Here is a 57,186-nt window from a genome sequence, read left to right as displayed (position 1 = left end):
GCACCGGGCTTTATTCCCGCGAGGACTACCAGGCGTATTTCGATCACTACCGCCGCTACGGGACGCCGCCCCAGGATACCGTGCTGGGCGGCGCCATCGGCCTGCACGGGCTGGGAGAGGCCGACCCCGAGGTCCACCGGCGCATGAACTGGACCCAGGGCTGCGTGGCCATGACCGATACCCAAATCGAACAGCTGGAAGAGCTGGTTGGCATTGGCACCCGCATCGTTATTCGCTAAGGTGTTGTTGTCGAAGATTGTTCAAAGTTTCAGTATTTGAACATAGGATGCTAGACAAACGTTGTTGGCTATAATACAACAGCGTTTCGCGTCTGTGCTTCGCGGCATATGTCGCTGCAGTAAACCTGCAAATTGCAGGTGGACAAGCATGCATAAGGGCTTTAGCCTTATGCCTGCCGATTCATTAATGTAGCACCAAGGAAGATTCAAGGAGAACACTATGACTCTGAAGACGACCCTGAAAATGTCTGCCGCTGCCGCTTCTCTGGCTATTCTGGCCGGCTGTGCTTCTACCAGCGCGCTGGAAGAAGTTCGCACCACGGCAGAATCCGCTCAGGCTGATGCCGCTGAAGCGCAGAGCACTGCGTCTCAGGCGATGAACACTGCCAAGCAGGCGCAGCGTGACGCACGTGCCGCACTGCAGATGTCTGAGAAGAACCGTGAAGAAATGAACCGCATGTTTGAGCGCTCCATGCAGAAGTAAGACGCATGGAAACCGCAAGGGGCCGACGTTCTTAAAGGGCCAACGTCCTTTGCGGCTGCTTTTACATAGCACAAAAAACCCTGCCTCGGCAGGGTTTTTTGTTATCTGGACAGCGCGGATTTATTCGCCGTCGTCGTCTTTGTCGGCGGGCTGGGATTTTAGCTGGAGATTTTTCAGCAGGGTAGCGGTGTTGCGGTTTTCATCGCCTTCACGGGAGGCTTCGGCCTGGGGGCCGGAAAGCGCCAGGATGCTGCCGTTGGGCTCTTCAATGGCCTGTTTGACGCGCTTGTAGTCGACCTCGACCCCCTGTTCGCCGGTTTTCGCCTCGATGATTTCCAGGGCGTTGAGCAGCGGCTCGAAATCACCGCTGTTTTCTTCCAGCTGAGGGAAGGACTGCACCAGCAGGCTGCCGTCGCTGTCCAGGCCGGCCTTGAACGGCGCGTCGATGATGTTGACTCGGGTGCTGCCCGGAAGCCGCTTATAAAGCGACTCGATGTCTTCGGGGTACATGCGGATGCAGCCGCGGCTGACACGCATGCCCACGCCTTCGGGGCGGTTGGTGCCGTGGATCAAATAGCTTGGCAGGCCCAGCAGAATGGCGTGGCGGCCCAGGGGGTTGTCCGGGCCTGCGGGCACCACCTTGGGGGCGGGGTCGCCGCGCTCGGCGGCTTCCCGGCGCATGGAGGCCGGCGGCGCCCAGGCCGGATCCTTGACCTTGACCGTGGTTTTGGTCACGCCGACGGGGGTTGCGAATTCATCACGGCCGACGCTGACCGGATAGGTCTCGACGATGTTTGGCTTGTCCGCCGGGTAGTAGTAAAGGCGCAGCTCGGAGAGGTTGATGACAATGCCTTCGCGCTTGACGTCGGGAAGAATATAGCGGCTGGGAAGATTGACTTCGGTTCCCTCGCCGGGCACCCAGAGGCTGACGCCGGGGTTGGCCATGCGCATCTCTTCGTAGCCGATGTTGTGCTGGCGGGCAATGTCGACCAGCGTCTGCTCCTGATCCTTGACGGTGACCGTGTAATGCTTGCCGACCACGTCGCCTTCGTCGGGGATGTGGAACTGCCCCCGGGGCAGGTCGTTGGGGGCGGCAGCCGGCGCTTCGTCGGCGGACGTCTGGTCGGCGCTCGACGCCTTGCTTTTGGCCGTCAGGGCGCGGGCGTTTTCCAGTAGCGTAGAAGCCGACTGGCTGTCGGCCTTGTCGTTCTCGGCGCTCGCCTTTTGGAGCGAGGCCGCCGTGGCGGTGGCGGGCAGGGTCAGGCAGGCGGCGCTGATGGCGGCGGCCAGCAGCGTGACGGCAGGCGTCTTGGTCAAACGTCGATGGGCAGCGTTGGCGCTCATGTCATGTCCTTATACGTCTCAGGGGGCTGGGGGTTTCTGGTTAAGGGTGTGCAGCAGGGCTTCGACCTGTTCAAAGCGTGCCTCCACGCTTTCCATGGGCAGCGTGAAGCGCAGGGTATCAGAGCCGTCCAGGCGGTACTTGTCCGGCGCCTGCTGAATGAGGCTGACCAGCGTCATCGGGTCGACCCGAGTGTCGGCGGCAAAGATGATCCGACCGCGCGTCTCGCCGGCTTCCAGGCGGCTGATGCCCAGCGGCTCGGCGCGCTGGCGCAGCCGGGTCTGGCGGATTAAGTGCTTGAGCGGCGCGGGCAGCAGCCCAAAGCGGTCGATGAGCTCTACCTGAAGCTCCCTGAGCTCGTCGTCGCCCTGGGCGTTGGCAATTCGCTTGTACATGACCAGACGCTGCTGCACGTCGTGGATATAGTCGTCGGGGATCAGCGCCGGAAGGTTCAGGCTGATGTCGACGCCGCTGTCAAACGGCGCCTCGAGGTTGGGTGTTTTGCCGGCGCGAATGGCTTTCACCGCGCGGTCGAGCATTTCCATATAGAGGGTGTAGCCGATGGTTTCCATCTGGCCGCTCTGCTCGTCGCCCAAAAGCTCGCCGGCGCCGCGAATCTCCATGTCGTGGCTGGCAAGCGTGAAGCCCGCCCCCAGGTCGTCCGAGGCGCTGATGGCCTCGAGCCGCTTGACCGCATCCCGGGTCATGGCCTTGGGCGGCGGGGTGAGCAGGTAGGCGTAGGCCTGGTGGTGGCTGCGGCCCACGCGCCCGCGTAGCTGGTGCAGCTGGGCGAGACCGAACTTGTCGGCGCGCTCGATCACAATGGTGTTGGCGCTGGGCACATCGATGCCGCTTTCGATGATGGTCGAGCACACCAGCACGTTGAAGCGGCGGTGGTAGAAGTCCGACATGACCCGCTCCAGGCTGCGCTCGGGGAGCTGGCCGTGGGCCACCGCTACCCGGGCGTCGGGCACCAGTTCGCGGATTTTCTCCGCGGCGGTGTCGATGGTCTTGACTTCGTTGTGAAGGAAATACACCTGGCCGCCGCGCAGTATCTCGCGCAGCAGCGCCTCCTTGATCACGCCGTCGGCGCGCTGCTGGACAAACGTCTTCACCGACAGCCGCCGTGCCGGCGGCGTAGCGATGATCGACAGATCACGAATGCCGCTCATGGCCATGTTGAGCGTGCGCGGAATGGGCGTGGCGGTGAGCGTGAGGATGTCGATTTCGGCGCGCAGGGTCTTGAGCTTTTCCTTCTGCGCGACGCCGAAGCGGTGCTCCTCGTCGATGATCAAAAGCCCCATGTGGGGCAGATCGACGCTTTTCGACAGCAGCTTGTGGGTGCCGATGACGATATCGGTCTGGCCGCTTGTGACTTTCTCCAGCGCCTCAGAGGCGCCTTTGCCGCCGGTGAAGCGCGATAGCAGGCCGAGGGTGACGGCGGTATCGGCAAAGCGGTCGCGAAAGTTTTCAAAGTGCTGGCGGGCGAGCAGGGTGGTGGGCACCAGCACGACCACCTGGCGGCCGGACTGCACGGCGAGAAACGCCGCGCGCATGGCCACCTCGGTCTTGCCGAAGCCGACGTCGCCGCAGATCACCCGGTCCATGGGCTGGGGCGCGGTCAGGTCGTTGACCACGGCGTTAATGGCGGCTTCCTGGTCGGGCGTTTCCTCGAACGGGAAGCTGGCGGCAAAGCGCTGATAGTCGCTGTCCGGGGCGTCGTAAACCACGCCCTGCTGGGCTTCGCGGCGGGCGTAGATGTCGAGCAGCTCGGCGGCGGTGTCGCGGATCTTCTCGGCGGCTTTCTTGCGCGCCTTGTCCCACTGCTCCGAGCCCAGCTTGTGCAGCGGGGCCAGCTCGTCGTCGACGCCGCTGTAGCGCGAGATCAGGTGAAGGTTGTCCACCGGTACGTAAAGCTTGGCGCCGCCGGCGTATTCCAGGGCGAGAAACTCGCTGGCCTGGCCGCCGGCCTCAAGCGCTTCCAGCCCCAGGTAGCGGCCCACCCCGTGGGCCTGGTGCACCACCGGCGCGCCGGCCTTGAGCTCGGACAGGTGGTGGACGGCGAAATCGTCGTCGTCGGTGGCTTTTTCCCGGCGTCGGCTCTGGCGCACGACGTCGCCGAACAGTTCGGTTTCGGTCAGAACCAGAATATCCGGCGCGCCCAGCCACAGGCCGGCATCCACCTGCCCCTCGGTCAGGGCATACGGCGCGTCACCGCTGAGAAAAGCGTTAAAGCCCTCGACGTGGGGCAGCGCCAATGAAAGCGGGGCGAGCAGCTCTTCCAGCGCTTCGCGCCGCCCCCGGGACTCGGCGACAAAGAGGATGCGCGTGTCCGGATGCTGGTCAAGGAAGTGCGCAAGCGCTGCCAGCGGCGTGTGGCTGCGGGCGTTGATGGCGACGTCGGGCAGCGCCAGCGCATCCGGCGCCCGGGCGTGGCGGTGTTCGCCGTCGTCGGTGAGCTCGATGCGCGGGCGCTGCTTGACCGCGGCAAAGATGTCGCTCACCGGCCAGAACGCCCGATGGGGCGGCAGGAGCGGGCGCGTGGGGTCCACGCCGAGGTTGGCGTAGCGCGCCTCGATGGCCTCCCAGTGCTGCTCGGCGGCGTGAAATACGTCGGGGAGCAGGGCCACGCGAGTGTCGTCCGTCAGGTGATCGAACAGCGACGCGGTCTGCTCGAAAAACAGCGGCAGGTACTGCTCGAGCCCGGGGGAGGGAATGGCCTTGAGCGCGTCGTTGTACAGCGGGCACTGGCGCGGGTCGACGTCGAACAGGGTTTCGAACTGCTCGCGAAAACGGGCAATGGCGCTGCGCGACAGCGGGTATTCATGGGCCGGGAGCAGCTCCACCCGCTCCACTTTTTCGCTGGAGCGCTGGGTGCCGGGGTCAAAATAGCGCAGGGTGTCGATTTCGTCGTCGAACAGGTCAATGCGTACGGGCTGCTCCATGCCCATGGCGTAAAGGTCGATCAGCGCGCCGCGAATGGCGTACTCGCCGGGCTCGAAGACGGTTTCCACCGCGCGATAGCCGCCCCGGGTCAGCGACTCGCGCAGCTGCTCGCGGTCCAGGGTGTCGCCGGCGGCCAGGGTCAACACCCTCCCGGCGATGTAGTCCACCGGCGGCAGCCGCTGCATCAGGGTGTTGATCGGCACCAGCACAATGCCGTGCACGCCGTCCTGGAGCCTGCGCAGGGTGCGCAGCCTCGCCGAGACGATATCCTGGTGCGGGGAGAAGCTATCGTAGGGCAGCGTTTCCCAGTCGGGGAAGGGCAGCACCGGCACGTCGCTGTAAAAGGCCAGCGTCTGTTCCAGGCGCTGGGCGCTGGCGGTGCTTGGCGTGATGACCAGCAAGGGGGCCTGCCCGGCTGCCCGGGCCAGCGCCAGGGCAGCGGCGCTGCCCGGCGGCGATGTCCAGAACAGCGTATCGCGGGTGCCCCGGGGAGTTGGCGGTTCGAGCAGTGAAAAAGTCGGCATAGTCGATATCGGTTGGCGAGTTGACGCGGAAAAAAGAAAGCTCCGATCATACACGATCCGCCGGGCGAGCATGGCCACCCGGCGTCGATGATCCGTGTTTCGGGGAGATAACGGGCGCGGTGTAACCGGTTTACAGGCGCTGCGACCATCCTGTGATTGCGATACCCTCGGCAGGTCGGGATAATACCCGCACGAACTTCCTTCTATTACCCAAAGAGGTCGCACGTGAGTCAGCCCATGCTTGATAACGTTTTCCGGGAATGGCAGAGCAGCGAAGCCCTGGCCGAACAGATGATTCCGCTGGTGGGGCGCCTGTACCGCCAAAACAACGTCGTAGCCACCATGTTCGGCCGCTCGCTGATCAAGCAGTCGGTGATCCGTATTTTGAAAGATCACCGCTTCGTGCGCAAAATCGAAGGCACCGAGCTAACCGTGGAAGACACCTTTCCCATCGTCCGGGCGATGAGCGAGCTGAATCTGGGCCCGGCACACGTCGACGTGGGCAAGCTGGCGGTGAACTTCAAGCGCCAGGGCGGCGGCGACGTGGAGGCCTACCTGCGCAAGGAGCTGCACGAAATTGTCGACGCCTACCAGCCGGGCGCAAGCACCGGCGAGCCCCAGGACGTGGTGCTCTACGGCTTTGGCCGGATCGGCCGGCTGTTGACCCGGGTAATGATCGAAAAGGCCGGCGGCGGCAACCTGCTGCGCCTGCGCGCCATTGTGGTGCGCGGCCGCGGCGATGTGGCCAAGGACCTGGAAAAGCGCGCGAGCCTTTTGCGCCGGGACTCTGTGCACGGCCCCTTTGAAGGCACCATCGACGTCGACGCCGAGGCGCGCACGCTGACCGTCAACGGCAACGTCATCCAGATGATCTACGCCGATTCCCCGAGCGACATCGACTACACCGACTACGGCATCAACAACGCGGTGATCGTGGATAACACCGGCATCTGGCGCGACGAGGAAGGCCTGGGCCAGCACCTGGAGTGCAAGGGCGCAGCGAAGGCGATTCTCACCGCGCCGGGCAAGGGCGAGATCAAGAACATCGTCTACGGCATCAACCACGACGACATCCAGGAAGACGATCACATTCTCTCGGCGGCGTCGTGCACCACCAACGCCATTGTGCCGGTGCTCAAGGTGATCAACGACGAGTACGGCGTCACCACCGGCCACGTGGAAACCGTGCACGCCTACACCAACGACCAGAACCTGATCGATAACTACCACAAGGGCGACCGCCGCGGGCGCAGCGCCGCGCTTAACATGGTGCTTACTGAAACCGGCGCGGCCAAGGCCGTAGCCAAGGCGCTGCCCGAGCTTGAAGGTAAGCTTACCGGCAACGCCATCCGCGTGCCCACGCCCAACGTCTCCATGGCGATTCTCAACCTGACCCTGGAAAAGGGCGCTGATGCCGAGTCGCTCAACGACTATCTGCGCGACATGTCGATCCACTCGGCCTACCAGAAGCAGATCGACTTCGTCGACTCCGCCGAAGTGGTCTCGTCGGACTTTGTCGGCAACCGCAAGGCGGGCATTGTGGACGCCAAGGCCACCATCGCCGACGACAACCACGCCGTGATGTATGTGTGGTACGACAACGAGTTCGGCTACAGCTGCCAGGTCATTCGCCTGCTGCAGCACGTGTCCCACGTCAACTTCCTCAAGCTGCCCCACGAAGCCGGCTGATCGCGCCTCCAAGAGCCGCCGTCATGCCTGCGAAAACGCCACCTTCGGGTGGCGTTTTGCGTTGGTCGGAGGGCGGCTAGCGCGGGACCCTACCACCTATGGGAGGCCGGATGGATGTGGTCATTGGCCGCGCTTATCTTTATAATACGGTGGATTTTTGGGGTGGTTCGAGCGCGTCTCGGGCCCGACTGGTAATAACTGAGCGGATACCAAGACATTCGAATATTTTCGAACCCCTTATCTTCGTATATCCGATCCATCAACTGGGCGAGACTATGATCGAAGTCAAGAAAGGCCTGGATCTCCCCATCACGGGGGCGCCGGAACCGCGCATTGACGCGGCGCAGCCGGTGCGACACGTGGCGATCCTGGGACCTGACTATGTCGGCATGAAGCCGACCATGGAGGTACAGGTGGGGGAGAAGGTCAAACTGGGCCAACTGCTCTTCACCGACAAGAAAACGGCGGGGGTTCGTTTTACCGCACCCGCAGCCGGTGAAGTCGTCGCGATCAACCGCGGCGAAAAGCGTCGTTTGCTGTCTGTGGTGATCCAGGTCGACGAGGGAGAAGAGGAAACGGTCTCCTTCACGGCCCACGAGCGCGGCGCGCTTTCCCGCCTGGAGCGCCAGGCGGTGGTCGATCAGCTGGTGGCGTCCGGCCTGTGGACCGCGCTGCGCACGCGCCCCTATTCCCGGACGCCGGCGCTTGACAGCAAGCCCGCCGACATCTTCGTCACCGCCGTGGATACCCAGCCGCTGAGCCCGGATCCGGCGGTGATCGTCAACGAAGCGCCCGAGGCGTTTGAAGACGGCCTCAAGGTGCTTGCCCGCCTGACCGAAGGCAAGGTTTACCTGTGCACCGGCGAGGAAAGCGCGATTCCCGGCGACGACGTGGACGGCGTTACCCGGGAAGCCTTCACCGGGCCGCATCCGGCCGGGCTGGTCGGTACGCACATTCATTACCTGTCGCCCGTTGCCCTGCACCGTAAGGTTTGGCACATCGGCTACCAGGACGTGATCGCCATGGGCCGGCTATTTACCGAAGGCAAGCTTGACGTCAGCCGCGTCATGGCGGTCGCCGGCCCCCGGGCCGAGTCGCCGCGCCTGCTGCGCACCCGTATCGGCGCGAGCACCGATGAGCTTTTGGCCGGTGAGGTCGTCAAGCCCGACGACACCCGCGTCATTTCCGGCGCGGTGTTCTCGGGCTTTGCCGCCGAAGGCAAGCTGAGCTACGCCGGACGGTTTCACAACCAGTTCAGCCTGCTTGAAGAGGGCAACAAGCGTAATTTCATGGGCTGGCTGTCGCCGGGCAGCAACCGCCACTCGGTGATGGGCATCTATCTTTCCAAGCTGACTGGGCTTGACCGCTACGCCCCGACGACGTCGACCAACGGCTCGGAACGTGCCATGGTGCCCGTGGGCGCCTATGAAAAGATCATGCCGCTGGACATCATGTCGACTCAGCTTTTGCGCTCGCTGATCGTGGGTGACATCGAAGCTGCCATGCAGCTTGGGTGTCTGGAGCTGGACGAAGAGGATCTGGCGCTTTGCACGTACGTCTGCCCCGGCAAGTACGAGTATGGCCCCATCCTGCGTGACAATCTCACCATGATCGAGAAAGAGGCCTGACGATGGGTATCCGACAAACGCTCGACAGTCTCGAGCCGCATTTTGACAAGGGTGGCAGGTACGAAAAGTTCTATCCGCTTTATGAAGCGATAGACACGATGCTCTACTCGCCGCCGAACGTCACCAAGACCACCGCCCACGTGCGCGACGGCATCGACCTCAAGCGCATCATGATCACCGTGTGGCTGTGCACCTTCCCGGCCATGCTCTTTGGCATGTGGAACGCGGGCTGGCAGGCCAACGGCGCCATCCAGGCCGGCTACGAGTCGATGAACGGCTGGCGCGAAGCGCTGATGATGGTGCTGGCCTCGGGGCATAATCCCGACAGCCTGTGGGCCAACTTCGTGCTGGGCGCCACCTACTTCGTGCCCATTTACCTGGCGACCTTTATCGTCGGCGGCTTCTGGGAAGTGCTGTTTGCTATCAAGCGCGGCCACGAAGTCAACGAGGGCTTCTTTGTGACCTCGGTGCTTTACGCGCTGATCCTGCCGGCAACGATCCCGCTGTGGCAGGTGGCGCTGGGCATTACCTTCGGCGTGGTGATCGGCAAGGAGGTGTTTGGCGGTACCGGCAAGAACTTCCTTAACCCGGCGCTGACCGGCCGTGCCTTTCTTTACTTTGCCTACCCCGCGCAGATTTCCGGCGACGCCATCTGGGTCGCCGCCGACGGCTATACCGGGGCGACGCCGCTGTCCATGGCGTTTCAGGACGGCATGAGCCAGGTGACGTCAAGCTTTAGCTGGTGGGACGCCTTCTGGGGCTTTCTCCCCGGCTCGGTGGGCGAGGTCTCTACCTTTGCTATTCTGCTCGGCGCCATTGTGCTGCTGTGGACGAAGATCGCTTCCTGGCGCATCATGTTGGGTGTGCTGCTGGGAATGGTCGCCACCAGCACGCTGTTCAATATGATCGGCTCGGACACCAACGCCATGTTTGCCATGCCCTGGTACTGGCATCTGGTCGTGGGCGGGTTTGCCTTCGGTACGGTGTTCATGGCAACCGACCCGGTATCGGCGTCGATGACCAACCCCGGGCGTCTGCTGTTCGGCGTGCTGATCGGGTTCATGACCGTGCTGATCCGCGTGGTTAACCCGGCCTTCCCCGAAGGCATCATGCTGGCGATTCTGTTTGCCAACCTGTTTGCCCCGCTTATTGACCACTTCTTTGTCCAGGCCAACATCAAGCGCCGCGTCAAGCGCGTTGGCGTGCCGGCCGAGGAGACAGCCTGATGGGTAACAATTCGATCAAAAAGACGCTGATCGTGGCGTTTGCGCTATGTATCGTCTGCTCCGTAATCGTGTCCACGGCGGCGGTAGCGCTGCGCCCGCAGCAGCAGCTCAACCAGGAGCTGGACCGCAAGACCAACATCCTCAACGTGGCCAATCTCTACGAGCCGGGCATGGACGTGGAAGAGGTCTTTGGCGATCGCATGAGCGCCCGGGTCGTGAACATGGAAACCGGTGAATACACCGACGAGTTCGACCCCGACACCTTCGACAGCTTCGAGGCGGCAAGCGACCCGGCTACGGGCCGTACGCTCTCCGGCCCCGAGGACATTGCCGGGCTTTCCCGGGTGGAAGAATACGCCACGGTCTACCTGGTGGGCGATCCCGACGATCCCGACCAGATCGTGCTGCCCATTCGCGGGCAGGGCCTCTGGGGACTGATGCGCGGTTTCCTGTCGGTTGAGGGCGACGGCAACACCATCGTCAGTATCACCTACTACGAACACGGGGAAACTCCGGGTCTGGGTGCCGAAGTCAACAACCCTCGCTGGCAGGCACTCTGGGAAGGCAAGAAAATCTACGATGACGAGGGCAACCTGTCACCGCAGATCCACCTGTCCAAAAGTGCCAGCGGCGAGAACGAGGTGGATGCGCTGTCCGGCGCGACGCTCACCAGTAACGGCGTGACCAATATGCTTCAGTTCTGGCTGAGCCCGGAAGGCTTCGGCACTTACCTGACCCGGTTCCGCAGCGGTGTCAGCCCGGCGCAGGCACAAAATGCCGATGTTGTACCCGAATCTGAAGGAGCCTGATCATGGCAGACGTCACTCCCAAGGGCGTCCTGACGACGCCGATTTTCCAGAATAACCCCATCGCCCTGCAGATACTGGGTATTTGCTCGGCGCTGGCGGTGACCACCAGCATGGGCGTATCGCTGGTCATGACCCTGGCGGTCATTTTCGTGACCTCGCTGTCCAGCTTTTTCGTCTCGCTGATTCGCAACCACATCCCTTCGTCGATCCGCATCATCGTGCAGATGACCATCATCGCCTCGCTGGTGATCGTGGTGGACCAGATCCTCAAGGCCTACGCCTACGAGATGTCCAAGCAGCTGTCGGTGTTCGTCGGCCTGATTATCACCAACTGCATCGTCATGGGCCGCGCCGAAGGCTTCGCCATGTCCAACTCGCCGGGACTTTCGTTCCTCGACGGCGTGGGCAACGGCCTGGGATACGGCTTTGTGCTGATGACGGTAGGCTTTGTCCGCGAGCTTCTCGGTTCGGGCAGCGTCTTTGGCTTTACCGTGCTGCAGACCGTCCAGGACGGCGGCTGGTACGTGGGTAACGGCCTTTTGCTGCTGCCGCCGTCGGCGTTCTTCGTCATCGGCCTGATGATCTGGGCCATGCGCTCCATTGATCCTGAGCAGGTCGAGGAAAACGAATTCCAGATGAAGGAAAACACTCAGCCGAAGGAGGCCGTGTAACATGGAACACTATCTGAGCCTTTTGGCGAAATCGATTTTCGTCGAGAACATGGCGCTGGCCTTCTTCCTCGGCATGTGTACCTTCCTTGCCGTGTCCAAGAAAGTGTCGTCGGCGCTGGGCCTGGGCGTGGCGGTGATTGTGGTGCTGTCGGTGACCGTGCCGGTCAACAACCTGGTCTACACCTATCTGCTACAGGAAGGGGCGCTGACCTGGACGGGGATTTCCGGGGCCGAAAACATCGACCTGTCCTTCCTTGGGCTTTTGAGCTATATCGGCGTGATTGCCGCGCTTGTGCAGATCATGGAAATGTTTTTGGACAAGTACGTGCCCGCGCTCTACAACGCCCTGGGCGTGTTTCTGCCGCTGATCACCGTCAACTGCGCCATCCTTGGCGGCGTGCTGTTCATGGTCGAGCGCAGCTATAATTTCGGCGAGTCCGTGGTTTACGGCTTCGGCGCGGGCATGGGCTGGGCGCTGGCCATCGCCGCGCTTGCCGGGATCCGTGAAAAGCTGAAGTACAGCGACGTGCCGGCGGGCCTCCAGGGGCTGGGGATTACCTTCCTCACGGTAGGTCTGATGTCGCTGGGTTTCATGTCCTTTTCGGGCATTCAGCTCTGACGCAGCGTTTTTCCGGCGGCGCGCTCTGGCCGCCGCCGGAATCGGAACAACCTTCAGCAATAGGAAACCGACATGGTTGATACATCCATCATCTTGCTCGGTGTTGTCATGTTCACGGTCATCGTCCTCAGTCTGACGGCGATCATCCTGGCAGCCCGCAGCAGACTCGTGAGCAGCGGGGACGTGACCATCGAAGTCAACGGCGACCCCGAGAGCACGCTGACCACCCAGGCCGGCGGCAAGCTCCTCAATACCCTGGCGGCCAACGGCATTTTCCTGTCGTCCGCCTGCGGCGGCGGCGGCTCCTGCGCCCAGTGCAAGTGCCGCGTGGAAGAAGGCGGCGGCTCGATTTTGCCCACGGAAGAATCCCACTTCACCATGCGCGAGAAAAAGCAGGGCTGGCGGCTGTCCTGCCAGGTGCCGGTGAAGCAGGATATGAAGATCGAGGTGCCCGAAGAAGTCTTCGGCGTGAAGAAGTGGGAGTGCGAGGTGCTCGACAACCACAACGTGGCCACCTTCATCAAGGAGCTCAACCTCAAGCTTCCCGAAGGCGAAAACGTGGACTTCCGCGCCGGCGGCTACGTGCAGCTGGTGGCGCCGCCTTATGACATCAAGTTCTCCGACTTCGATATCGACGAGGACTACCAGGGCGACTGGAAGAAGTTCAGCCTCTTCGACGTCTCCCACAAGAACAACGAGGAAATCATCCGCGCCTATTCCATGGCCAACTACCCGGAAGAGAAGGGCATCCTCAAGTTCAACGTCCGCATCGCTACGCCGCCCCCGGGCACGAGCCATCCGCCCGGTTTGATGTCGACCTACGTGTTCAACATGAAGCCCGGCGATACGGTGACGGTCATGGGCCCCTTCGGCGAGTTCTTCGCCAAGGATACCGACGCGGAGATGGTCTTTGTCGGCGGCGGCGCGGGCATGGCGCCCATGCGCAGCCATATCTTCGACCAGCTCAAGCGCCTGGATACCAAGCGCAAGATCAGCTTCTGGTACGGCGCGCGCTCCTGGCGCGAGACCTTCTACAACGAAGAGTACGATCAGCTGGAAGAAGAGCACGACAACTTTGAATGGCACCTGGCGCTTTCTGATCCTCAGGACGAAGACAACTGGGACGGCCCCACGGGCTTCATCCACAACGTGCTTTACGAAAATTACCTGAAGGACCACCCGGCGCCCGAGGACTGCGAGTACTACATGTGCGGCCCGCCGATGATGAACGCCTCGGTGATCAAGCTGCTGCTGGATCTCGGCGTCGAGCCGGAAAACATCATGCTGGACGATTTCGGCGGTTAGGGCCGGCGCGACGGTATGAGGGTAACGCTTGCGGGGCTGGCCGGTGTGGCTGGCCCCGTTGTGTTTCGCGGGCGCCGGTTTTCCCTTTGTGTTTGCCGCCGATCATTACGATAATGGGGGTAAAGGGCGACGTTCTATTCAACGAGGCAAGCGGCCGGCGCAAACCTGCGCTTACGCCGCACGGGAGGTAACGTATGACGATTTGGCTACTTGCACTGGGCTTCATGCTGCTGGTCATGACGGCCATGGCCGTTGGCGTGCTGATGGGACGCAAGCCCATCGCCGGCTCCTGCGGCGGCTTGAACCAGCTGGGGCTGAAAGAGGGCTGCGACATCTGTGGCGGCAAGGATGACGTCTGCGAAGAAGAAAACCGCAAGCGTCAGGGCATCAGCGCCCGCCGCCAGAGCGATGTCAGCCGCGGGGCGGATCTGGGCTACGATATCGCCCGCTGAGCGGCATCTGTCACAATGACGCGATGAAAAAGCCTGCACCGCTAATCCGGTGCAGGCTTTTCTTATGGGCGCCTCTATTTCTGACACTGTGTGTGTAGAACATGTTGTGTAGAACATGGCCTCGACTCAAGACCGGCCGTAAGCGTTAGAGCGTGTCCAGCGCGCGGTGGGCCTGAGGCTGCCACTGGCCCGGTAGTGCGGCGGCTTTTTCCAGCGCGCGGCGCGCTTTTGCCGTTTGTTCCTGCTCGGCGTGCAAAAGCCCCAGATTCAGCCAGGCAACGCCCAGGGTGTCATCGGCGGCGACGGCGCGGCTGAACGCCTGCACGGCTTTTTCCGGCTTTTCCTGCTCGTAGAGGGCGTTGCCCAGAGCGAAGTGGGCCATGGCGTTATCCGGCTGGGCCTGAGTCAGCGCCTGCCAGCTGGAAAGCGCGGCCCGGGTGCCGTGCAGCGCCTCAAAGGCGCTGACGCCGTCCACTGCGCGCCGGGACGTGACGCCTTCGGGGATGCGCCCCGGCTTGGCCAGCACAAAGCCCCAGCGCTGGCTGCGTGCCCAGGTCGCGTCGAAGCGGCTAAACGAAGTGATCTGTCGCCGGGTTTCGCCGCTTCGCAGGATCAGCGACTCCTCAGCCAGGTCGTAGCCGATGACCACGGCGTAGTGCCACATGGGAAAGGCGGGCAGCGACAGGTTTTGCATGACCACGACCGGATCGCCCGCGGCGACGTGGCCAAGCAGCGCATCGAACGTCGGGCGTATGGGAAAGGCGAGACGCCGGTGGCGCCGCGCCGCGGCCAGCATTTCCGGCTGCACGCTGCCGTCCCGCCCGGGGATGAACACCTGGGAGACCAGGCTGTCGGCGGTGATGTCGGTATCCCGTTCGCTGCCCCGGGCAAGCCTGGCCTTTGCCGCGGGCGAGACGGTCCAGGCCCTGTCGGTTCCGGCTTGGCCCGCCGGCGAGCGCTTTGCTGAGGAGGGGGTGGCCGGGGAATAGTTGAGCACCGTGGCCAGCGCCGCCGGGCCGCACTGGTACTTTTCCTGGGGAAAGAAGGGCACGTTGACGAGCTCGACGTGCTCGGGCAGCCGATAGGTGCTGTCTTTCAGCGCGGGGCTCGTCGCGCAGCCGCTCAGAAAAAGGGCGAGCAGGGTGGCGCAAAGCAAAACGCCCGCGGGGCGGGCGTTTTGCAGGGGGCGCCGGGGCGCCTGGCGCTTAGCGAGTAAACGGGAAGACATTGGTCAGGCCGAGAATGTCAGTGACCAGCAGAATAATGAAGACGGCAAACAGGGCGCCGACCACGCCGGCACCGGCGGGCATGGCGTCGAGGCGGTCGGCCATCTCGCGGGCTTCGGCATCGCTCAGCGCGGCCACGCGGTCCTTGACCTGGTCAACGCTGACGCCCTGGGCCAGCAGCTGGTCCTGTACGTCGGCGCGGGCGAGAACGTCGTTGATGCGCTCGCGATCGCTGGCGGCGGTGTCGGCCTGTAGCGCCGACTGCGTCGAGACTAGACCGGCGGTCTGGGCGGCGGCCACGGGCAGGCTGCCAAGCGCCAGCACGGCAATCAGCAGCATGGCGACGTAACGGCGGAGGTAAGGCATGGTCATGTTCCCTTGTTGAGTAGCGTTGGTTATTGGGGTTGGCACAGGCGAACTATCGCCAAATCGGCTGAGGCCGGCTTGGCGATAAAACGAGCGCTGGATGCATCGCACACAGTATAGAAAGAAATCCCCGCGTATTTAAGGCCGGCGTGTGCATTAAAGCGCAAGGTTTGTATCTTGGGGTAACCTCGCGCGCGGCGGTTACTGTACCCGGTAGGTCCAGGCGGTTTCCGCCAGCAGCCCGCGGCCGCCGGCAAGCGTCATTGCCAGGTCGTGAAGGCCCTGCCACAGCGGTACCGGGGAGGCGCCCTTGACGGCCAGATCCAGCCGCTGGGCCATGAGCAACAGCTTGTGCAGCCGGCGCATGGGCAAGCGCCGGACGGCGTTTTGGTACGCCGGCCGGCGGCGCTCGAAGATCATCGGCTTTTGCGCCTTGCAGGCGTGCTCAAAGCTTTGCCCCTGCTCCAGATGCTGATGCAGGGAAAGCAGCGTGCGCATTTCCCGGCCCAGCGCCCAGAGCACGATGGGCGCTTCGACCCCTTCGTTTTTGAGCCCGTAGACGATTCGCGAAGCGCGAGCCGTTTCGCCTTTCAGACAGGCATCGACCAGGTTGAAAACGTCAAAGCGCGTGCTGTCCTCAACTCCCTGGGCGATGCTTTCCGTGCTCACTCGGGCGTTGGCCGGCAGCACCAGGGCAAGCTTTTGCAGCTCCTGGTCCGCCGCCAGCAGGTTGCCCTCGGTGCGCTCGCCGAGAAGGCGCGCGGCATCGAGCTCGAGCTGGAGACCGTGAAGCCGCGCCCGGTCGCGCAGCCAGAACCCCAGCCGCGAGACGTCCACCGGCCACACCGGGACGAACAGGCCGTGTTTGTCCAGCGCCTTGAACCAGGCGCTTTTTTGCTGCCGGGCGTCGAGCTTGCCCGCGCTGAGCAGCAGGACGTCGTCGCTGTGGCCAAGCCCCTTGGCGTACTCGGCGAGCGCCCTGGCGCCGTCCTGGCCAAGCTTATGCCGCCCCAGGCGCACCTCGATCAGCTTGCGCGTGGCAAACAGCGACAGGTTGCCGGCTACCTCGTGCAGCCGGCCCCAGGCAAAGTTGGGCTCCACGTCGAGGACTTCGCGCTCTTCCACGCCGTCCTTGCGCGCCGCTGCCCGCACCGCGTCGCAGGCATCGCGATGCTGCAACGGCTCGTCACCGGCGACGATCACCGCCTGGGGCAGCCGTTTGGCCAGCGCCCCGGGCAGCTGATCGGCAAATACCTTCACTTGAACGCCTCGACGCTTGCCAGGCGCTCGGTAATGCGTTCGGCCAGCTGCTCGGCTAGCTGCTGGCGGGCCTCGTCGATCAGCACGTCGCGGTTGAGCAGGTCGTCATCGTTGACGCGCTGACTGAGCTCGGAACTGAACGATTCGCGGTTCCATACGTAGGCCTGGTCGTCGCGCTGCTGCAGCGATACCCGGGCCTCAAGGGTAAACCGGTGTTCGCGGCTGCCGCGGTCCGTGCCGCCCAGCCGCCGGCTGTGCATGTCGACTCCGCTGAGCGTCAGCCGCCAGGGCGCTGAGTCGCTGACGCCGCTGCCGCGGGCCTGCAACAGCTGGGTCAGCGCCTGGCCGAGCTCGCTTTGGGTGTCGCCCTCAAGGGCCAGGGTGGGAAGCGTCGGCAGGCTTGCGCGGCCGCGCAGGTGAAAGCCGCAGCCCTCCAGCAGCAGGGCGGCGGATGCGCCCGCGGCGGCGCTCAGAAACGTCCGGCGCTTCATTGGCCCACCACGATGTTGACCAGCTTGCCGGGCACCACGATGACCTTGCGCACGGTCTTGCCGTCAAGGTGGCGCTTGACGTTGTCGTCTTCCATGGCCAGGGCCTCCACGGTCTCCTTGTCGGCATCCGCCGGGGCGTTGAGGCGGGCGCGCAGCTTGCCGTTGACCTGGACCACCAGCTCGATGCTATCCCGGGCCAGGGCGCCTTCGTCAAGCGCCGGCCAGCTCGCGTCGATCACCGGTTGGTCGTGGCCCAGCTGCTGCCAGAGCGCGTGGCACAGGTGGGGCGTGATGGGCGCGAGCAGCAGCGCGCAGGTTTCCACCGCCTCCCGGACCACGGCAAGGTTGTCCGGGTCGGCGCTGTCGGTATCGTGGGTAAAGCGCCCCAGGGCGTTGGACAGCTCCATGACCGCGGCAATGGCGGTGTTGAAGGTGGTGCGCCGGCCGATGTCGTCGCTGGCTTTCTTGATCGTCTCGTGGGTCTTGCGGCGAAGCTCTTGTTGCGCCTCGGTCAGGGTAACGTCGGCCAGCGCTGCCGGCGTGCCCGCCTGCAGGTGCTCGTGCACCTGGCGCCAGAGGCGCTTTAAAAAGCGGTGAGCGCCTTCGACGCCGGCATCCGACCACTCGAGCGACTGATCGGGCGGGGCGGCGAACATCATGAACAGGCGTACGGTGTCGGCGCCGAACTTGTCGATCATCGACTGCGGGTCAACGCCGTTATTTTTCGACTTGGACATTTTTTCGATGCCGCCGGCCGTCACCGGCTGGCCGTCTTCGGGCAGCATCGCGCTGACCGCGCGGCCCTTGTCGTCGCGTTTGACCTCGACGTCGGCCGGGTTGAACCACTGCTTGCCGCCGTTTTCGGCGGGGCGGTAGTAGGTTTCGGCGATGACCATGCCCTGGGTCAAAAGCTGCTGGAAGGGCTCGTCGGAGTCCACCATGCCGAAGTCGCGCATGAGCTTGTGGAAGAAGCGCGCGTAGAGCAGGTGGAGGATAGCGTGCTCGATGCCGCCGATGTAGAGATCCACCGGCAGCCAGTAGTTGGCGCGTTCGTCGAGCATGGCATCATGGTTGTCGGCGCAGCAGAAGCGCGCGTAGTACCAGGACGACTCCATGAAGGTGTCGAAGGTGTCGGTTTCGCGGACCCAGCCGTCGCCCAGCTCGGAGAACTCGGGCATCTTCTTCAGCGGCGAGCCCGAGGCGTCGACGGTCACTTCCATGGGCAGCTTGACCGGCAGCTCGTCGTCGGTGAGCGGCACGGTCTGGCCGTCGGGGCCGTACTTCACCGGGATCGGCGCGCCCCAGTAGCGCTGGCGGGCGATGCCCCAGTCGCGCAGGCGGTACTGGGTCTTGACCTCGCCGCGGCCCTGCTCGGCAAGCGCCTGGGCAATAGCCTTGAAGGCGGCGTCGAAGTCCAGGCCGTCAAACTCGCCGGAGTTGATCAGGGTGCCGTGCTCGACGTAGGCGCCCTGGGTCAGGTCCGGCGTGTTGCCGTCGGCATCGGCGATGACCGGGGAGATCGGCAGACCGTAGGCGGTGGCGAACTCCCAGTCGCGCTGGTCGTGGGCGGGCACGGCCATGACTGCGCCGGTGCCGAACTCCATGAGCACGAAGTTGGCCGCGTAGACGGGCACTTTCTTGCCCGTGAGCGGGTGAATGGCGGTGTGGCCGGTGGCCAGGCCTTTTTTATCCCGGGTGGCCATGTCCGCTTCCGAAGTGCCGCCTCTGGCGCATTCTTCGCGGAAGGCGGCAAGCTCGGAGCCATGCTCAGAACTATGCTCGGCAGCACTTTTGGCCAGCGGGTGGTCGGCGGCCACGGCGACGTAGGTCACGCCCAGCAGGGTGTCGGGGCGGGTGGTGTAGACCGAAAGCGGCTCGCACTCGCCGCCGGCCGAATCGTTGACGGCGAAGGAAAGCTCGACCCCGCGCGACTTGCTGATCCAGTTGCGCTGCATGGTCTTGACCTGCTCGGGCCATTCGACCTCTTCAAGGTCGGCCAACAGCTCGTCGGCATAGTCGGTGATCTTCAAGAACCACAGGGGGATTTCCCGGCGCTCCACCGGCGCGCCGGAGCGCCAGCCGCAGCCGTCGATGACCTGCTCGTTGGCCAGCACCGTCTGGTCCACCGGGTCCCAGTTGACCGTGGACATCTTCTTGTAAACCAGGCCCTTTTCCACCAGCTTGGTGAAAAACCACTGCTCCCAGCGGTAGTAGTCGCTGTCGCAGGTGGCAAACTCGCGGTCCCAGTCGTAGGCAAAGCCCAGCGCCTTGAGCTGGCGGCGCATGTAGTCGATATTATCGTAGGTCCACTGGGCCGGCGGCACCTGGTTCTGGATGGCGGCGTTTTCCGCGGGCATGCCGAAGGCGTCCCAGCCCATGGGCTGGAGAACGTTTTTGCCCTGCATGCGTTGAAAGCGCGACACCACATCGCCGATGGTGTAGTTGCGCACGTGCCCCATGTGCAGCTTGCCGCTGGGGTAGGGAAACATCGACAGGCAGTAGAATTTTTCGCGGCTGGCGTCCTCGACGGCCTTGAAACACTGATGCTTGTGCCAGTACTGCTGGGCGTCGCGTTCAATTTCGCTGGGGCGGTAATGTGCGTCCATCGGGTTATGTTATGCCTTGGGCTGCTCGCCCGGCGGGGCCGGGCCGAGAGTGAATGATAAAAGTCGAATGCTGGAACCTTGACTCGATTGTATCCTATGAAGGGGTAACCTTGAACGGCAAGCACAACAAAGCGCCCGCGCCCGCCCCAAGGCGTGGCGAATACGCCCGGCAAGCCGGATTGAAACAAAGGAGAACGTTATGGATAAGCACAACGAAAGCCGTCTGCGCGAAGGCTACGAGCGCCTGTTGGAGCGGGTGAAAGGCGGCTCCGGCGAGCTTGACCGGGCGAGCCTGGAAAAGGAGCTGGACGACGCCGTCGAGTTTGAAAGCGAGCTTGCCGAATACACCAAGGACGAGCTTGCGCTGCTGCGCGTCTGGGTCGAGCGCGACCTGCGCGACATGCGCAGCTATCTGGGCAACTCCGGCCGCCAGGTAGCCGAGTGGCTGGGCATTGACCTTGACCACCTGTCGCGCCGAGTGAGCGAGTCGCTTTTGTCCATTGCCGATCGCAGCGTGGTTGAACGCGAGCGCTTCAACGAGGACCTGGAAGCCGCCCGGGCCGACTACTGCGAAGGCGAAATGGCCGCTCCCGGCAAAATGGCCTGCACCCACTGCGACGCCGAGGTGATCATGGATCGCGTCCAGCTGCTGGAGCCCTGCCATCAGTGCGGCAGCCGCTACTTCATGCGCCTGACCGCTACCCGCAAGGGCTGAGCGGCGTCCGCCGCGCTGAAGGGGAGCGGGTCAGGTCTGCCCCAGCAGCAGGGCAATCCCGGCAATGGCGATGAGAACGAGCAGACTCATGACGCCGGCATAGCCCAGGTTGTGTTTCATCATCCGGTAGCCGCTGATGCCGTAGCGGCCCTGCAGCGAAAGGTTGATGCCGGAAAGCGGCCCCACCGCGGTGCCCACGCCCCAGGCGGCCAGCCCGACAAAGGCGTACAGCGTCTGGGCGTTGCCCTCGAGCGTCAGGATCGAGGCCAGGGTTGAGACGCCGATGATCGGGTGCAGGCCGATCATCGCGCTGAGCACGATGACCACAAAGCTCGCCATGGCCTGGGGCATGCCGAAGCGGGCAAACAGCGTCCACTCTTCCTGGGTGGCGGCGTCCACCAGGGTGGAAAGCCCCAGGGTGAACAGCCCTGCGGCAAGAAACAGCGAAATTTCCCCGCGCATGGCCGGTAGCCTTGTCATGGCGTGCTGATAGATCCGGTAGCCGGTATAGCGCGGCCCCTTGGGCAGGTTGGCGGCGAGCGCCACCGAGGGCAGCAGAAAGGTGATGATGCTGACAATGGAGAGCCTGGGCGTCAGCCAGAAGTGAAACAGCATCACCAGTGCCGCCATGCAAAGGGGCATCAGCAGGCTTTTGGGCGCCAGCGAAAAGCCCTCAACGTCGTCAAGGTCAAAGCGTCGGCTAAGCTCCAGCGCGGTGAAAAGCCCCGCGCACATGGCCAGCGGAAAGCCCGCCAGCGCCACGTAGCCGTACTGCATGTCGGGGGTCAGCGCGATCATCACCCCCATGGAGGCAAAAAACGGCGACCACAGCGCCGCGCTGGAAAGCCCCCGGTTGAGCGCCAGCAGCTGGGGCGTGGACAGAGGTTCCCGGCGGGAGAGCCGGTCGCCTACCATAAAGACCGCCGAAAGGTTCAGGATGGTGCCGAGAAAGTGCACCCCGGCCCAGCTGCGCAGCACGCCGCCGGTGCCGGTGACGCGCTTGCCCGGCGCGCCGCGGTTGCCCTGGCTGCCGATCAGCGCAATAAAGCTTACCCCGACAAGCATCACCACCACGAAGGCGTTGCGGGTGATAATGCCCGGCCAGTACACCCGGGCGCCGTAGCCCAGCCTTGCGGCCAGCAGCATGGCGACCCCCAGGACGATGAGCACGGCGGCCTGGCGGCGGGAGCGCGTGGGAATGTCGCGCCACAGCAGCACCACGGCGAGCCACAGCCCGTAGCTGACCGCGTAGGTGGTGCTGATCGCGCCGTTGAAGCCGGCGATCTGCAGCAGCAGCGCAAGCAGAATCAGCCCGCCCGCGATGCGCTGCCGGGGGGAACTTTCGTGCATAGCCGTTTTCCCGGAAAATTTCCGGCAGGCTAACGGCAACGCCGGGGAAAAGCCAGCGCGCCCCATCATTGACTTACCCGCACGGAGAGAAGGCCTGCCATGAATCATGCCGAGCGCTTTCAGCGCCTGACCAAAGTGCTGGCCGCGTGGCAGCCGCTGTGGGGCCCGCTGCCGTTTGCCCACCGCCGCCTGCCCTGGGCGGCGAGCTACCCGGCGCTGCACCGAACCCTGCTGGCGCTTGACGCCGACGCCGCTGAGCGCGTGGAAGACGACCCGCTGGCGGCCGGGGAACTTGACCCCTGGCTGCCCGTGGCTGAGCTTCGGGCGCTCTCCCGGCTGCCGGCGCATCGCGCCGGGCAGGCCGAGGACGCCGCGCTGCCCAACGTCTGGAGCGATCATATCGGCGGGCGCAAGTGGCGCCAGCTGCAGGCCTTTGTGCGCTGCGTGCCCGACGCTTCCGGACCGCTGGTGGAATGGTGCGCGGGGAAAGGGCACCTGGCGCGCACGCTGAGCCGCCTGTACGGGCGAGCGGTAACCGGCCTCGAGTGGCAGCCGGCGCTGTGCGAGCAGGGTCAGCGCCTGGCGCAAAAGCAAGGGGCGGCGGTCACCCTGGCGGAGCAGGACGTGCTGGCAAGGGATGCCGGCCGCTGGCTTGAACCCGGGGCGCACGCCGTGGCGCTGCACGCCTGCGGCGACCTGCACGCGGCGCTGCTTCGCCAGGCCGCGCAGAAGGGCGTGGCGCTGACGCTGGCGCCGTGCTGCTATCAGCGCACCGCGGCGGAGCGTTATCGGCCGCTTTCCACGCTGGGGCAGCGGCTCGCGGCCGCAAGCGGACTGGCGCTTGCGCGCGATGACCTGGCCCTTGCCGTCCGGGAAACCGTCACCGCGCCGTCCAGCGTCAGCCGTCAGCGCGAGCGGGCTAGCGCCTGGCGGCTGGGGTTTGACCTGCTCCAGCGGGAGGTGCGCGGCGTGGATGAGTATCTACCGGTGCCGAGCCTGGCCTACGGCCGGATGCCGGCTGACTTCGTCGGCTTTTGCCGCTGGGCCGCGGCGCAAAAAGGGCTTACGTTGCCGCCGGCCACTCTCTCCCGGCGCGACTGGGAAGCGGCCGGCAGGGAACGGTTGGGGCAGGTCGAGCGCCTCGAGCTTGTGCGCCATGCCTTTCGTCGGCCGCTGGAAGTGTGGCTGCTGCTCGATCGGCTGATATTTATGCAGGAGGCCGGCTTTGACGCGACCCTTGCTACCTTTTGCTCCCGGGCGCTGACGCCGCGCAACGTCGTGCTGCAGGCGCGCCCCGCCAAGCTGGCCTAAGAGGCCATTTCCTTCTGGGCGTCGGGGGTGGCCTCGTCGACCACCGCCGCGCCGACGATATCGCCGGTCACATTGAGCGCGGTGCCGCCCATGCCGATCAGCGCATCGACGCCGGCGATCAGCGCCACCACCTCCAGGGGCAGGCCGAACATGCCGAGCACCGCGGAGAGCGTGACAAGCCCGGCGGCGGGGACCCCGGCGGTGCCCACCGAGAGCAGGGTGCCGATCACCACGATGACCACAAAGTTGGAAAACGCCAGATCAAGCCCGGTGATATTGGCGGCAAACACCAGCGATACCCCCATGCGCAGCGCGCCGCCGTCGGAGTTGAAGATGGCGCCCAGGGGCAGGGTAAAGTTGGCGGTTGTTTCCGATACCCCGGCCTTTTTCGCCGCCTTGATGGCAATGGGCAGAGTAGCGATGCTGCTGGAGGTAAAAAACGCCGTGGTGAAGGCTTCGCGAATGTTTTTGAAAAAGGCCCCGACCGAGTGTTTCGACAGGCTCAGAAAGCCGGTGTAGACCACGCTCCAGAGAATGACCAGCCCCAGGTAAAACACGCCGGTGAAGTACAAAAGCGATTTCAGCGTCTCCAGCCCCTGGTTGCCGAAGGTGGAGGCGCTGATGGCAAAGACGCCGATGGGCGCGTACAGCAGAATGCCGTTCAGGATGCGGTAGAACATTTCGTTCAGGGCGGTGAACAAGCGCTCGACCCGCATGCCGTGCTCGCGCGTGGCCTCTTCCCGGGAGAAGCGCATGGTGGACACGGCCATGCCGATGATGATGGCGATGAACAGAATGGCCATCAGATTTCCGGAGGTGAAGGCGGCAAAGAGGTTGCGCGGCACGATCTGCAGCAGAATGTCGGAAAAGTGCGGGATGTCGGGCTTGTCCACCGAGGTGTCGGGAAGCGACAGGCCGCTGCCTGGGTTGAAAAAAAGCGCCAGCGACACCCCGATCAGCACGGCAAGGGCAGTGGTGGTCAGGTAGTAGAGCAGCAGCTTGCCGCCCATCTTGCCCAGCTGGGGCAGGTTCATCTGGCTGACGGCCAGCACCACGGTGAGAAAAATCACCGGAATGGCGAGCAGGCTCAGCAGGTGGATCAGCAGCGTGCCCAGCGGCTTGACCAGGGTGGCCTGGTCGCGAAAGATCAGCGCGGCGGCAATGCCCAGTAAAAAGCCCGCCGCCATCTTCAGCACCAGCGGAGTGTCGCGGTAGGTTTTCCAGAGGGGTGGCTTCGTCAAGGTCATGGCGTGATTTCCTGCTCGGTAAACGTTGCCCGGTCGCCGGCGTCGATGTCGCGCGCCTGCTCGAGCTCTTCGATCATGCGGCGCGCGGCGTTGGATAGCGTGCGATTGTGGTGCACCAGGTAGCCAAGCGGCCGGTGAAGCGGCGGGGTGGCAACGTCCAGCTCGACCAGATCATTGTCGACCATGCTCTCGGGCAAAAGGCTCCACCCTAATCCTACGCTACACATCATTTTCAGGGTTTCCAGATAGTTGGTCGACATGCCCGCTTCCAGGGTAAGCCCTTCGCGCTGAAGGCGCCGGCCAAGCAGCGCCCGGGTAAAGGTCAGCGGACCGGGCAGCACGCTTGCATGGTGGCACAGCTCGCCAAGCGTCAGCGACGCGGCGTGGCGCAGCGGGTGATCCGCGGCGCAGACAAAGCACATGCGATCCACCCAGACCGGTACCACGTCAAGCTGCTCGTGGGGCTCGGGTGCGAGCGTGACCACGGCGATTTCCAGGCGGCCGTCCAGCACGTCGCGGTAGGCCTGCTCGGAGTCGAGAAACTCAAGGTTAAGCGCCACGTCGGGGTGACGCCGGGTATAGCGCTTGAGCAGCGGCGGCAGGCGGTGCAGGCCGATGTGATGGCTGGTGGCCAGGCTCAGCCGCCCGCCGACCCGGCCGCTGAGATTGGCCAGCGCCCGGCGGCTGTCGTCCACCGCCAGCAGAATGCCCTGCGCCCGGGGCAGCAGCAGCCGGCCCGCTTCGGTCAGCGCGATGCGTCGGCCGATGCGGTCGAAAAGGCGCGTGCCCAGCTGGTCTTCGAGCCCCGCGATGCGCTTGCTGATGGCCGGCTGAGTCAGGTGGAGCCGCTCCGCCGCCCGGGAAAAGCTCTGGCAGTCGGCCACGGCGATAAAGGCCTGCAGGCTCTGGGTGTCCATCACTATTCCTTTAAGGAATCCAAACCATAAATAACATGAATTGCATTTATCTTCACGGCGGGCAACACTATTTCCAGCACAACGGATTACCAGCACAGCCTATTTATTATCAGCACAGCTTATTACCCGCACAGCTTAGCAACATGCGATTACCGCAAGCGACCACGCCCCGTGACGCCGGTAATCCGCGCAACGCAGGGCAGCGGCCCGGGAGACAACATGGCAGCGCAAACGCTTTACGACAAACTCTGGGAGCAGCATCTGGTCAAGCAGCGCGACGACGGCACCGCGCTGATCTACATCGACCGCCACATGCTCCACGAAGTCACCTCGCCCCAGGCCTTTGAAGGGCTGCGCCTGGCCGGGCGCAAGCCGTGGCGGCTGGATGCCAACCTGGCCACCGCCGATCATAACGTGCCCACCACCGTTGCCGAGCGCGCCGAGGGCAACAAGGGCATCAAGGATCCGGTATCGCTGATCCAGGTACAAACCCTGGACGACAACTGCAGCGAATACGGCATTGCCCAGTTTGGCATCAACGACCCGCGCCAGGGCATCGTTCACGTTATCGGCCCCGAGCAGGGCGCCACGCTTCCGGGCATGACCGTGGTCTGCGGCGACTCCCACACTGCCACCCACGGCGCCTTTGGCGCCCTGGCCCACGGCATCGGCACCTCCGAAGTCGAGCACGTGCTGGCCACCCAGTGCCTGCTCACCCAGAAGATGAAGAACATGCAGGTGCGCGTGGAGGGCACGCTTAGCACAGGCGTTACCGCCAAGGACGTGGTGCTGGCGATTATCGGCCGCATCGGCACCGCCGGCGGCACCGGGCATGCCATCGAGTTTGCCGGCAGCGCCATCGAAGGGCTCTCCATGGAAGGGCGCATGACGGTATGCAACATGGCCATCGAAGCCGGCGCTCGGGTGGGCATGATTGCCGTTGACGATACCGCCATCGACTATATCGGCAACCGGCCGTACTCGCCCGAAGGCGAGCAGTGGGACGCCGCCGTTGCCGACTGGCGCAACCTGGTCTCCGACCCCGACGCCGAGTTCGACAAGGTGGTGACGATTGACGCCGCCGAGATCGAGCCCCAGGTCAGCTGGGGCACCAGCCCCGAGATGGTCACCGGCATTTCCGGTCAGGTACCCGACCCCGCCAGGGCCGCAGACGACACCGTGGCCACCAGCCACGCTCGGGCGCTTGAGTACATGGGGCTTGCGCCCAACCAGAAGATTACTGACATTCGTCTGGACAAGGTGTTCATCGGCTCCTGCACCAACTCGCGCATTGAAGACCTGCGCGAAGCCGCCGCCGTGGCGAAAGGCCAGAAGGTGGCCGACAGCATCATGCTCGCCATGGTGGTGCCGGGCTCGGGGCTGGTGAAGCGCCAGGCCGAGGAAGAAGGGCTCGACAAGGTCTTTATCGAGGCGGGCTTTGAGTGGCGCGAGCCGGGCTGCTCCATGTGCCTGGCGATGAACGCCGACAAGCTCGGCGCCGGCGAGCACTGCGCCTCGACCTCCAACCGCAATTTCGAAGGGCGTCAGGGCTACGGCGGCCGCACCCATCTGGTGAGTCCGGCCATGGCCGCCGCCGCCGCCATTGCCGGCCACTTTGTTGATGTACGTCTTGTCGACGTGCGCCGCCTGCCCGCCAACGATGACCTCCACGCGCAAAAGGCCTGAACATGAAACAGTTTACCCGCTTTGACGGCGTGGTCGCCCCGCTCGACCGCGCCAACGTCGATACCGACCTGATCATCCCCAAGCAGTTTTTGAAGTCGATCAAGCGCACCGGCTTCGGCGTCAACCTGTTCGACGAGCTGCGCTATCTGGATGAGGGCTATCCGGGCCAGGACTGCTCTAAGCGGCCGCTCAATCCGGATTTCGTCCTCAACCGGCCGCGCTACCAAAACGCCGAAGTGCTGCTCGCCCGGCGCAACTTCGGCTGCGGCAGCTCTCGGGAGCACGCGCCCTGGGCGCTCGAGGACTTTGGCTTTCGCGCGGTGATTGCGCCGAGCTTTGCCGACATCTTCTACAACAACGCCTTCAAGAACGGCCTTTTGCTGATCGAGCTCGACGAAGATACCGTGGACCGCCTGTTCAAGGCCGTCGAGGCCACTGAAGGCTACGCCCTGGACGTGGACCTGGAAAACCAGCAGGTGATCACCCCGGAAGGCGAGCGTATCGGGTTTGCCGTGGACGCGTTTCGCAAGCAGTGCCTGCTCGAAGGCCTCGACGACATCGGCATTACCCTCAAGGACGAAGACGCCATCCGCGAGTTCGAGGCCGGCCACCGCGCCCGCCGGCCCTGGCTGTTCCGCGATAGCGCCTGATGACCGCCGGCGTCGACACAAAACAAGGAGTTTGCATGACACGCAAGGTACTTTTACTCCCGGGCGACGGCATCGGCCCGGAAATTATCGCCCAGGCGGCGCGTCTGCTTGACGCCTGCCAAAAGGCCGGGCTTGACATCGACGTCGACGAAGCGCCGGTGGGCGGGGCAGCCTTCGACGCCCACGGCGAGCCGCTGCCGGCAGCCACGCTGGAGAAAGCCAAAGCCGCCGACGCGGTACTGCTGGGCGCGGTGGGCGGCCCCAGGTGGGACGCGCTGGAGGATCGTTCCAAGCGTCCGGAGCAGGGGCTTTTGGGCCTGCGTAAGCATCTGGGGCTTTTTGGCAACCTGCGTCCGGCGCTGCTGTATCCGCAGCTTGCCGGCGCCTCAAGCCTCAAGCCCGAGCTGGTCTCGGGGCTGGATATCATGATCGTGCGCGAGCTCACCGGCGGCATCTACTTCGGCAAGCCCCGGGGGATTGAAGAGCGCGACGGCCAGCGCGTGGGCTATAACACCTACGTCTACGGTGAGGCGGAGATCGAGCGCATCGGCCGGGTAGCGTTTGCCATGGCGCAAAAGCGCGGCAAAAAGCTGTGCTCGGTGGACAAGGCCAACGTGCTCGAGGTCACCATGCTGTGGCGCGAGGTCATGGAGCGCCTGGCGCCGGAGTACCCCGACGTCGAGCTTTCGCATATGTACGTGGACAACGCCGCCATGCAGCTGGTGCGCGCGCCCAAGCAGTTTGACGTAGTGGTCACCGGCAACATGTTCGGCGATATCCTCTCCGACGCCGCGGCCATGCTCACCGGCTCCATCGGCATGCTGCCCTCGGCCTCGCTGAACGAGTCCGGCCAGGGCATGTTTGAACCCTGCCACGGCAGCGCGCCGGACATCGCCGGCAAGAACATGGCCAACCCTCTGGCGATGATGCTCTCGGTTGCCATGATGCTGCGCTATTCGCTTGACGAAAACGCCATGGCTCGGCGTATCGAGGCGGCGGTGGGTCAGGTGCTTGACGACGGCCTGCGCACCGCCGACATCGCCGCCGACAGCGAAGAGGCCGTTGGCACCGACGCCATGGGCGATGCCGTACTCGAGGCCTTTTCCCGTCGCTTAGCCTGACGTCGTTCTCGGGGCCGGGTGATAAACGCGCCGCGCAATTGTGTATAATGGGGGGCACATTTTTTCCGGAGGACTTGTCATGTTGAAAGTCGGTTTTGTGGGGTGGCGCGGCATGGTCGGCTCCGTGCTGATGCAGCGGATGCTCGAAGGCGGTGATTTCAACGGCATCGAGCCGCGGTTTTTCACCACCTCCCAGGTCGGCCAGCCGGGGCCGGACATCGGCGCTGACGTCCCCGCGTTGAAAGACGCCTTTGATCTGGACGAGCTCAAGGCGCTCGACGTCATTGTGACCACCCAGGGCGGCGACTACACCAAGCAGGTCTACGCTGACCTTCGCCGCGGCGGCTGGAACGGCTACTGGCTCGACGCCGCCAGCGCTCTGCGCATGGACGACGACGCCACTATCGTACTGGATCCGGTCAACCGCGCCGTCATCGACGCCCAGCTGGCGCGCGGGGCGAAGACGTTCGTCGGCGGCAACTGCACCGTCAGCCTGATGCTCATGGGCCTTGGCGGGCTGTTTGAAGCCGACATGATCGAGTGGATGACCTCCATGACCTATCAGGCGGCGTCCGGCTCCGGCGCCAAGCACATGCGCGAGCTGCTCAACCAGATGGGTGGGCTGCGCGATAGCGTCGGCGAAGAGCTTAAGGACACCTCCAGCGCGATCCTCGACATCGACCGCAAGGTCACCGCGGCCATGCGCGGCGGCGACTTTCCCACCGATAACTTCGGCGCGCCGCTGGCGGGAAGTCTCTTGCCGTGGATCGACAGCAAGCTCGACAACGGCCAGAGCCGCGAAGAGTGGAAGGGTGGTGCCGAGTCCAACAAGATTCTCGGCCTGGAAAATAACCCCGTGCCCATCGACGGCATCTGTGTGCGCGTGGGCACCATGCGCTCCCACAGCCAGGCGTTTACCATCAAGCTCAAGCAGGACGTGCCGCTTGACGAAATCGAAGACCGCCTGGCGAAGCACAACGACTGGGTGAGCGTCGTGCCCAACGAGAAAGACGCCTCCATCGACCAGCTCACCCCGGCGGCGGTCACCGGCACGCTGCAGGTGCCGGTCGGGCGGCTGCGCAAGCTGGCCATGGGCGGCGAATACCTGTCCGCCTTCAGCGCCGGCGACCAGCTTTTGTGGGGTGCTGCCGAGCCGCTCAAGCGGATGCTGAAGATCCTGCGCGAGCAGTAAAATAGGCGATCACCATCGTCAACGGGCGCTGAAGCCGGCGCCCGTTTTTTATTACTATGTTGTGAATGGCCCTGTTGTGGGTGCCGCCGGGCCGATACGCCGGCAGGGTATGAGGGAAACGAGACAGGGGCGTCGGGCCGGCGTGGCTGACCCGGCGCGCTGTAACCGGGGGAACCAGGGGCTCATGAAATTACCATCCGCGCTGGCTGTGTTGCTTGCCGTATCGCTTGCCGGTCCGCTGGCCCATGCCGAAGAAAGCGGGCAGGATGCCGCCGGCGCCGACGACCCAGCGCAGCGCACCCCGCCCGCTACCACCTACGTCAGCAGCGGCGATGCCCTGTGGCACGTGGCCGAGCGCGTCAGGCCCGAGGCGGCAAGCGTCGAGCAGGTCATGCTGGCGCTGGTCGAGGCCAATCCCGAGGCCTTTCCCAGCGGCAACATCAACGCCATGTCAGCCGACACCGAACTCAGAGTGCCGGACGTCGAGCGCATGCTCCGCCGCAGCAAGGCCCAGGCGGAAAAAACCATCGATTACATGAATATTGCCTGGCGCATCCGCGGGCCGGAAGGGCCGGTGCACGTGCCGCTGGGCCCGCCGGAGAACCGGGCGCAAGCCGCTTTAGATCAAAACGCGCAAGACCAGCCCCCGGCGCTTAGCCTGGAGGCCGGCGAGGCGCTGTCGCTCGAGCCGGAAAAGGCGGTAGCCGGGCTCGGGGCGCTCGACCAGAGCGTGCTTGCCGAGGTCCGGGAGCTTGGCCAGGAGTTCGCCCAGGACGGGGCAGGAGGCGAGCTCGACGCGCTCAAGGCTCGCCTTGAGCGCGCTATTGGCCAGCGCGACCGGCTGCTTGAAGAAGTGTCCCGGCTGGAGTCGGAGCTTTCCCGGCTGACCGAGGAGCTAGCGCTTCAGGAAGTGGAGCTGGCGCGCCAGGAGGTGCAGGAAGGCACGTCGGGCTACCGGGCAGCCGCGGACGAGGAGCGGTCGGCAAACGGCGCGACGGACGATGCGGTGGCGCCGGCTAGCGAATTCGCCGTTGCCCGGCGCGGCATGGCGAGCCTTGCCGCCGAGTACCGCTGGCCGCTAGCGGGGGGCGCGCTGCTGCTGGTGGCGCTGGTGGCGCTGTGGCGCTACCGGCGGCGCTCAGGTCGTGACGTTGACGAGTTCAGCGCCTACGAAGACGCCTCGCCGCGCGGCGAAGAGGTAGCATTCAAGCCGTCGAGTCAGGATAATACGTCTTCTTCTTCCTATTGATTGTGGCAAGTGATGACGCTGTTTGACCGCTTTGATGAAAGCACGCCGCTTACCGGGCGGCTCGCCATGGGTATCGAGTACGACGGCAGCGGCTACTGCGGCTTTCAGCGCCTGAGCCACGCCGCCTCGATCCAGGGGACGCTGGAGCATGCCCTGAGCCGAGTGGCCAATGCCCCGGTACAGGTTCACGCCAGCGGCCGCACCGACTCCGGCGTTCACGCCACCCGCCAGATCATTCACTTTGACGCGCCGGCATCGCGCAGTGAGAAGGGCTGGGTGTTCGGCGCCAACGCCAATCTCCCCCGGGACATCGCCGTACACTGGGTAACGTCAGTACCCGACGATTTCCACTCGCGCCTGAGCGCGCTGGCGCGGCGCTACCGTTACGTGCTGATCAACCAGCTCAACCCTCCGGTGCTCGAGCGCGCCAACGTCACCTGGTGCCGCGATCCGCTGGACGCCGACGCCATGCATCGGGCGGCCCAGGCGCTGGTGGGCGAGAACGATTTTTCCAGCTTTCGCGCTGCCGGCTGCCGGTCGAAAACGCCCTGGCGGCACATGCACTTTCTCGAGGTCAAACGCCACGGCCCGCTGGTGGTGATCGACATCCAGGGCAACGCCTTTTTGCACCACATGATCCGTAATGTCGCCGGCGCGCTGACAAGCGTCGGTCGCGGCGCCCGGGACGAGGCGTATCTGGGCCGGCTGCTAGCCTTGAAAGACCGCCAGCAGGGCGACGTGACCGCGCCGGCCCGGGGCCTGCACTTTGTCGATGTGCGCTACGACGACGCCTTTGCGCTGCCCCGGGAGCCGCTGGGGCCGGGGCTTTTGCTTTCCACCGGTGAATGGACCGGCGAGCGGCCTATCCCTGACTCGCGCATGGTGCGCCTGCGCCGGGGACGCCCGCGCCGGGCGGTCGAGGAGGGCGCCACATGACCCCGGCGCCTTCACGCACCCGGATCAAGTTTTGCGGGCTAACCCGCCGGGCCGATATCGCCCGGGCGGTGGCGCTTGGCGTCGACGCCCTGGGCTTTGTCATGTGGCCGCAGAGCAAGCGCGCCATCGACGCGGCAACGCTTGCGGCCCTTGCCGCCGAGGTGCCGGCCTTTGTTACCCGAGTGGGGCTGTTTGTGGATGCCGACCCCGACCTGGTCGAGCAGTGCGCCCCTTATCTCGATATGCTGCAGTTTCACGGCAGCGAGCCGCCCGCCGACTGCGCGGGCTATGCCACGGCCTGGATCAAGGCGCTGCGCATGCGCGACGGCGTTGATCTGCACCGCGAAGCCGAGCGCTACCGGGGCGCTTCGGCGCTGCTGCTGGACGCCTACCGGCCGGGGGTGCCGGGCGGCACGGGGGAGGTCTTTGACTGGTCGAGAATTCCCGCTACGCTTTCAAAACCTGTTATCCTCGCCGGTGGCCTGACGCCTGATAATATCGGCCGCGCGGTCCGCCGGGTAGCGCCCCACGCGGTGGACGTTTCCGGCGGCATCGAGGCCGCTCCCGGCCGCAAGGACCCGGCGAGAATGGCGGCGTTTGTGGAGCGGGTAGCGGCGGCGGATCGTGTGCGGAAGGCGGCCCCGTAACGTTGATGCGCGGCGAGGAACCCCGCTGCGCGTTTACCGGTCCAATAATGGCAGCCAGCATTGCTCCCGTCCGGGGTATGGATGGCTTAACTCTTGGCGTTTTTTGTGAGGTGCACCCGTGACCGTCTCTGCTACTCAGCCCGGCGCTACCCAGTCTAGCGCTGGCTCGTCCGGCGCCGATCAACCCCGATTCAGCGAGCTTACCGGGATGCCGGATGCCCGCGGCCATTTCGGCCCCTACGGCGGCCGCTTCGTCTCCGAAACCCTGAGCTTTGCCCTGGAAGACCTGGAAAAAACCTACGCCGGCCTGCGTAACGACCCGGCCTTCCAGGCAGAGTTTGACCACGACCTGGCCCATTACGTGGGCCGGCCCTCGCCGCTCTATCACGCCGAGCGCTGGTCCAACGCCCTGGGCGGCGCGCAGATCTGGCTCAAGCGCGAAGATTTGAACCACACCGGCGCGCACAAGGTGAATAACACCATCGGCCAGGCGCTTTTGGCCAAGAAAAGCGGCAAACCCCGGGTCATCGCCGAGACCGGCGCCGGCCAACACGGCGTTGCCACGGCAACCGTTGCCGCCCGGCTGGGCCTTGAGTGCGACGTCTACATGGGCGCCACCGACGTCGAGCGCCAGAAGCTCAACGTCTACCGCATGCGCCTGCTGGGCGCCCGAGTTATCCCCGTGGAATCGGGTACCAAAACGCTCAAGGACGCCATGAACGAGGCGCTGCGCGACTGGGTGACCAACGTCGACGACACCTTCTACATCATCGGCACCGTGGCCGGCCCGCACCCTTACCCGCTGCTGGTGCGCGACTTCAACTCGGTCGTGGGGCGCGAGGCGCGCCGCCAGTCGCTTGAGCAGATCGGCCGGCTGCCCGATGCGCTGATCGCCTGCGTAGGCGGCGGCTCCAACGCTCTGGGGCTTTTCTATCCCTTTGTCGAAGACGAAGACGTCGCCATGTACGGCGTGGAAGCCGGCGGCGACGGCGTTGCTACCGGCCGCCACGCCGCACCGCTGTCGTCCGGGGCGCCGCGCGGCGTGCTCCACGGCAACCGCACCTACCTGATGTCCGACGAGGCCGGCCAGGTGGCCGACACCCACTCGATTTCCGCCGGGCTCGACTACCCGGGCGTGGGCCCCGAGCACGCGCTGTGGAAAGACGTCGGGCGGGTCAACTACGTGGCCGCCAACGACGACGCCGTGCTCGAAGCGTTTCGCGAGCTGACCCACATGGAAGGCATCATGCCGGCGCTGGAGTCCGCCCACGCGCTGGCCCAGGCCAAGATCATGGCGCCAACCATGCGGCCCGACCAGCACATTGTGGTCAACCTTTCCGGCCGCGGCGACAAGGACATCATGACGGTCGCCAAGCTCGACGGCATCGAATTTTAAAAGCCCGCTTTTCCAGAGCCCGTTTTTCAAGGGATAGCCATGAACCGTATCGATCAACGATTCAGCGAACTCAAGCAGCAGGGGCGCCGCGCGCTGATCCCGTTCATTACCGCCGGTGACCCCGCGCCGCGCTATACCGTGGGTTTCATGCACGCGCTGGTGGAAGCCGGCGCCGACGTCGTGGAGCTGGGCGTGCCGTTTTCCGACCCCATGGCCGACGGCCCTGTGATCCAGAAAGCCTGCGAGCGGGCGCTGGCGGCCGGCACCCGGCTGGTCGACCTGCTGGACATGGTCGCCGAGTTTCGCCGCACCGACACCGCCACGCCGGTGGTGCTCATGGGCTATCTCAACCCCATCGAGCGCATCGGCTACGAGGCCTTTGCCCGCCGGGCGGCCGAGGCCGGGGTGGACGGCGTGCTCACCGTGGATATGCCGCCGGAAGAGGCCGACGAGCTCGCGCCGCTGCTGAAGGCCAACGGCGTGGCGGCGATTTTCCTGGTGGCGCCAACGACCTCCCGGGAGCGCGCCGCCACGATCTGTGCCCACGGCGAAGGCTACCTCTACTACGTCTCGCTCAAGGGCGTCACCGGCTCGGCGACGCTCAACGCCGAGGACGTCGCCGAGCACCTGGCGCCGCTTCGCGAGCTGACCGATCTGCCGCTGTGCGTGGGCTTTGGCATCCGCGACGGAGCCACCGCCGCCGAAGTCGCCAGGGTCGCAGACGGCGTTATCGCCGGCAGCGCGCTGGTTAACCGGATTGCCGACAACGCGACCACGCCCGAGGCGATTCCCGACGCCTTGAAAGCCGTGCTCGGCGACATGCGCCGGGCCATGGACGCGGTGGCCGCGCCGGACCTTGCCGATGCGCCGCGCTGATGCCACCTTTTGTATTACGTGCGTGCTTCACGCCAACCTTCAGGCCTGGCCCCGCCGGGCATAAACGTATAACGGAAGCCTTTGTGATATGAGCTGGCTAGACAAAATTGTGCCCTCGATGGGGCGAATCCAGCGTAAAGACCGCCGTGCCAGCGTGCCCGACGGTCTTTGGCGCAAGTGCCCCAAGTGCGACGCCGTCCTCTATCTGCCCGAGCTTGAAAAGCTCCACAGCGTGTGTCCCAAGTGCGACCACCACCTGCGCCTGACCGCGCGCAAGCGGCTGGACTGGTTTCTGGACAAGGACGACCGCGAAGAGCTTGCCACCGAGGTGCAGCCGGTCGACCGGCTGAAGTTCCGCGACTCCAAGAAATACCGCGACCGCCTGACCGCGGCGCAGAAAACCACCGGCGAGAAAGATGCGCTGATCGCCATGCGCGGCCGGCTGGACGGCATGCCGGTCGTCGCCGTGGCGTTTGAGTTCACCTTCATGGGCGGCTCCATGGGCGCTGTGGTCGGCGAAAAGTTCGCCCGCGCGGCGACCCTGGCCCGGGAAGAAGGCCTGCCGCTGATCTGCTTTGCCGCCTCCGGCGGGGCGCGGATGCAGGAAGCGCTTTTTTCGCTGATGCAGATGGCCAAGACTTCGGCCGCGCTCGAGCGCCTGAAAGAGGCCGGCGTGCCGTACTTCTCGGTGCTCACCGACCCGGTCTTCGGCGGCGTCTCGGCTTCGCTTGCCATGCTCGGTGATTTGAACGTCGCCGAGCCCAACGCGCTGATCGGCTTTGCCGGCCCCCGGGTCATCGAGCAGACCGTGCGCGAAAACCTGCCCGAAGGCTTCCAGCGCAGCGAGTTTTTGCTCGAGCACGGCGCCATCGACATGATCGTGCATCGCCACGACATGCGCACTCGGCTTTCCGGCATGCTGCGCAAGCTGACGCACCAGCCCGCGTCCCAGGCGCTGCCCGACGAAGGCGCGCCGGTAGCGCCGCCGGTAGGTGATGAAGAGGTTCTCGCCGACGAGCCGCCGGCCGCAACCGGCGAACGCGCGGCCGACTCCGACGAGGCGGAGACGCGCCCGGAGCCGGAGGAGACGGCCGACGGCGATCAAACCGCTGACGCTTCGCGTCGCGAAGCGGACGGCAAGGCGCCCGACGAGGCCGACACGCCCGACGACAGCGGTGATAACGACGACAACGGCGACAAGCCCCGGGATGCCTGACGCTTCGCCACCATCGCCGTCCGCCTCGCTTGCCGAGTGGCTTGCCTGGTGGGAGCGGCTGCACCCCACCGGCATCGACATGGGCCTGGATCGCGTGCGCGCGGTGGCCGCGCGCCTGGGGCTTGTTCAGCGCGGCCGCTTGACGGGCGGCCACCCGCCGCAGGTGATCACCGTTGCCGGCACCAACGGCAAGGGCTCTACCGCGGCCATGCTGGCAAGCCTCGCGCACGGCCACGGCCGGCGCGTGGGTATGTACACTTCGCCGCATCTGGTGCGCTACAACGAGCGCGTCATCATCGACGGCGAGCCGGCAGGCGACGCCCAGCTGGTGGCGGGTTTTGTCGAGGTGGAGAAGGCCCGCGCCGTCGCGCCCGCAGTCAGCCTCACCTATTTTGAAGCCGGCACGCTCTGCGCCCTGTGGTGCCTGGTGCATGCCGAGCTTGACCTGCTGGTGCTGGAAGTGGGCCTGGGCGGCCGGCTGGACGCGGTGAACATCATCGACGCCGACGTCGCCGTGGTTACCACGATCGCCCGGGATCACGCCGGCTTTCTGGGAAATGACATAGCGCATATCGGCCGGGAGAAAGCCGGCATTTTCCGCGCCGGGCGCCCGGCGGTGCTGGGCAGCGACGCTCTGCCGGAAAGCGTCGCAGAGGCCGCCGCCGAGCGGCAAGCGCCGGTTTATGCGCTGGGCAAGGCGTTTTCGCGTACGCCGCTGACCCCCGATGGCTGGGCGTTTCACCGCGAGGCGGGGCCTTCGCTTGCGGCCCTGCCCGACCCCGGTCTGCCGCTGGACAACGCCGCCACCGCGCTACAGGCGCTGGCGCTTGCCGGGATCGACCTCGACCCGACCGCGCTCCGCCGGGCCCTTGCGCAGGTTAGCCTGCCCGGGCGCATGCAGTGGCACGGCCAGTGGTGCCTGGACGTGGGCCATAATCCCCACGCCGCCGCCTACGTCGCCGGCCGCCTGGCCGCGCGGGCAGCGCCAGGGCGGCGCTGGTGCCTGCTGGGCATGCTCGACGACAAGGACGCCGCCGGGGTGATTGCGGCGCTGGCGCCGGCGATCAGCGACTGGGTATGCGTAAGCCTTGACGGCCCCCGGGGGCGCGATGCCCAGGCGCTGGCGGCGGACGTCGTGGCCGGGGGCGGGCGCGTGCGGCACTGCGCGGCGTCGCCCGAGGCCGGCGCCGAGTGGCTCGACGAGCAGCTGGCCGACGACGACATCGTGCTCGTCGCCGGCTCGTTTTTTACCGTAGGCGCGCTGCTGGCCACGCCACGCTTTGACGGCAGCGCCTGAGCGCCGCGCGAGCGGCCCGGCAGGGGCCGATCTGCTAGAGGATACACCTATGAAATACGGCAAGACCGAGCGTATCAGCGGCATTGTTATCCTGCTGGCGCTGGCGGCGATCATCGTGCCCTGGCTGATGAGCGAGCCGGCGCCCCGCGACGAGCCGCTACAGCCGTCCTTCGACGTCGAGCAGCCCGCGGACGTGCCCCGCCACGAGGTGCCGGCGCCGCAGAAGCCGGGCTCCATCGACGCGGCCGATGAGATCGACGAAGACGCCGTCGCCAACGCCGTTCCGCTCGACAGCGCTACCGGGAAAGCGGACGACAAGGCGCCGGATACCGGCGGGGAAGCCGTGGTCGAGCCGCCGACGATATCCTCGGATGAGGCCGGGTCGGACGACGATGACTCGGCGGCCGCGGACAAAAGCGATCCCATTGCCGATATGGTGCAGGGCGGCGGGGCGCCCAAAGCGGCCGAGGGCGGCGAATGGGCGGTCCAGGTGGGCAGCTTCGGCAAGGCGGAAAACGCCAGCCGGCTGAAAAAAGAGCTCGAAGGCGAGGGCTTCAGCGTTTACACCCGCGCCCGGGACAACGATCTGACCACCGTGCTCGTGGGGCCCTACGCTAGCTCCGAGGACGGCGAGCAGGCCCGCTCGCTGATCAAGGAGCGCGCCAACCAGCAGGGGCTGCTGATCCGGGTGCGAGACTGAGCCGTGGCGCTGACCTGGATCGACGTGCTGTTTCTCGCCGTGCTGGCGCTCTCCGTGCTCGCCGGCCTGGTTCGCGGGCTGGTGCGCGAAGCGCTGGGCCTGGCGGTTTGGGTGACGGCGCTCATGGCGGCGCGGGCGCTGGCCGAGCCCGTGGCCGAGCGGCTGGCCGGCTGGATTGATAGCTTCGATGCGCGCCTGGTGCTGGGGTTCGTGCTGGTGGTGCTCATTGTGATTCTGCTGGGCGGCATCGTCATCCGTCTGCTGCACGCGGCGATCGAGTGGGTGGGGATGGGCTTTCTCAACCGCCTGGCCGGGGCGGCCTTCGGCCTGGTGCGCGGCACCGCCGTGCTGCTGGTAGCCACGGTGCTTTTGACGCTCACGCCGCTGGAGGCGCTGGACGCCTGGCAGGAGGCCGCGCTGCGCCCGACCTTTGAACAGCTGCGCGGCTGGGCGCTCGGCCAGCTCGAGCAGTGGGACCCAACGCTGCCCCCGGCGCCGGAATCAATCAGGGATATTCCGCTGCCGGACTTTCACCGGCGCGAGGCTTCCTGAGCCGCGCCGGCACGCTACCAGCCCGGCCTGCAGCCAGGCGTCGGGCGTTCACGAATTCCAATGGCTTACGCCTCCTCGGCAAGTCGCGACAAAACGAGGTATAAAGCATGTGCGGTATCGTCGGCCTCATGGCCACCCAGGCGGTCAACCAGGCCATTTACGACGCCCTGACCGTGCTTCAGCACCGGGGCCAGGACGCAGCCGGGATGATGACCTGGAGCGAAGGACGCTTTTTGTTGCGCAAGAGCAACGGGCTGGTGCGCGATGTCTTTCATACTCGCCACATGGCCAGGCTCAAGGGCAATCTGGGGATCGGTCACGTGCGCTACCCCACGGCAGGGTCGTCGAGCGAAGCGGAGTCCCAGCCGTTCTACGTCAACTCGCCCTACGGCATTGCGCTTGCGCACAACGGCAACCTGACCAACTCTGACCGGCTCAAGCAGGAGCTGTTTTCCACCGATCTGCGCCACATTAACACAAGCTCGGACTCCGAAGTGCTGCTCAACGTCTTTGCCCACGAGCTTGGCAAGCAGGGATTGTACCTTGAAGCCGAAGACGTCTTTGATGCCGTGCGCCGGGTGCACCGGCGCTGCAACGGCGGCTATGCCGCGGTAGCCGTCATCAACGGCGTGGGCATGGTGGCGTTTCGCGACCCTAACGGCATTCGCCCGGTGGTGTTCGGCACGCGCACTGAAGGCGGCAAGCAGGAAGTCATGGTGGCCTCGGAGTCCGTGGCGCTTGACGTCGGCGGCTTTGAGCTTGAGCGCGATCTGGCCCCCGGCGAGGCGGTGTTCGTGGACATGGAGGGTCAGGTGCATACCCAGGTATGCGCCGACCGCCCGCGGCTGCGCTCGTGTATTTTCGAACACGTCTACCTGGCGCGTCCGGACTCGATTCTCGACGGCGCCTACGTCTACGGCACGCGCATGCACATGGGGCGCAAGCTCGGCGACCGGGTGCTCAGCGAATGGCCCGACCACGACATCGACGTGGTCATCCCCATTCCCGACACCTCGCGCACCTCGGCGCTGGAAATGGCCCAGCACCTGGGCGTGACCTACCGCGAAGGTTTCATGAAGAACCGCTATATCGGGCGCACCTTCATCATGCCGGGTCAGACCCAGCGGAAAAAATCCGTGCGCCAGAAGCTCAACGCCATCGACGTCGAGTTCAAGGACAAGAACGTGCTGCTGGTGGACGACTCCATCGTGCGCGGCACCACCTGCCAGCAGATTATCCAGATGGCCCGGGACGCCGGCGCGCGCAACGTCTACTTTGCCTCGGCGGCGCCGCCGGTGCGCTACCCCAACGTTTACGGCATCGACATGCCCGCGGCCAGCGAGCTCATCGCCCACGGCCGTACCGAGGCCGAAGTCGGTGAGCTGATCGGCGCCGACCGCATCATCTACCAGGACCTGGACGACCTGAAAGCCGCCTGCCGCGAGGTCAACCCGGCGCTCGAGGAGTTCGACTGCTCGGTATTTGACGGCAACTACGTAACCGGCGACATTGACGCGGCCTACCTGGACGCCCTGGAAGCCAGCCGCCACGACGCCGCCATGGACGAAAGCGCCGGGGACCACGCGCTGGTCGGCATGCACAACCAGGACGACGATCTGGACGACTGACACGACACTACCGGGAAGCCGCTATGCACGATGATTCACGCCGCGACGATTCATACGAGGCGCCCTGGTCGCGGGAGACACTGGCCATCCGCGCCGGCCACGACCGCACCATGGAGCAGGAGCACGCCGAGCCGATTTTCCCTACCTCGAGCTTTGTCTACCAAAGCGCCGCCGAGGCGGCGCGCAAGTTCAGCGGCGACGAGCCGGGCAACATCTACTCGCGCTTTACCAACCCCACGGTCAACACCTTCGAAAGGCGCCTGGCGGCCATGGAAGGGGGCGAGCGCTGCGTGGCCACCAGCTCCGGCATGGCGGCCATCCTGTGCACGGCGCTGGCGCTGCTGTCCGCCGGCGATGAAATCGTCGCCTCGCGCTCGCTGTTCGGTTCCACGGTAAGCCTGCTGGACAAGTATCTGGCCAGGTTCGGCATCGTCACCCGCTACGTCGAGCTTTCCGATCTCGACGCCTGGGAGGCGGCGATCACGCCGGCGACACGGCTGCTTTTCGCCGAAACGCCGTCCAACCCGCTCTCTGAAGTCGCCGATATCGCCGCGCTTGCCGCGATAGCCCACCGCCACGACGCCTGGCTTGCCATCGACAACTGCTTTCTGACCCCGGCGCTGCAGCGTCCGCTCGAGCTGGGCGCGGACCTGGTGATCCATTCGGCGACCAAGTACCTCGACGGCCAGGGTCGCGCCGTGGGCGGTGCAGTGGTCGGTGGCCACGACCTGCTCGAAGGCGTGTTCGGTGCGGTGCGCACCGCGGGCCCCTGCATGAGCCCGTTCAACGCCTGGATCTTTACCAAGGGGCTGGAAACCCTGGGGCTGAGGATGCGCGCCCACTGCGATAACGCCGCCCGCCTGGCCGAGTGGCTGGATGAGCATCCGGCGGTGACGAAGGTTCACTACAGCGGCCTTGAAAACCACCCTCAGCACGCCCTGGCGGCGCGCCAGCAGTCGGGCTTCGGCGCGGTGCTGGGGTTTGAGGTCAGGGGCGGCCAGGAGGGCGCCTGGCAGGTGATCGACGCCACCCGGCTGATTTCGATTACCGGTAACCTGGGCGACGTCAAGTCCACGATTACGCATCCGGCGAGCACCACCCACGGGCGCCTCTCCGAGACGCAGATGCAGGCCACGGGGATTACCCCGGGGCTTCTGCGCGTGTCGGTGGGGCTCGAAAGCCTGGCCGATATCCGCACGGACCTTGCCCGGGGGCTGGACGCCCTGGCCAGGGATAACGCCTGAGCGCGCACGGCGCGGCGCCAGGCTGAAGGCGGCAGCGGGAGGAAGGCAGAGATGTGGCAAAATACGCGAAGCGGCTGGGGCTGGATGAGCATCGCGCTGCACTGGCTGAGCGCGCTGGCCATTATCGGGCTCTTTGCCCTGGGCTGGTGGATGACCGATCTTGGCTACTACGACGCCTGGTATAACAAGGCGCCGTGGCTACACCGCTCGGCGGGCATGCTGCTGCTGCTGGCTACCGTCGGCCGGCTGGTCTGGCGGCTTTGTCAGCCTACGCCCCGGGCCGAAGGCAGCCGTTTCGAGGCCGTCGCGGCACGCCTTGGCCACTGGCTTTTGTATCTGGCGTTGCTCGGCGTGCTGGTCAGCGGCTACCTGATATCCACCGCCAAGGGCAGCGGCATCGACGTATTTGGCTGGTTCGAGGTGCCGGCGACCGTCTACGGCTTTGCCAATCAGGCAGACATCGCCGGAACCATTCACTGGTATAGCGCTCTTACGTTACTGGCGCTGGCGGCGGGGCACGCCCTGGCCGCGCTGCGCCACCACTGGTGGGACAAGCGCCTGACGCTTGTGCGCATGCTCAGCGCCAAATACGCCAGGCGCCAATAATACGGTATCCCTGCAAGGAGAAAACAGGATGTTGACAGTCGATACGCTCAAGAAGACCGCTACGGCCACGGCCGTGACCGCAGCGCTGCTGCCTTTCAGCCAGGCCCAGGCCGATACCTACAAGGTGGATACCGAAGGCCAGCACGCCTTTGTCCAGTTCAAGATCAGCCATCTGGGCTATTCGTACCTACTTGGCAACTTTGAAACGTTCAGCGGCGAGTTCGACTACGATCCCGAGAGCCTAGAAGACGCCGCCGTCGAGTTCGAGGTGGAAGTAGCAAGCCTCAACTCCAACCACGCCGAGCGCGATCGCCATATTCTGAGCGACGATTTTCTCGACGCCGATGCCTATCCTACGGCAACCTTCGAGTCCACCGGCTTTGAGCCCGACGGCGACGACGCCGGCGTGATCACCGGCGAGCTGACGCTGCACGGCGAAACCCAAACCATCGAGATGCCGGTCACGCTGGTGGGCGAGGGCGAAGACCCCTGGGGCGGCTACCGCGCGGGCTTCGAAGGCTCCACCATCCTGGTGCCGTCCGAGTTCGGCATCGACATGAGCGAGTTTCCCGAACCCATGCGCGAGCTCGAGCTGTACGTGACCTTTGAGGGCGTTCGCCAGTAACACCCCGGACGCCTGAAACGCCACCGCCTTGCCCGAGGCGGTGGCGTTTTACGTTGGAGCCAGGGTTTTATCACGAGAAAGAGTTTTATCACGGAACAAATTTTTAGCACGGGAGACGATTGTGGCAGAAACGCAGCAGGCAACGCTGGGCAAACAGCTGTGGCAGCAAACCTGGCCCATGGCCATCGGAGCCCTGTCGCTGCTGGGCTTTCAGCTGGTGGACAGCGCCTTTATCGCCCGGCTGGGCACCGCGCCGCTGGCGGCGCAGTCGTTTACTTTTCCGCTGTCGTTTTTGATCATCGGCGTGCAGGTGGGCATCGGCATTGCCATTGCCGCGCTGATTTCCCGGGCGTTGGGCGCCGGCGAGCGCGAGCGGGCCAGGCGCCTGAGCACCCTGGTGCTGATGATCGGCAGCGCCATTATCGGCGTGATGGCTGTGGCGCTGTGGCTTGGCCAGCGGCCCGTTTTCATCGCTCTGGGCGCGAACGACACCGCGCTTGCCTACATCGCCCGCTACTGGCCGATGCAGCTGCTGGCGGGCTGGCTCGGGGCACTGGCGTACTTTTCCTACAGCGTGTTCCGCGCCCACGGCAATACTCGGCTGCCCGGCAACATGATGCTCCTTACCAGCCTGGTTAACCTAGCGCTGGACCCGCTGCTGATTTTCGGCGCTGGCCCCTGGGGCGGGCTGGGGCTGCCGGGGGCTGCCTTGGCCAGCGTCATCGCCTTTGGCGTCGGGGGCGGCGTCACCGCCCGCCGGCTGGCCCACAAGCGCTGGCTGACGCGGGTGGGCCTGGGCGGCGAGGCCCGGCGATCGCTCAGGCCCTTTGTTGGCATCGCCGGCCCGGCCATGGTCAGCCAGCTGATGCCGCCGCTTTCCGCCATGCTGGCGGTGGCCGTGGTTGCCTCGCTTGGCGACTCCTTTGTTGCCGCCTGGGGGCTTGCCAGCCGCCTGGAGACGCTTTCGCTCATGGCCATTCTTGCCCTGACCATGTCGCTGCCGCCGTGGCTCGGGCGCTGCTACGGCGCCGGCGACTGGGAGCAGATAAAGCGGCTGATGCGCCTGGCCCTGAAGGTGGCGGTCGCCTGGCAGCTGGCGCTGGGGCTTTGCATGGCACTGGCCGCTCACTGGGTCGCGCTGGCGCTTGCCGGCCAGCCCGACGTGCAGCAGGAGCTTGCGCTGTTGATCCGCTTTCTGCTGCCAAGCTACGCCGCTCTCGGCGTGTGCATGCTGGTCGTTTCGGCGGGGAATGCGCTGGGCTTCCCGCTGTGGTCGATGCTGATGTCCGGGGTGCGGCTCTTTATTTGCTATCTGCCCTGCCTGTGGGTGGGAATGCAGCTTGGCGGCTGGGCCGGGCTGGCGCTAGGGGCGGCGCTGGGTAACGTCCTGGCCGGATTCACGGCCTGGCGGCTGCTTCGGCGTATGGTCGGGGCCCGCCTGCGCGCGTCTTCCGGGGAGGCGCAGGCGGGAGAGGCCTAGCGGCGCTGCTGAAGCGCGAAGTAGACAAACAGCGCGGCCATGGCCAGATAGCCCACGACGAAGTCCGGCGCGGCGCTGAACGCCAGCGCCGGGGCGTGCATCAGCCCCACAAAGGAGAAGCCCGCGGCCAGCACGGCAAAGGCCGCCGCCCGGCGGAACTGGTGATCGATCACCGAGACCGCCATGGCGCCGAGAAAAATCGCCATGAACATCGACCCTTGGCCCATGGCCTCGATGGCGCCGGAAATGCCGCTGACCACGTCGCCGGCGTCGCGGTTGAAGCGCGTCACCAGGTAGTTGGCAAAGTAGGGCAGCATGGCAAGGGCCACGGCCGGGTAGTAGCGGGTATCGTTGGTCTGAAACGCGGTGGCGATCATCGAGACCCCAACAAACACAAGGATCGGCGCGACCACCGAGACCGGAATCACCGCGGCCAGCGCGGCAATCAGGCCAAACATGGTGGCCAGGGCGTAGACCGCGCCGTTGAGCAGGCTGTAGCCGCGCCCGGCGCCCATCCACTTGGCGCCGACGGTGGCGATGTACACCGTGGTCGGGAACACCCCGCCAAACAGTGCGCCGATCATGGTGCCCGCGCCGTCCACGGCCTGGCACTCGCGCACGTCGTACTTGTCGCCGGCCGCTTCCATGGCCTCGACGTTGTTCATGGTTTCGATGGCGTTATAAAGGGTGATCGGCAGCACCACGGTGAGGATACTCAGCATGCCGGTAGCGAGCAGTCCCAGGCCGTCAAGCCAGGCAAGGCTTGGCAGCAGCGGATAAAACCCGATGTAGGTAAAGGCGTCGCTGAACTTGCCGTCGTCGGTAGCGCCGATCAGATAGGCCAGAAGTGTGCCGAGGATGATCGCAAACAGCGAGGTAGGAATGCGCAAGGGCATGCTTACCCGGGCCACCAGCCCGACGAGGATCAGCGCCAGCACCACCAGCCCCACCACCGGAACTTCCAGCGTCTTGAACAGCATTTCGCCGGCGATGAAGGTCAGCGCCACCCCGGCTACCGCGCCGAGCATGGCCGCCCGGGGCAGGTGATACTGCACCCAGCGGCCTACCAGGCTGATGGCCGCCTCGATGGCGCCGCTGATAAAGCACGCCGCCACGGCGACTTTCCAGGCGAGATCGGCGTCGCCGGTGAGCTGCTTGGCCGGCAGCAGCACGCCGAACAGAAACACGAACATCACCGGGGTGGAAATGCCGTAGGACAGCGCGGTGACGTCGGTGCGGTTTTCCCGCCGGGCAAGGCGAGCGGCGGTAAAGGCGTAGTAGAAGTTGCCCACCATGACCGCCACGGCGGCGCCGGGCAGCACCTGGCCATAGACGATGGAGGCAGGAAAGCCCATGCCCAGCATGGAAATGGCAATGACCACGAAGTTGGCGATGTTGTTCTGAAACAGCGCAAAAAACGCGTCGGTATCTTCTTTTTTATACCAGGGATAGTGAAGGTGGGAGCCGGCAGCCGCCATGATAAGCCTCTTGATAGCGCTTGGGTTGAGCGTTACGCGGCGGATATTGACTGATTGGTCAAGCGCAGCGTGAACGCGGGACGCCGCGCGGGCGCCCCAGGGCTCTGGCGGCGAAGCCGCGGATTGTACACGCTGCCGGCGGATTTTGCAGCAAGACGCCCGGCCGTGCGGGGCACGATCGGGCGTCTTGCGGGGGTAGCGTCAGATAAGCGCGGTGCGCTCAGTCGTCGACCTTGACGTCGTTGACCACGGCAATGGCCCGGGTGATATAAGGTAGGTTCTCCTGGGAGAAGCCGGCCACGTTGGCCCGCCCCGAGCGCACCATGTAGATGCCGAACTCGTCGCGCAGGCGGTCGACCTGATCCGGCGTCAGGCCGGTATAGGAGAACATGCCGCGCTGCTCGCCCACGCAGGCGTATTTTTCGGCCAGGCCGTAGGGCTCGAGCGCCTTGACGAAGTCCTGGCGCAGGCCGTTGACGCGATCGCGCATCTCGGTCAGCTCGTCGCGCCAGGCGGCGGCCAGTTCGGGGTCGTGGAGGATCTCGCCGACGATCGCGCTGCCGTGGGCCGGCGGGTTGGAGTAGTTCTCCCGGGCGACCACGGCAAACTGCGAGCGCACGTTTTCCATCTGCTCGGCGTCCTTGGCCACGGCGATCAGGCAGCCGGTGCGCTCGTTATAGATGCCGAAGTTTTTCGAACAGGAGCTGGTGATGAGCACTTCGTCGAGCTGCTCGGCCAACAGGCGCACGCCGTAGGCGTCTTCGTCGAGCCCCTGGCCGAAGCCCTGGTAGGCGAAGTCGATCAGCGGCAGCAGGTTGCGCTCGCGCACCACCTCGAGCACGTCCTGCCACTGCTCGGCAGAGAGGTCAAAGCCGGTGGGGTTGTGGCAGCAGGCGTGGAGCACCACGACGTCGCCTTCGGGAATCTTGTTGAAGGCGGCCAGCATGCCGTCGAAATCCAGACGGTTATCGGCGTCCACGTAAGGGTACTTGTGCAAGGCAATGCCCGCGGCGGTGAAAATGCCGTGGTGGTTGGGCCAGGTCGGGTCGCTGACCCAGATGCCTCTGCCCGGAAGCTCGCCGGCGATGAAGTCCGCCGCCAGGCGCAGCGCGCCGGTACCGCCGGGGGACTGGGTGGCGCTGGCGCGGCCGGCTTCCAGCACCGGGGAATCGGCGCCCAGCACCAGCGGCAGCACGGCGTCGCCGTAGGCCGCCGAGCCGTGGGAGCCGATGTAGGTCTTGGTCGACTCATTTTTGAGCAGGCGAGCTTCGGCTTCCTTCACTGCCCGCATGACCGGCGTGTTGCCTCCGGCGTCGCGGTAGACGCCGACGCCCAGGTCGACTTTCTGCGGGTTGGTGTCTTCCTTGAAAGCTTGGATCAGCCCGAGAATGGCATCGCCGGGGACTCGCTCAATACGTTCGAACATGGATCGGGGTTCCTCATTGTCTGGCGGCTAAGTAAGGGAATAAGTCAGTGAAGTAGCTTTGGCGTAGACGAAACCCGCAGGCGCCGCGCTTACGCCAAAGCGCGAACCTCGTGAACCCTTCATCATGCCATTCCGCTGCCGGCTCTGCCACTGGGGCGGTGTCGATTGCGGCGCTTTATATTCCATTAATGAATTAATAGTTAATTATTTATTTCTTTTTGTGATCCTGAAAGTTCGCTATGTTGCCCGCTGATCGTCTTTTTGTCCGCCGTTGACGCCCGCCCCTTCAGCCCGGGCGTCAACGGCCTGCCATGACTGACCGAGGTGCCGTGTGGCTTTGCTAGACCGTATTTCCCGACAGCCGCGAGGCAGCGTCAGCCTGGTCGGCGCCGGCCCGGGCGACCCGGAGCTTTTGACGCTGAAGGCGTACCAGCGTCTGCTGAATGCCGATATCGTCCTCCACGACCGCCTGGTGAGCGAGGAGGTGCTGGCTCTTATTCCCGCCGGGGCCCGCAAGCGATACGTAGGCAAGGCGTGCTCCCACCACAGTGTGCCCCAGGAGGGCATCAGCCGGGCGCTTGTCGACTGGGCGCTGGAAGGGCACGCGGTGGTGCGCCTGAAAGGCGGCGACCCCTTTATCTTCGGCCGCGGCGGCGAGGAGCTGGAGACGCTGATGGCCCGGCGCATCCCGGTCGAAGTGATTCCCGGCATCACCGCCGCCTCGGGCTGCGCCAGCTACGCCGGCATTCCGCTGACCCACCGCGACTACGCCCAGTCGGTGCGGCTGGTCACCGGGCATGTGAAAAGCGGCCGCTGCGAGCTCGACTGGACCTCCCTTGCCCGCCCGGGGCAAACCCTGGTGTTTTATATGGGCCTTGGCAATCTGGAGACTATCTGCGCGGCGCTGAGGGCGCACGGGCTGGCGGCGACGACGCCGCTGGCGCTGGTGTCCCAGGGCACCACCCGGGACCAGGCGGTGCATATCGGCCGCCTTGCGGCGCTGCCCGAGGAGTACTTGGCCGGCACCGTCAAAACGCCGACGCTGTTGATTATCGGCGAGGTGGTGGGGGTGAATCACACGCTTGACTGGTTCGATGCTAAAAGCGGGCGCGCCGGCGGTTTTCTCCCGGGGAAGCCCTCGGCGTCGTTGCGCCCTGCGCCACCGCTGCGCTCCTTTGGGTAGCCAGACGCGCCTCGGCGTGTATGCTGTTAAGGTAGGATACTTTCAGCACTGGCCGTTTATTCCGTCATAGTGCCAATCAGCAACGATAACTCGACATTCAGCACGCTTTCTTGACCGCGTCAACGCGAAGGGGGACTCCACCATGGCAGACGACAACCGTCCGGAAGACAACCGTCCGAAAGATGAAAGCTCAAAAGACAAGCGTCCGGAAGACAGCAAGCCGGAAAGCGCCCAGGGCAGCAAGGGCGGCGGTAACGGCGGCGGGGGCACGCCGCCCAGGCACGGCAGCACGCCCTCGCCCAAGCCGTCGGCGGGCGCGCTGATGAAGGACAATCGTGTCAAGGCCATTGCCGGCATTGCCGCCATCGCCGTGGTCTGGGCGATCATTGCCCAGTCCAGCGCCGGCTCTCGGGGAGACCGCATCGAAAGCCTGGAAGAAAAGCTGGCTGATACCCAGCAGGAAAACAGCCAGCTCAACGACAAGCTCTCCGAGCAACAAAAAGCCGAGCGCAACATGGCCGAGCTGGAAGAGCGCATTGACTCGCTGAAGCAGCAGCAGCAGGAAGCCGAAGCCTCGCTTGCCGACACCCGTAGCGAGATCGAAAGCGCCGAAGCCACCCTGAAGGAGCAGCAAAGCGAGCGCGACGAGCAGCAGCAAAAGCTCGACTCCCTCAACGGGAAGGTCCGTGACAGCGAGCAGGAGCTTTCCGAGCTTCGCGAGCAGGAAGAGCAGATCAAATCCGCGCAGCAAGAGGCGGTAGCGGCGCGCGACGAAGCCGAAGAGGCGCGTCAGGAGGCCGAAGAGGCCCGCCAGAAAGCCGAAAAGGCCCGCCAGAAAGCCGAGGATGAACGCCAGCAGGCCGTCGAGCAGCGCCAGCAGGCCGAGAAACGCTTGCAGAGCCTGAATGAAGACATCGACAGCGCCGAAAGCGAGCTGGACGACGTGCGCCAGAAAGTCGCCAGCGTCACCCGGGAACGCGACGAGCTGTCTCAGCAGCGCGACGACATGCGTGAAGATGTTCAGACCCTGCAAAAAGAAGTGGATACCCTGGAAGAGAAGCGTGATAAGCGTACCGAGGAGCTCGAGGATACCCGCAGCCGGCTGAAAGAGCTGACCTCATCGCTTGCCAGCGGCAGCGACAAGCTGAACAGCGTCAATAGCGGTATCAGCCAGCGCCAGGGTCAGCTTGAGAGCCTGCAAAAGCAGCTGGATCAGTGGCGCGGCGACCTGGGCGCGCTGGAACAGCGGCTAACCGACAGCAACGACGAGTCGGGCGATCAGCAGAGCGCTGACAAGGCCGACAAGAAAGACGGCGATAAGAAAGACGCCGATAAGAAAGACCAGGACTCGAAGAAGCAGGCCGATCAGTCCAAAAACGTGAGCTTTGAAGCGGCCGGCGGCGAAAAGGGTGATAACGCCGGCAAGGACAAAGGCGACGAGAAGCAGAACAAGAGCGATAAGCAGGATAAGGGCGACGAGCAGAGCAAGGACGCTAAGAAACAGGATAAGAAGGACAGTGCCGGCGACAAGCAGGACAAGAGCGGCAAGGACGACAAGCAGGACAAGAGCGACAAGCAGGATAAGGACGCGTCCGACGACAAGCAGGATAAGAGCGCCTGAAGCCTTGCTGCCGGTCGTGAGCTATCGGCCCTGGAGTAGTTAACGATAGGGTAGTTGGCGATCGAGCCGAACGGGTATCTGTTGCTGACAGATGCCCGTTTTTTATTGCCCGGGGGCACGACCGGCTGATTTCATGACGCTTTCCCGCCGCTGACAGGAGTCCGGATGATAGAGGCAATACCCTTCGACGTGGCGCCAAGCACCCTGGCGTTTATCATTCTGGGGGCGACGCTGGGCGCTTTTATGTGGGGACGCCTGCGTTATGACCTGGTCGCCCTCTGTGCGCTGCTGGCCTCGGTGGTGTTGGGGCTGGTACCCGCCGACGAGGCGTTTTCCGGGTTCGGCCACCCGGCGGTGATCACCGTTGCCGCGGTGCTGGTGCTCAGCCGCGGCTTTGAACGTGCCGGTATTGTGGACCTGATTGCCGAACAGGTGCTGAAAGCCGGCGACCGGCTGATCGTGCAGCTGACGGTGCTGGTGGGCACGGTAGTGGTGCTTTCCGGGGTGATGAACAACGTCGGCGCGCTGGCGCTGCTGCTGCCCGTGGCGCTGCGCCTGGCCCGGGAACACGATACCTCACCCTCGCTTTTGCTGATGCCGCTGGCGTTCGGCTCGCTGCTGGGCGGGCTGACCACGCTGATCGGCACGCCGCCCAATATCATCATCGCAAGCTATCGGGGCAATATCACTGGAGAAAACTTCAGCCTGTTCAGCTTTTCCCCGGTCGGGGTCGCGGTGGCGCTTGCCGGGCTGGCGTTCATTGTGCTGGTGGGTTGGCGGCTGACGCCCCGGCGCGCCGGGCAGGCCTCCAGCGCCGACATGTTCGATACCGCAAGCTACCTGGCCGAGCTCAAGGTCGGCGAGGACGCCAGGGCCAACGGCCTGACGCTGCAGCAGCTGCGCCAGGAAATCGACGAGGCGATCCCCGTGCTGGCCGTGGTGCGCGATGACAGGCGCCGCGCCGGCTATGCGTTTTACGGCACGCTGCAAACCGGCGATATCCTGCTGCTGGAAGCGGCGCCCGACGAGCTCAAGCTGCTGGAAGACAAGGTTGGCCTGAGCGTGGTCAGCGAGCCCGGTGAGGCAGGGGAGGACGGAGCCGAAGAAGGGGAAGACGCCGGGTCGGCCAAGAAGGGCACCTCGCGCGGCGTCAATATCGAAGGCCTGCAGCTGGTGGAGGCGGTGGTGCGCAACGACTCGATGATGTCCCACCGCAGCGTGCGCCAGCTGCGGCTGCACCATCAGTTCGGCCTGCACCTGGTGGCCGTCGCCCGGGACGGCACCCGGCTCAGACAGCGTCTGCGCGATATTCGTTTCCAGGCCGGCGACGTGCTGCTGCTTCAGGGCAGCGAAAAGGAAATGCGCGAAAGCCTGGCGACGCTTGGCTGCCTGCCGCTGGCCAGCCGCGAGCTGACGTTCGGCCAGCCGCGCAAGATGGCGCTCTCGCTGGGCGTGTTTGCTCTGGCCATTGCCGTCATGCTGCTGGATCTGTTGCCGGCCGCGGTGGCGCTTTCGGGCGCTGCGGTGGCCACGCTGCTGGCAAGAGTGCTGCCGCTGCGCGACGGCTACCAGGCCCTCGACGGCCCGGTGATCGTGCTGCTGGGCGCGATGCTGCCGGTGGGCAAGGCGCTGGACAGCAGCGGCGGCGCCGAGCTGATTGCCGGCGCCATGCTCCAGGCCGGCAGCCAGTGGCCGGCGGTGGTGACCCTGAGCGGCCTGTTCGTGGTGTCGATGCTGCTCTCCAACGTGGTCAACAACGCCGCGGCGGCGCTGCTGATGGCGCCCATTGGGGCGAGTCTGGCCAACGGCCTGGACGTCTCGCTGGATCCGTTTTTGATGGCCGTTGCGGTCAGCGCCTCGTGCGCGTTTCTAACGCCCATCGGTCACCAGTCCAATACGCTGGTGCTGGGGCCGGGGGGCTACCGCTTCGGCGACTACTGGAAGCTTGGCTTACCGCTTTCGCTTACGGTGATGGCGGTGGCCATCCCCATGATTTTATGGCGCTGGCCGCTGTAAGCGGGTGGCTGTCATCATGGTCTCGGCACCATTGTCTTGAATTCAGGTAATTGACCAGGGGGTGAACCATGGCGTCGTATATTCTCGCCGTTGACCAGGGCACGACCAGCACCCGCGCCATGCTGTTCGACCGCGACGGCCAGATGGCGGGTATTTCCCAGCAGGCGTTTACCCAGCACTATCCCCGAGACGGCTGGATCGAACACGATCCCGAGGAAATCTGGGAGGGGGTGCTTGCCACCTGCCGCGAGGTGCTGGGCACGCTGCCCGAAAGCGACGCGCCCCTTGAGCAGGTGCCCGGACTTGGCATTACCAACCAGCGCGAGACGACCCTGGTGTGGGATCGAGCCACCGGCGAGCCGCTGTACAACGCTATCGTGTGGCAGGACCGGCGCACCGCCGAGCACTGCCAGCGCCTGCGCGACGCCGGCCACAACGAGACCGTCCAGGCGCGCACCGGGCTTTTGATCGACCCCTACTTCTCCGCCACCAAGCTTGCCTGGCTGCTGGACAACGTCGACGGCGCCCGGGAGCGGGCCGAGCGCGGTGAGCTGGCTTTCGGCACCGTGGATACCTTCCTCATCTGGCGGCTGACCGGCGGGCGACGCCACCTGACCGACGCCACCAATGCCTCGCGCACCGCGCTGTTCAATATTCACACCCAGCAGTGGGACGACGCGCTGCTTGAGCTGTTTGGCATCCCCGCCGGCCTGCTGCCCGAGGTGCGGGACTCAAGCGACGACTTCGGCACCCTGGAGGCGCGCTGGCTCGGCCGCGAGCTGCCCATTGCCGGCGTAGCCGGGGACCAGCAGGCCGCGCTGGTGGGCCAGGCCTGCTTCAGCCCGGGCATGGCCAAGAGCACCTACGGCACCGGCTGCTTCATGGTGGTCAACACCGGCGAAGAGCCGGCGCGCTCGCGCAATCGCCTGTTAACCACGGTGGCCTACCGCCTGAACGGCGTGCCGACCTATGCCATGGAAGGCAGCATTTTCGTCGCCGGCGCCACCATGCAGTGGCTGCGCGACGGGCTCAAGCTATTTGCCGACGCCGCCGATACCGAGGCGCTGGCGCGGCGCACCCGCAGCGGCCACAGCGTGTACCTGGTGCCGGCGTTTACCGGGCTGGGCGCGCCGTACTGGGATCCCAAGGCGCGCGGAGCGATTTTCGGCCTGACTCGGGATACCGGCATTGCCGAGATCGTGGCCGCCGGGCTGCAGGCGGTGTGCTATCAGACCCGGGACCTGCAGCGCTGCATGCACGACGACATGCAGGCCCCGCCGGGCCGGCTGCGGGTGGACGGCGGCATGGTCAGCAATAGCTGGGTCATGCAGTTTTTGGCCGACATGCTGGGGGTTCAGGTGGACCGTCCCGAGGTGCTGGAAACCACCGCGCTGGGTGCTATGTTTCTCGCCGGGCTCAGGCTTGGCTGGTACCAAAGCCTCGACGAGCTGGCCGAGCTTTGGCGCTGCGAGACGAGCTTTACCCCCACCATGGCCGAAGATCAGCGCGAGGCGCTCTACCAGGGTTGGCTCGACGCCGTGGGGCGGGTGCGCTCCTACTGAAGGCGCACAAAAAAGCCCCGGCGCCAGGGCCGGGGCTGAGAGCAGGTGCCGGCCGGGGGCCGGCATGGACGGGTCAGGCAGAGGGCGCTTGGCCGGCGTGGTAAATCACTTCGTCCTTGTTGCTTGCCAGCTCGTCAAAGGCGAAGTCGTCCACGGTGAGAAGTTCAAGCACTTCGGCTTCGAAGCCGCGCATGAACTGCGCATCCTCATCGCTGATCAGGCCTTTTTCCAGCCCGGCTTCTACCCGCTGCTCGGGGTGCAGCGCGGTGCCGGGCAGCTCGCCCTTGGCGTAGGCCTTGTTGAGCGTGCGATACAGCGCCTCGGCGCGGTCGTAATCGACCAGCAGAGCGTTGTAGGCCGCCAGCGGGTTGGGCTGATCGCCGTCGTCTTTGTCCCAGGTATTTTCCAGCAGGTGCGTGCGCAGCGCCGAGTGGGTCGACACGCGTTTGGCGATATCCCGGGCGAGATCGTCGTGGGGTTTGCTAAAGCGCCGGCCGGCGGGCATCGCCACAAGCTTCAGGGTCTTGCCCAGCGCCCGGTTGGGCAGGTTGTCGAAAAGCTCCATAAACGCCTGCTCGGCGCGCTGGAGCAAAAAGCGGCAGCTGTAGTGCAACAGCGCTTCTTCGCCTTCCACCTTGTTCCCGGCTTCCCAGTGCTTGAGCACCATCGAGGCCAGGTAGAGGTTGGAGAGTACGTCGCCCAGCCGTGCGGACACCATTTCGCGCTTTTTCAGCGCCGAGCCCAGGCTCGCCATGGCGGCGTCGGCGCACAGGCCGAAACCGGCGGAGAGCCGCGAAATTTCCTGGGCGTACTCAACGGCCGGGCCGGTAAAGGGCACGGTCGGCTTGCCAAGCCCGAGCCCCAGGGTGAAGGCCCGGGCGGCGTTGCCGAAGACAAGCCCGGCGTGGCTGAAAAACGCCTTGTCAAAGGCGCGGGCGTCGCCGGCGTCCTTGGCCGCCAGCTCGTCCAGCACGTAAGGGTGGCAGCGGATGACCCCTTGCCCGAAAATCATCAGGTTGCGGGTCATGATGTTGGCGCCTTCCACGGTGATGGCCACCGGGTTGGCGCTGTAGCCTATCCCCAGGTAGTTGCGCGGCCCGAGGGTGACCGCCTTGCCGCCGTGGACGTCCATGGCGTCGCCCAGCAGCGCGCGCTGGTACTCGGTGAGCTGGCTTTTCAGGATCGCCGAGGGCACCGCGGGCTTTTCGCCGTGGTCGATGAGGTTGGCCGTCTGGTACACCGCGGCCTTGGCAATGTAGGCGTGGGAGGCCATGCGCGCCAGCGGCTCCTGGACGCCCTCCATCTCCGCTACCGGCACGTTGAACTGGCGGCGGATGCGGGTGAAGCCGCCGCTCCAGCCAAGCGCGTAGCGCGCGGTGCCGGTGGCGCCGGAGGGCAGGGTGACGCAGCGGCCGATGGCCAGGCACTCCACCAGCATACGCCAGCCTTCGCCGATCATCGCCTCGCCGCCGATGATGGTGGAAAGCGGCACGAACACGTCCTGGCCCTTGATCGGGCCGTTCAAGAAGGGGCTGCCGATGGGCACGTGGCGCCGGCCGATTTCCATGCCCGCCGTGTCCCGGGGGATCAGCGCCAGAGTAATGCCGCGGTCGGCTTCGTCGCCGAGCAGGCCGTCCGGGTCGAACAGGCGGAAGGCCAGGCCGACGACGGTGGCGATGGGGGCCAGCGTGATCCAGCGCTTCTCGAAGTTCAGGCGCACGCCCAGCACTTCCTCGCCGTCAACGGTCTCTTTGCAAACGATGCCGGTATCCGGAAGCGAGGTGGCGTCCGAGCCGGCGCGGGGGCCGGTGAGGCCAAAGCAGGGAATTTCTCGGCCGTCGGCGAGGCGCGGCAGGTAGTGGTCCTTCTGTTCTTCGGTGCCGTACTTGAGCAACAGCTCGCCGGGGCCCAGGGAGTTGGGCACGCCTACGGTGACCATCAGCGTTTCGTTGACGGCGAGCTTTTGCAGCACCATGGACTGGGCCTTGGCGGAAAACCCCAGCCCGCCGTAGGCCTCGGGAATGATCATCCCGAAAAAGCCTTCCTTTTTCAGGTAATCCCAAAGCGCCCGGGGCAGGTCGGCACGCTCCCGGGTGATGTCCCAGGCGTTGCACATGCCGGCAGCCCTGGCGCATTGCACGTCGAGAAACGCCTGCTCGGCGTCGGTCAGACCGTCGTCGGTATAGCCGAGCAGCGACTCCCACCGGGGGCGGCCGGAGAACAGCTCGCCGTCCCAGGACAGCGTGCCGGACTCAAGGGCGGTGCGTTCGGTGTCGGATACCCGGGGCGCGACTTTTTGGAACAGGACAAACAGCCGGGGCGTCAGCCATAGCCGGCGCAGCGCCGGCAGGCCGGCAACGGCAATGGCCGCCGCGACGATCAAAAGCAGCACGCCGATCACCGGCGCGCCCAGGCCAAGGCCCAGCAGGCCGGGGATGCCGGTGGCCAGCAGGGCGGCGCCGGCACCGGCCTCGCGCCGCATCGCCACCAGCAGGCCAACCACGGCCAGCACGATCAACAGCAGGGTGAGCATAGGTTTTCTCCCGATGGCGTCCGAGCGAGACGCCGGTCCTTGTGGGTGTCTATCGAGCGTAACGACGGGTTTTTATGTCAGTTTTTATGACAGGTTTCAAACAGTCGTTTGGATGCCTGTTTGGATAGTGGCAGACTCCGCCCCGCGGGCGCAAGCATCATGCCATGCTTATCCGGCTATCTATCCCGGGTCCGTTCAATGTATCGCCGAAACCGTCGGCGCACAAAAAAAGCGCTGCGGCTCGGCCGCAGCGCTTGTTCATGGTAGGCGGTATCCTCGCCGGCCGGCGTTGGCCGCCGAGCCGGCATCGCCTCAGGTGGGGGTCGCCAGGTTGGCCTTTGCCGCCTCCTCGGCAGAAGCCCCATCCGCCACGTAGTAGGGCACCTCGCGGCGGGGCAGCGGCTCGCGGCCGCGGATCCGGTCGGCGATCTTTTCGGCAAGCATGATCGTCGGCGCGTTGAGGTTGCCGGTGGGGATCACCGGAAACAGCGAAGCGTCTACCACGCGTAGGCCGTCAACGCCGTGAACCCGGCCCTGGCCGTCGGTCACCGCCCCTTCATCCTCGCCCATGCGGCAGGTGCCGCAGGGGTGGTAGGCGGTTTCGGCGTTTTCCCGGATGAAGGTATCCAGCTCGGCGTCGCTCTGGGCGTCCGCTCCGGGGGCTATTTCGCGCCCCCGGTAGGCGTCGAACGCCGCCTGGCCGATGATCTCCCGGGTCAGGCGGATGCCGTCGCGGAACTCCTGCCAGTCCTTTTCCGTGGCCATGTAGTTGAACAGGATGCTGGGCGCGGCGCTGGGGTCTTTCGACGTGATCTGTACCCGGCCGCGGCTTTCCGAGCGCAT

At 65.2% G+C, this 57,186-nt stretch carries 48 protein-coding genes (2 of these 48 running past the window's edge); 34 read left to right on the top strand and 14 right to left on the bottom strand.

The window, feature by feature from the left end:
- Window positions 1–239: the 3' end of a L,D-transpeptidase family protein gene (locus ACZ46Y_RS09015; protein ID WP_311953374.1), read on the top strand. It extends 394 nt beyond the left edge of the window; the window shows 239 of its 633 coding nt (coding positions 395–633); the start codon falls outside the window, past its left edge; its stop codon occupies window positions 237–239.
- A 220-nt stretch (window positions 240–459) separates the two neighbouring features.
- Window positions 460–723, top strand: a complete 264-nt coding sequence (locus ACZ46Y_RS09010) for an Lpp/OprI family alanine-zipper lipoprotein (protein ID WP_311882243.1) — start codon at window positions 460–462, stop codon at window positions 721–723.
- A gap of 120 nt (window positions 724–843) precedes the next feature.
- On the opposite strand, the gene ACZ46Y_RS09005 is transcribed toward ACZ46Y_RS09010, so the two are convergent.
- A complete protein-coding gene (locus ACZ46Y_RS09005; RefSeq protein WP_311953371.1) occupies window positions 844–2,067 on the bottom strand; it encodes a L,D-transpeptidase family protein in 1,224 nt (407 codons plus the stop codon).
- An 18-nt stretch (window positions 2,068–2,085) separates the two neighbouring features.
- Entirely contained in the window at window positions 2,086–5,535 is a 3,450-nt protein-coding gene (gene mfd / locus ACZ46Y_RS09000) for a transcription-repair coupling factor (RefSeq protein ID WP_311953368.1), read from the bottom strand.
- Window positions 5,536–5,760: 225 nt separating this feature from the next.
- Here mfd and ACZ46Y_RS08995 point away from each other — a divergent pair, with 225 nt between their 5' ends.
- The 8 genes from ACZ46Y_RS08995 to nqrM all read left to right on the top strand — a co-directional run bounded on the left by ACZ46Y_RS08995 (window position 5,761) and on the right by nqrM (window position 13,934).
- Window positions 5,761–7,224, top strand: a complete 1,464-nt coding sequence (locus ACZ46Y_RS08995; protein WP_311953365.1) for a glyceraldehyde-3-phosphate dehydrogenase — start codon at window positions 5,761–5,763, stop codon at window positions 7,222–7,224.
- A 275-nt stretch (window positions 7,225–7,499) separates the two neighbouring features.
- Entirely contained in the window at window positions 7,500–8,852 is a 1,353-nt protein-coding gene (locus ACZ46Y_RS08990) for a Na(+)-translocating NADH-quinone reductase subunit A (protein WP_311953363.1), read from the top strand.
- A gap of 2 nt (window positions 8,853–8,854) precedes the next feature.
- Window positions 8,855–10,078, top strand: coding sequence for an NADH:ubiquinone reductase (Na(+)-transporting) subunit B (locus ACZ46Y_RS08985; protein WP_311953361.1), 1,224 nt, complete (start codon window positions 8,855–8,857; stop codon window positions 10,076–10,078).
- A complete protein-coding gene (locus ACZ46Y_RS08980) occupies window positions 10,078–10,887 on the top strand; it encodes a Na(+)-translocating NADH-quinone reductase subunit C (RefSeq protein WP_311953359.1) in 810 nt (269 codons plus the stop codon). The genes ACZ46Y_RS08985 and ACZ46Y_RS08980 overlap by 1 nt, the downstream gene beginning before the upstream one ends.
- 2 nt (window positions 10,888–10,889) lie before the next feature.
- On the top strand, window positions 10,890–11,558 hold the full coding sequence (locus tag ACZ46Y_RS08975; protein WP_311953357.1) for an NADH:ubiquinone reductase (Na(+)-transporting) subunit D: 669 nt from the start codon (window positions 10,890–10,892) through the stop codon (window positions 11,556–11,558).
- A gap of 1 nt (window position 11,559) precedes the next feature.
- Entirely contained in the window at window positions 11,560–12,177 is a 618-nt protein-coding gene (nqrE, locus tag ACZ46Y_RS08970) for an NADH:ubiquinone reductase (Na(+)-transporting) subunit E (protein ID WP_311953354.1), read from the top strand.
- 72 nt (window positions 12,178–12,249) lie between these two features.
- Complete coding sequence (gene nqrF, locus ACZ46Y_RS08965) at window positions 12,250–13,482, top strand: NADH:ubiquinone reductase (Na(+)-transporting) subunit F (protein WP_311953351.1); 1,233 nt, start codon at window positions 12,250–12,252, stop codon at window positions 13,480–13,482.
- Between the two features lie 194 nt (window positions 13,483–13,676).
- Window positions 13,677–13,934 carry a (Na+)-NQR maturation NqrM gene (nqrM, locus tag ACZ46Y_RS08960; protein ID WP_311953348.1) on the top strand — a complete coding sequence of 86 codons (258 nt, stop codon included), beginning with the start codon at window positions 13,677–13,679 and terminating at the stop codon, window positions 13,932–13,934.
- 145 nt (window positions 13,935–14,079) lie between these two features.
- Here the strand turns inward: nqrM and ACZ46Y_RS08955 are convergent, their stop codons facing one another.
- The 5 genes from ACZ46Y_RS08955 to leuS form a co-directional block, all read right to left on the bottom strand.
- Window positions 14,080–15,162: a PA2778 family cysteine peptidase gene (locus ACZ46Y_RS08955; protein ID WP_311953345.1), complete on the bottom strand. Its 1,083-nt coding sequence runs from the start codon at window positions 15,160–15,162 to the stop codon at window positions 14,080–14,082.
- Complete coding sequence (locus tag ACZ46Y_RS08950) at window positions 15,140–15,526, bottom strand: PA2779 family protein (protein ID WP_311953342.1); 387 nt, start codon at window positions 15,524–15,526, stop codon at window positions 15,140–15,142. The genes ACZ46Y_RS08955 and ACZ46Y_RS08950 overlap by 23 nt, the downstream gene beginning before the upstream one ends.
- A 201-nt stretch (window positions 15,527–15,727) precedes the next feature.
- Window positions 15,728–16,786 (bottom strand): DNA polymerase III subunit delta, encoded by a 1,059-nt coding sequence (gene holA / locus ACZ46Y_RS08945; RefSeq protein WP_311953337.1) that lies wholly within the window; start codon window positions 16,784–16,786, stop codon window positions 15,728–15,730.
- Window positions 16,783–17,277 carry an LPS-assembly lipoprotein LptE gene (locus ACZ46Y_RS08940; protein ID WP_311953333.1) on the bottom strand — a complete coding sequence of 165 codons (495 nt, stop codon included), beginning with the start codon at window positions 17,275–17,277 and terminating at the stop codon, window positions 16,783–16,785. Before ACZ46Y_RS08940 ends, holA begins: the two co-directional genes overlap by 4 nt.
- Window positions 17,274–19,883 carry a leucine--tRNA ligase gene (gene leuS / locus ACZ46Y_RS08935; protein WP_311953330.1) on the bottom strand — a complete coding sequence of 870 codons (2,610 nt, stop codon included), beginning with the start codon at window positions 19,881–19,883 and terminating at the stop codon, window positions 17,274–17,276. The genes ACZ46Y_RS08940 and leuS overlap by 4 nt, the downstream gene beginning before the upstream one ends.
- Window positions 19,884–20,082: 199 nt before the next feature.
- Between leuS and ACZ46Y_RS08930 the strand changes: the two genes are divergently transcribed.
- On the top strand, window positions 20,083–20,598 hold the full coding sequence (locus tag ACZ46Y_RS08930; protein WP_311953327.1) for a zinc ribbon-containing protein: 516 nt from the start codon (window positions 20,083–20,085) through the stop codon (window positions 20,596–20,598).
- 30 nt (window positions 20,599–20,628) lie between these two features.
- Here the strand turns inward: ACZ46Y_RS08930 and ACZ46Y_RS08925 are convergent, their stop codons facing one another.
- A complete protein-coding gene (locus ACZ46Y_RS08925; protein ID WP_311953325.1) occupies window positions 20,629–21,948 on the bottom strand; it encodes a hypothetical protein in 1,320 nt (439 codons plus the stop codon).
- 99 nt (window positions 21,949–22,047) lie between these two features.
- Between ACZ46Y_RS08925 and ACZ46Y_RS08920 the strand changes: the two genes are divergently transcribed.
- Entirely contained in the window at window positions 22,048–23,259 is a 1,212-nt protein-coding gene (locus ACZ46Y_RS08920) for a methyltransferase (RefSeq protein ID WP_311953322.1), read from the top strand.
- Here the strand turns inward: ACZ46Y_RS08920 and ACZ46Y_RS08915 are convergent.
- A complete protein-coding gene (locus ACZ46Y_RS08915; RefSeq protein WP_311953320.1) occupies window positions 23,256–24,506 on the bottom strand; it encodes a dicarboxylate/amino acid:cation symporter in 1,251 nt (416 codons plus the stop codon). The genes ACZ46Y_RS08920 and ACZ46Y_RS08915 overlap by 4 nt on opposite strands.
- Window positions 24,503–25,423 carry a LysR family transcriptional regulator gene (locus ACZ46Y_RS08910; RefSeq protein ID WP_311953315.1) on the bottom strand — a complete coding sequence of 307 codons (921 nt, stop codon included), beginning with the start codon at window positions 25,421–25,423 and terminating at the stop codon, window positions 24,503–24,505. Before ACZ46Y_RS08910 ends, ACZ46Y_RS08915 begins: the two co-directional genes overlap by 4 nt.
- 219 nt (window positions 25,424–25,642) lie before the next feature.
- Between ACZ46Y_RS08910 and leuC the strand changes: the two genes are divergently transcribed.
- The 18 genes from leuC to ACZ46Y_RS08820 all read left to right on the top strand — a co-directional run bounded on the left by leuC (window position 25,643) and on the right by ACZ46Y_RS08820 (window position 44,524).
- Window positions 25,643–27,109 carry a 3-isopropylmalate dehydratase large subunit gene (gene leuC / locus ACZ46Y_RS08905; protein WP_311953311.1) on the top strand — a complete coding sequence of 489 codons (1,467 nt, stop codon included), beginning with the start codon at window positions 25,643–25,645 and terminating at the stop codon, window positions 27,107–27,109.
- Window positions 27,110–27,111: 2 nt separating this feature from the next.
- Window positions 27,112–27,759 (top strand): 3-isopropylmalate dehydratase small subunit, encoded by a 648-nt coding sequence (gene leuD, locus ACZ46Y_RS08900; RefSeq protein ID WP_311953309.1) that lies wholly within the window; start codon window positions 27,112–27,114, stop codon window positions 27,757–27,759.
- A gap of 35 nt (window positions 27,760–27,794) precedes the next feature.
- Window positions 27,795–28,880: a 3-isopropylmalate dehydrogenase gene (gene leuB, locus ACZ46Y_RS08895; protein ID WP_311953306.1), complete on the top strand. Its 1,086-nt coding sequence runs from the start codon at window positions 27,795–27,797 to the stop codon at window positions 28,878–28,880.
- Window positions 28,881–28,959: 79 nt separating this feature from the next.
- Complete coding sequence (gene asd / locus ACZ46Y_RS08890; protein WP_311953304.1) at window positions 28,960–30,072, top strand: aspartate-semialdehyde dehydrogenase; 1,113 nt, start codon at window positions 28,960–28,962, stop codon at window positions 30,070–30,072.
- Window positions 30,073–30,256: 184 nt separating this feature from the next.
- Entirely contained in the window at window positions 30,257–31,321 is a 1,065-nt protein-coding gene (locus tag ACZ46Y_RS08885) for a FimV/HubP family polar landmark protein (RefSeq protein WP_311953301.1), read from the top strand.
- A gap of 12 nt (window positions 31,322–31,333) precedes the next feature.
- The gene (truA, locus tag ACZ46Y_RS08880; protein WP_311953298.1) at window positions 31,334–32,257 is read left to right on the top strand and encodes a tRNA pseudouridine(38-40) synthase TruA; all 924 of its coding nucleotides are present in this window, start codon (window positions 31,334–31,336) and stop codon (window positions 32,255–32,257) included.
- The gene (locus tag ACZ46Y_RS08875) at window positions 32,254–32,904 is read left to right on the top strand and encodes a phosphoribosylanthranilate isomerase (protein WP_311953294.1); all 651 of its coding nucleotides are present in this window, start codon (window positions 32,254–32,256) and stop codon (window positions 32,902–32,904) included. Before truA ends, ACZ46Y_RS08875 begins: the two co-directional genes overlap by 4 nt.
- Before the next feature lie 208 nt (window positions 32,905–33,112).
- Window positions 33,113–34,300, top strand: coding sequence for a tryptophan synthase subunit beta (gene trpB / locus ACZ46Y_RS08870; RefSeq protein ID WP_311953529.1), 1,188 nt, complete (start codon window positions 33,113–33,115; stop codon window positions 34,298–34,300).
- Between the two features lie 39 nt (window positions 34,301–34,339).
- Window positions 34,340–35,176: a tryptophan synthase subunit alpha gene (gene trpA / locus ACZ46Y_RS08865; RefSeq protein ID WP_311953291.1), complete on the top strand. Its 837-nt coding sequence runs from the start codon at window positions 34,340–34,342 to the stop codon at window positions 35,174–35,176.
- Window positions 35,177–35,264: 88 nt separating this feature from the next.
- Window positions 35,265–36,392 carry an acetyl-CoA carboxylase, carboxyltransferase subunit beta gene (accD, locus tag ACZ46Y_RS08860; protein ID WP_311953288.1) on the top strand — a complete coding sequence of 376 codons (1,128 nt, stop codon included), beginning with the start codon at window positions 35,265–35,267 and terminating at the stop codon, window positions 36,390–36,392.
- Window positions 36,385–37,689, top strand: coding sequence for a bifunctional tetrahydrofolate synthase/dihydrofolate synthase (folC, locus tag ACZ46Y_RS08855; protein ID WP_311953284.1), 1,305 nt, complete (start codon window positions 36,385–36,387; stop codon window positions 37,687–37,689). The genes accD and folC overlap by 8 nt, the downstream gene beginning before the upstream one ends.
- Before the next feature lie 49 nt (window positions 37,690–37,738).
- Window positions 37,739–38,389 carry an SPOR domain-containing protein gene (locus tag ACZ46Y_RS08850; protein WP_311953279.1) on the top strand — a complete coding sequence of 217 codons (651 nt, stop codon included), beginning with the start codon at window positions 37,739–37,741 and terminating at the stop codon, window positions 38,387–38,389.
- Between the two features lie 3 nt (window positions 38,390–38,392).
- Window positions 38,393–38,941, top strand: coding sequence for a CvpA family protein (locus ACZ46Y_RS08845; RefSeq protein ID WP_311953276.1), 549 nt, complete (start codon window positions 38,393–38,395; stop codon window positions 38,939–38,941).
- Window positions 38,942–39,048: 107 nt separating this feature from the next.
- Window positions 39,049–40,569, top strand: coding sequence for an amidophosphoribosyltransferase (gene purF / locus ACZ46Y_RS08840; RefSeq protein WP_311953273.1), 1,521 nt, complete (start codon window positions 39,049–39,051; stop codon window positions 40,567–40,569).
- A 23-nt stretch (window positions 40,570–40,592) separates the two neighbouring features.
- Complete coding sequence (locus tag ACZ46Y_RS08835; protein ID WP_311953271.1) at window positions 40,593–41,813, top strand: O-succinylhomoserine sulfhydrylase; 1,221 nt, start codon at window positions 40,593–40,595, stop codon at window positions 41,811–41,813.
- Window positions 41,814–41,864: 51 nt separating this feature from the next.
- On the top strand, window positions 41,865–42,419 hold the full coding sequence (locus ACZ46Y_RS08830; RefSeq protein WP_311953269.1) for a cytochrome b: 555 nt from the start codon (window positions 41,865–41,867) through the stop codon (window positions 42,417–42,419).
- A 28-nt stretch (window positions 42,420–42,447) separates the two neighbouring features.
- On the top strand, window positions 42,448–43,044 hold the full coding sequence (locus ACZ46Y_RS08825) for a YceI family protein (protein WP_311953266.1): 597 nt from the start codon (window positions 42,448–42,450) through the stop codon (window positions 43,042–43,044).
- A 178-nt stretch (window positions 43,045–43,222) separates the two neighbouring features.
- Entirely contained in the window at window positions 43,223–44,524 is a 1,302-nt protein-coding gene (locus tag ACZ46Y_RS08820; RefSeq protein WP_311953526.1) for an MATE family efflux transporter, read from the top strand.
- On the opposite strand, the gene ACZ46Y_RS08815 is transcribed toward ACZ46Y_RS08820, so the two are convergent.
- Together ACZ46Y_RS08815 and ACZ46Y_RS08810 are read right to left on the bottom strand one after the other, a co-directional pair.
- Entirely contained in the window at window positions 44,521–46,002 is a 1,482-nt protein-coding gene (locus ACZ46Y_RS08815; protein ID WP_311953263.1) for an NCS2 family permease, read from the bottom strand. The two genes, ACZ46Y_RS08820 and ACZ46Y_RS08815, sit on opposite strands and share 4 nt — an antisense overlap.
- A 220-nt stretch (window positions 46,003–46,222) precedes the next feature.
- Window positions 46,223–47,428: an amino acid aminotransferase gene (locus ACZ46Y_RS08810; RefSeq protein ID WP_311953260.1), complete on the bottom strand. Its 1,206-nt coding sequence runs from the start codon at window positions 47,426–47,428 to the stop codon at window positions 46,223–46,225.
- Window positions 47,429–47,759: 331 nt separating this feature from the next.
- On the opposite strand from ACZ46Y_RS08810, the gene cobA reads away from it, so the two are divergent.
- The 4 genes from cobA to glpK all read left to right on the top strand — a co-directional run bounded on the left by cobA (window position 47,760) and on the right by glpK (window position 53,810).
- Entirely contained in the window at window positions 47,760–48,611 is an 852-nt protein-coding gene (gene cobA, locus ACZ46Y_RS08805; protein ID WP_311953257.1) for a uroporphyrinogen-III C-methyltransferase, read from the top strand.
- Between the two features lie 142 nt (window positions 48,612–48,753).
- On the top strand, window positions 48,754–50,232 hold the full coding sequence (locus tag ACZ46Y_RS08800; protein ID WP_311953254.1) for a coiled-coil domain-containing protein: 1,479 nt from the start codon (window positions 48,754–48,756) through the stop codon (window positions 50,230–50,232).
- A 165-nt stretch (window positions 50,233–50,397) separates the two neighbouring features.
- Window positions 50,398–52,248: an SLC13 family permease gene (locus tag ACZ46Y_RS08795; protein ID WP_311953251.1), complete on the top strand. Its 1,851-nt coding sequence runs from the start codon at window positions 50,398–50,400 to the stop codon at window positions 52,246–52,248.
- Window positions 52,249–52,316: 68 nt separating this feature from the next.
- The gene (gene glpK / locus ACZ46Y_RS08790; protein ID WP_311953248.1) at window positions 52,317–53,810 is read left to right on the top strand and encodes a glycerol kinase GlpK; all 1,494 of its coding nucleotides are present in this window, start codon (window positions 52,317–52,319) and stop codon (window positions 53,808–53,810) included.
- A 73-nt stretch (window positions 53,811–53,883) separates the two neighbouring features.
- Here the strand turns inward: glpK and ACZ46Y_RS08785 are convergent, their stop codons facing one another.
- Both ACZ46Y_RS08785 and betA read right to left on the bottom strand, forming a co-directional pair.
- A complete protein-coding gene (locus ACZ46Y_RS08785; RefSeq protein ID WP_311953245.1) occupies window positions 53,884–56,343 on the bottom strand; it encodes an acyl-CoA dehydrogenase in 2,460 nt (819 codons plus the stop codon).
- A 312-nt stretch (window positions 56,344–56,655) separates the two neighbouring features.
- On the bottom strand, window positions 56,656–57,186 hold the final stretch of the coding sequence (gene betA, locus ACZ46Y_RS08780) for a choline dehydrogenase (protein WP_311953242.1). 1,170 nt of this gene lie beyond the right edge of the window; 531 of the gene's 1,701 nt are visible here — the last part of the coding sequence; the start codon falls outside the window, past its right edge; its stop codon occupies window positions 56,656–56,658.

The sequence above is a fragment of the Halomonas garicola genome (assembly GCF_055382465.1).
The sequence above is the reverse complement of the archived record's forward strand: the minus strand, read 5'-3'. Positions and strand labels throughout refer to the sequence as shown.

Coding starts and splice junctions, on each gene's coding strand:
- folC (WP_311953284.1), top strand. CDS start 36,385: ATGCCTGACGCTTCGCCACCATCGCCGTCCGCCTCGCTTGCCGAGTGG.
- truA (WP_311953298.1), top strand. CDS start 31,334: ATGACGCTGTTTGACCGCTTTGATGAAAGCACGCCGCTTACCGGGCGG.
- ACZ46Y_RS08835 (WP_311953271.1), top strand. CDS start 40,593: ATGCACGATGATTCACGCCGCGACGATTCATACGAGGCGCCCTGGTCG.
- ACZ46Y_RS08980 (WP_311953359.1), top strand. CDS start 10,078: ATGGGTAACAATTCGATCAAAAAGACGCTGATCGTGGCGTTTGCGCTA.
- ACZ46Y_RS08910 (WP_311953315.1), bottom strand. CDS start 25,423: ATGGACACCCAGAGCCTGCAGGCCTTTATCGCCGTGGCCGACTGCCAG.
- leuD (WP_311953309.1), top strand. CDS start 27,112: ATGAAACAGTTTACCCGCTTTGACGGCGTGGTCGCCCCGCTCGACCGC.
- accD (WP_311953288.1), top strand. CDS start 35,265: ATGAGCTGGCTAGACAAAATTGTGCCCTCGATGGGGCGAATCCAGCGT.
- mfd (WP_311953368.1), bottom strand. CDS start 5,535: ATGCCGACTTTTTCACTGCTCGAACCGCCAACTCCCCGGGGCACCCGC.
- ACZ46Y_RS08875 (WP_311953294.1), top strand. CDS start 32,254: ATGACCCCGGCGCCTTCACGCACCCGGATCAAGTTTTGCGGGCTAACC.
- nqrE (WP_311953354.1), top strand. CDS start 11,560: ATGGAACACTATCTGAGCCTTTTGGCGAAATCGATTTTCGTCGAGAAC.
- ACZ46Y_RS09010 (WP_311882243.1), top strand. CDS start 460: ATGACTCTGAAGACGACCCTGAAAATGTCTGCCGCTGCCGCTTCTCTG.
- leuB (WP_311953306.1), top strand. CDS start 27,795: ATGACACGCAAGGTACTTTTACTCCCGGGCGACGGCATCGGCCCGGAA.
- ACZ46Y_RS08925 (WP_311953325.1), bottom strand. CDS start 21,948: ATGCACGAAAGTTCCCCCCGGCAGCGCATCGCGGGCGGGCTGATTCTG.
- ACZ46Y_RS08825 (WP_311953266.1), top strand. CDS start 42,448: ATGTTGACAGTCGATACGCTCAAGAAGACCGCTACGGCCACGGCCGTG.
- ACZ46Y_RS08950 (WP_311953342.1), bottom strand. CDS start 15,526: ATGCCTTACCTCCGCCGTTACGTCGCCATGCTGCTGATTGCCGTGCTG.
- ACZ46Y_RS08785 (WP_311953245.1), bottom strand. CDS start 56,343: ATGCTCACCCTGCTGTTGATCGTGCTGGCCGTGGTTGGCCTGCTGGTG.
- ACZ46Y_RS08885 (WP_311953301.1), top strand. CDS start 30,257: ATGAAATTACCATCCGCGCTGGCTGTGTTGCTTGCCGTATCGCTTGCC.
- ACZ46Y_RS08930 (WP_311953327.1), top strand. CDS start 20,083: ATGGATAAGCACAACGAAAGCCGTCTGCGCGAAGGCTACGAGCGCCTG.
- ACZ46Y_RS08800 (WP_311953254.1), top strand. CDS start 48,754: ATGGCAGACGACAACCGTCCGGAAGACAACCGTCCGAAAGATGAAAGC.
- nqrM (WP_311953348.1), top strand. CDS start 13,677: ATGACGATTTGGCTACTTGCACTGGGCTTCATGCTGCTGGTCATGACG.
- ACZ46Y_RS08940 (WP_311953333.1), bottom strand. CDS start 17,277: ATGAAGCGCCGGACGTTTCTGAGCGCCGCCGCGGGCGCATCCGCCGCC.
- ACZ46Y_RS08915 (WP_311953320.1), bottom strand. CDS start 24,506: ATGACCTTGACGAAGCCACCCCTCTGGAAAACCTACCGCGACACTCCG.
- trpA (WP_311953291.1), top strand. CDS start 34,340: ATGAACCGTATCGATCAACGATTCAGCGAACTCAAGCAGCAGGGGCGC.
- asd (WP_311953304.1), top strand. CDS start 28,960: ATGTTGAAAGTCGGTTTTGTGGGGTGGCGCGGCATGGTCGGCTCCGTG.
- leuS (WP_311953330.1), bottom strand. CDS start 19,883: ATGGACGCACATTACCGCCCCAGCGAAATTGAACGCGACGCCCAGCAG.
- ACZ46Y_RS08975 (WP_311953357.1), top strand. CDS start 10,890: ATGGCAGACGTCACTCCCAAGGGCGTCCTGACGACGCCGATTTTCCAG.
- ACZ46Y_RS08955 (WP_311953345.1), bottom strand. CDS start 15,162: ATGTCTTCCCGTTTACTCGCTAAGCGCCAGGCGCCCCGGCGCCCCCTG.
- leuC (WP_311953311.1), top strand. CDS start 25,643: ATGGCAGCGCAAACGCTTTACGACAAACTCTGGGAGCAGCATCTGGTC.
- trpB (WP_311953529.1), top strand. CDS start 33,113: ATGCCGGATGCCCGCGGCCATTTCGGCCCCTACGGCGGCCGCTTCGTC.
- nqrF (WP_311953351.1), top strand. CDS start 12,250: ATGGTTGATACATCCATCATCTTGCTCGGTGTTGTCATGTTCACGGTC.
- ACZ46Y_RS08795 (WP_311953251.1), top strand. CDS start 50,398: ATGATAGAGGCAATACCCTTCGACGTGGCGCCAAGCACCCTGGCGTTT.
- ACZ46Y_RS08985 (WP_311953361.1), top strand. CDS start 8,855: ATGGGTATCCGACAAACGCTCGACAGTCTCGAGCCGCATTTTGACAAG.
- ACZ46Y_RS08820 (WP_311953526.1), top strand. CDS start 43,223: ATGGCCATCGGAGCCCTGTCGCTGCTGGGCTTTCAGCTGGTGGACAGC.
- ACZ46Y_RS08830 (WP_311953269.1), top strand. CDS start 41,865: ATGTGGCAAAATACGCGAAGCGGCTGGGGCTGGATGAGCATCGCGCTG.
- ACZ46Y_RS09005 (WP_311953371.1), bottom strand. CDS start 2,067: ATGAGCGCCAACGCTGCCCATCGACGTTTGACCAAGACGCCTGCCGTC.
- glpK (WP_311953248.1), top strand. CDS start 52,317: ATGGCGTCGTATATTCTCGCCGTTGACCAGGGCACGACCAGCACCCGC.
- ACZ46Y_RS08920 (WP_311953322.1), top strand. CDS start 22,048: ATGAATCATGCCGAGCGCTTTCAGCGCCTGACCAAAGTGCTGGCCGCG.
- ACZ46Y_RS08815 (WP_311953263.1), bottom strand. CDS start 46,002: ATGGCGGCTGCCGGCTCCCACCTTCACTATCCCTGGTATAAAAAAGAA.
- ACZ46Y_RS08990 (WP_311953363.1), top strand. CDS start 7,500: ATGATCGAAGTCAAGAAAGGCCTGGATCTCCCCATCACGGGGGCGCCG.
- ACZ46Y_RS08850 (WP_311953279.1), top strand. CDS start 37,739: ATGAAATACGGCAAGACCGAGCGTATCAGCGGCATTGTTATCCTGCTG.
- ACZ46Y_RS08810 (WP_311953260.1), bottom strand. CDS start 47,428: ATGTTCGAACGTATTGAGCGAGTCCCCGGCGATGCCATTCTCGGGCTG.
- purF (WP_311953273.1), top strand. CDS start 39,049: ATGTGCGGTATCGTCGGCCTCATGGCCACCCAGGCGGTCAACCAGGCC.